The organism is Zeimonas arvi, assembly GCF_008039575.1.
Lineage (GTDB): Bacteria > Pseudomonadota > Gammaproteobacteria > Burkholderiales > Burkholderiaceae_E > Zeimonas > Zeimonas arvi.
This window is the reverse complement of the sequence record NZ_VDUY01000003.1, coordinates 500,085-556,846: the sequence shown is the minus strand read 5'-3', so window position 1 is coordinate 556,846 and position 56,762 is coordinate 500,085. Positions and strand designations below refer to the sequence as shown.

Genomic DNA, 56,762 nt, shown 5'->3' with positions numbered 1-56,762 from the left:
GGATCTGGGCGTCGGCCGCATGCGGCTGCTCTCGCAGCCCCGCAAGATGCCCAGCATGGCCGGATTCGACCTCGAAGTGGTCGGCTTCGAGTCCGGCCCACAGGAGAACTGAAAATCATGGAAATCGGAGTGTTCCAGTCGGACCTGGACGGCGCAGGCCTGCGGATCGGAATCGTGCAGGCCCGCTTCAACGAGCCGGTCTGCAACGCCTTGCGCGATGCCTGCCTCGAAGAGCTGGTGGGGCTGGGCGTGGAGTCCGACGACATCTTCGTCTGCACCGTGCCCGGCGCGCTCGAGATCCCGGTGGTGCTGCAGCAGCTCGCGGCCTCGGGCAGCTTCGACGCGCTGATCGCGCTCGGCGCGGTGATTCGCGGCGAGACCTACCACTTCGAGGTGGTGTCGAACGAGAGCGCGGCCGGCGTGAGCCGGGTGGCGCTCGACTTCAACGTGCCGGTCGCCAACGCCATCCTCACCACCGAGAACGACGAGCAGGCCGAGGCCCGCGCCGCCGAGAAGGGCGCCGATGCGGCCCGAGTGGCGGTGGAGATGGCCAACTTGTCGCTGTCGCTGTCCACGCTGTCGGGCGACGAGGATGACGACGACCTCGACGACGACGACCTCGACGACGACCTCGACGACGACCTCGACGAGGAGTTCGAGGACGACGAGGACGACGAGGACGACGAGGACGAAGCCTCGCGCGGCGGCGAGCGCGGCAAGAAGGCGCATTGATGGCCACCGAACGCCCTTCGGCGCGCGCCGGCTCGGGCGGCACGCCGCCCAAGAACGCGCGCCGGCGCTCGCGCGAGCTGGCGATGCAGGGCCTGTACCAGTGGCTGCTGTCGGGCGAGGACGCGGGTGCCATCGAGGCGCACGTGGCGGCCAGCACGCCCGGCTACGAGAAGGCCGACCGCGATTACTTCAAGGCGCTGCTCCACGGCGCGCTCGAGGCCGCGGTCGAGCTCGACGAGGCCATCGCCCCGCACCTCGACCGCAAGACCATCGAGCTGAGCCCGGTCGAGCACGCGGTGCTGCTGCTCGGCGCCTTCGAGCTGCTGCGCATGCCCGAGGTTCCATACCGGGTGGTGATCAACGAGGCGGTCGAGCTGGCCAAGACCTTCGGCGGCACCGACGGTTACAAGTATGTGAACGGCGTGCTCGACCGGGTGGCAACCCGGCTGCGGCCGGTCGAGACCGGCGGGCGGGCGTGAGCCCGAAGCCGCCAGGGAAGAGCGTCGGGCAGGTCGGCGAGTTGTCGAAGCCGGCGGGCGAGCTGGCGGGGCCGCTCGGTGAATTCCAGCTGATCGGCCGCTTCTTCGATCGGGGCCCGGCCAGGAAGGCGCTGCTCGGAATCGGCGACGACTGTGCGCTGCTCGGCGCGCCGGCCTGCGGCGAGGGCCTGGCGATCGCCACCGACATGCTGGTCGGCGGCCGGCACGTCTTCGACGACGTCGAGCCCGAGGCGCTGGGGCACAAGGGGCTGGCGGTCAACCTGTCCGACCTGGCGGCGATGGGCGCGCGGCCGCTCGCCTTCACGCTGGCGCTGGCGCTGCCGCAGGCCGACGAGGCCTGGCTGCGGGGCTTCAGCCGGGGCATGTTCGCGCTGGCCGACCGCTTCGACTGCGAGCTGATCGGCGGCGACACCACGCGCGGGCCGCTCAATGTCTGCATCACGGTGATCGGCCAGGTGCCTGCCGGCTCGGCCCTGCGCCGTGACGGCGCGCAGCCCGGCGACGATCTCTGGGTGTCCGGCGAGCTCGGCGCGGCGGCCTTCGCGGTCGCCGAGCGGCAGGCAGGACGGCCGTTGCCAGCGGACCACCCGGCCCGGGTGCGGCTCGACCGGCCCGAGCCGAGGGTGGCGCTGGGCCTGGCCCTGCGCCACCTGGCCCGTGCCGCGATCGACGTTTCCGACGGGCTGGCCGGCGACCTCGGCCACCTGCTCGAGCGCTCTCGGGTCGGCGCGCGGCTGGTCTGGCCGGCGGTGCCGGTCGCGCCGGCGCTGCGGGGGCTGCCCGGGGCGCGCAGGATGCAGCTCGCGCTGGCGGGGGGCGACGACTACGAACTGCTCTTCGCGGCCGCGCCCGAGAACCGGGTCGCCATCGAGGCGCTGGGCCCGCGGCTCGGGCTGCAGCTGTCCCGCATCGGCGCCTTCGACGCGGGGGACTCGATGCGCCTGGTCGACGAGCGCGATCGGCCGATCGCCTTCGAAGGCCACGGCTTCGACCATTTCGCCTGAACGCGTGAGCAAATCCACTGCGCGGTCCGATCTCGCAGCTGCGATGCCCGCCGTACTCGTCCGTACGGCGGCGCTTCTCGGCGCGACCTCGAACCGCTCGCTACGACGTATTCGCGCATTCTGGCCCTGCGACATGCGGTCCACGGCAAGAAGGGGCGGCGATCTTGGTTGAACAGGCGCCGAGCCCCGCCCCGCGGCCGGTGCGCCCGACCGCGCGCTTCATGCGGGGACGGCTCTCGCACTGGATCGCGCTGGGCTTCGGCAGCGGCCTGTCGCCGGTCGCGCCGGGCACCGTCGGCACGCTCTGGGCCTGGCTGGTCTTCGTGGTGGCCGATCCGCTGCTCTCGCCCGCGCATTGGGCGATCGTGCTGGCGGCCGGCTTCCTGATCGGCATCTGGGCCTGCGAGCGCACCGCGCGCGACCTCGGCGTGGCCGACCACGGCGCGGTGGTCTGGGACGAGATCGTCGCCTTCTGGCTGGTGCTGCTGTTCGCGCCGGGCGGTTTCGGCGCGCAGCTGGCGGCCTTCGTGCTGTTCCGCTTCTTCGATATCGTGAAGCCGCCGCCGATCAGGCATTACGATGCGAAGCTGAAGAACGGCTTCGGCACCATGCTCGACGACCTGATGGCGGCCTTCTGCACGCTGCTGGTGCTGGCCCTGTTCCGCGCCGGCTTCGGTGGCGCAGCGGGCTGAGGTTGGCGGGCCGAGGTCGGCGGGCGGGGCAGGATGCAGGCAATCAGGCGGAGAGGCGGATGACGGAAGCGAAATTGCGCGACGAGGCGCTCGCCGACCTCGAGCACGAGGTCCTCGAGGCGGCGGTGGCGCTGGGGCACGCCCTGCGCGCCCGCGGCTGGACCGTCGCGTGCGCCGAGTCGTGCACCGGCGGCATGGTCTGCCGGGCGCTGACCGAGATCGGCGGCTCGAGCGACTGGTTCGAACGTGGCTTCGTGACCTACAGCAATGCCGCGAAGTCCGACCTGCTGGGCGTGTCGGCCGACACGCTGAAGGCGCATGGCGCGGTCAGCGAGCAGGCGGCCGGCGAGATGGCCGAGGGCGCGCTGGCCCGCAGCCGCGCACAGCTCGCGCTGTCGATCACCGGCATTGCCGGTCCCGGCGGGGCCGTGCCCGGGAAACCGGTGGGCACGGTCTGTTTCGGCTGGTCGGCGCTCGATGTCGAGACGCGGACCGAGACCGTGCAGTTCTCGGGCGATCGTGGCACGGTGCGGGCCCGGGCGGCGTTGCACGCGCTGCGGCGCGCTCGCGAACGCCTGGCCGAGATCGGCGCGGGCGCGGCCTGAATTCCTCGGCTTAGGCCGGAAGACTGATTGTTTATACAGTATCGCTGTGCAATAATCCGGCCATCGATTCCCGAACCGGACGAGGGCCAGCCAAATGGAAAAAGTCATCGACATGAACGACGCCAAATCCCGCACCGAGCGCGGCAAGGCCCTGAGCGCCGCGCTGGCCCAGATCGAAAAGCAGTTCGGCAAGGGCGCGGTCATGAAGTTCTCAGACGCCGAGGTCGAGCGCGACATCCAGGTGGTGTCCACCGGTTCGCTCGGGCTCGACATCGCACTGGGCGTCGGCGGGTTGCCGCGCGGCCGGGTCGTCGAGATCTACGGGCCGGAGTCCTCCGGCAAGACCACGCTCACGCTGCAGGTCATCGCCGAAATGCAGAAGCTGGGCGGCACCTGCGCCTTCATCGACGCCGAGCACGCACTCGACGTGCAGTACGCCTCCAAGCTCGGGGTCCAGCTCGAGGATCTGCTGATCTCGCAGCCCGACACCGGCGAGCAGGCCCTGGAAATCGCCGATGCGCTGGTGCGCTCGGGTTCGGTCGACCTGATCGTCATCGACTCGGTCGCGGCGCTCACCCCAAAGGCCGAGATCGAAGGCGAAATGGGCGATTCGCTGCCCGGCCTGCAGGCTCGTCTCATGTCGCAGGCGCTGCGCAAGCTCACCGGCACGATCAAGCGCACGAACTGTCTGGTCATCTTCATCAACCAGATCCGCATGAAGATCGGGGTCATGTTCGGCAACCCGGAGACCACCACCGGGGGCAACGCGCTCAAGTTCTACTCGTCGGTCCGGTTGGACATCCGGCGCACCGGCTCCATCAAGAAGGGCGACGAGGTCATCGGCAACGAGACCCGCGTCAAGGTGGTCAAGAACAAGGTCGCACCGCCGTTCAAGCAGGCCGAGTTCGACATCCTTTACGGCGAAGGCATCTCGCGTCATGGCGAGATCATCGACCTCGGCGTGGCCTGCAACATCGTCGAGAAGAGCGGCGCCTGGTACAGCTACAAGGGCGAACGCATCGGCCAGGGCAAGGACAACGCCCGCGAGTTCCTGCGCGAGCGTCCGGACATGGCGCTGGAGATCGAGAACCGGGTGCGCGAGCACTTCGGCGTCGCCGGGCGCGGCACGGCCGAGCAGGCGGCCTGAGGGCCTGGCAGGGCAGGCAGGGCCGGGTGGACGCGCCCGATTCCTCCAGACGCAAGCGCTCGCAACTCTCGCTGAAGGGTCGGGCGCTTCGTTTCCTGTCCCGACGCGAGCACAGTCGGCTCGAATTGCAGCGCAAGCTCGCGCCGCATGCCGAATCTCCGGAAGCGCTCGAGAAGGCCCTGGACGAGCTCGAGGCAGCCCGGCTGCTCTCCAATCAGCGCTTTGCCGAGTCGCTGGTCCACCGCAAGGCCGAGCGCTTCGGTTCGGCGGTCATCCGGCACGAGCTTCGTTCGCATGCCCTCGAGCCGGCCCTCGTCGAACGCCAGGTGGCCTCGCTCGAGCAGACCGAGCAGGCACGCGCCCGCGCGCTTTGGGAGCGTCGATTCGGCGAGCCGCCGGACTCGCCGCAGGCCCGGGCACGCCAGATCCGCTTCCTCATGGCTCGTGGTTTCCGAGGCGATGTCGTCCGCCGCGTGGTCGGCGGCCGGGCGGAGTCCGACGATCTCGACTTGCCTGACGATCTCCCCGATCCCTGAGTCCCGCCGCACCGTGCCCCCAGGCTCCCACCGGACCTTCCGGGGCCTGCCTGGGGCGTGGCCAGACCCGGTTGGTGCGGCGCAGCGTGGCGCAGGCTGCGTGCTAAACTCCAAAGCTTTTCCGCCGGGGTTCAATGCCCGGCGATCCCGCGATCCGGCCCCCGGGGCCGGGTCTGCCGAGCGACAACGCCCGAGAATGCCCCTGGCCGAACCGTCAGCGTCCCGCGAGCCGATGCGCACCCCTGTGGTGCGATCCCAGGCTTTTCGCCGCACGCAGGACCGCCGGAATCCCGAGGCTGGGCTTGCCCTTCATTACCCGCAGTGGCGCCGGCCCGCCCAGGCCGGTTCCGTACCCGCAGAAGAAACCCAAGTCTCGATGGGGGAACACTCGTGAAGATCCATGAATACCAGGGCAAGGAGATCCTGAAGAAGTACGGCGTGGCAGTGCCGCGCGGCATTCCGTGCTTCTCGGTCGACGAGGCGGTCAAGGCCGCCGAGACCCTCGGCGGTCCGGTCTGGGTCGTCAAGGCGCAGATCCACGCGGGTGGCCGCGGCAAGGGCGGCGGCGTCAAGCTGGCCCGCTCGGTCGACGAGGTGCGCAAGCTCTCCGGCGAGATCCTCGGCATGCAGCTGGTCACCCACCAGACCGGCCCCGAAGGCCAGAAGGTGCGCCGCCTGCTGATCGAGGAAGGCGCCGACATCAAGAAGGAACTCTATGTCGGACTGGTCGTCGATCGCGTCACGCAGCGCGTTGCACTGATGGCCTCGAGCGAAGGCGGCATGGACATCGAGGAAGTCGCCGAGAGAACGCCCGAACTGCTGCACAAGGTCTTCATCGATCCGGCCAACGGGCTCACCGATGCCGAGTGCGACGGCATCGCCACCAGGATCGGCATCCCGGCCGGGAGCCTGCCCCAGGCCCGCACCGTGCTGCACGGCCTGTACAAGGCCTTCTGGGACACCGACGCCTCGCTCGCCGAGATCAACCCGCTGATCCTGACCGGCGACGGCAAGGTCGTGGCGCTCGACGCCAAGCTCAACTTCGACGCCAACGCGCTGTTCCGCCACCCCGAGATCGTCGAGTTGCGCGACCTCGACGAGGAAGACCCGGCCGAGATCGAGGCCAGCAAGTTCGACCTGGCCTACATCCAGCTCGACGGCAACATCGGCTGCCTGGTCAACGGCGCCGGCCTGGCCATGGCCACCATGGACACCATCAAGCTGTTCGGCGGCGAGCCGGCCAACTTCCTCGACGTGGGCGGCGGCGCCACCACCGAGAAGGTCACCGAGGCCTTCAAGATCATGCTGCGCAATCCGAACCTGAAGGCGATCCTCGTCAACATCTTCGGCGGCATCATGCGCTGCGACGTCATCGCCGAAGGCGTGATCGCGGCGAGCAAGGCGGTGGGCCTGAAGGTTCCGCTGGTCGTGCGCATGAAGGGCACGAACGAACAGCAGGGCAAGAAGATGCTGGCCGAGTCGGGCCTTCCGATCATCGCGGCCGACACCATGGCCGAAGCCGCCCAGAAGGTCGTGGCCGCCGCGGCCGGAAAATGACAACGAGGATCACCCGATGAGCATCCTGATCAACAAGGACACCAAGGTCATCACGCAGGGAATCACCGGCAAGACCGGCCAGTTCCACACGCGGATGTGCCGCGAGTACGCCAACGGCAAAGCCGGCTTCGTGGCGGGCGTGAACCCGAAGAAGGCCGGCGAGGACTTCGAGGGCATCCCGATCTACGCCAGCGTCAAGGAAGCAAAGGCCGAGACCGGTGCCACCGTGTCGGTGATCTACGTGCCGCCGGCGGGCGCCGCCGCCGCCATCCAGGAGGCGGTCGACGCCGAGCTGGACCTGGTGATCTGCATCACCGAGGGCATTCCGGTGCGCGACATGATCGTGGTGCGCGACCGCATGCGCAAGGCGAACAGCAAGACCCTGCTGCTCGGGCCGAACTGCCCCGGCGTCATCACCCCCGACGAGCTCAAGATCGGCATCATGCCCGGTCACATCCACCGCAAGGGGCGCATCGGCGTGGTGTCGCGCTCGGGCACGCTGACCTACGAGGCGGTGGCGCAGCTCACCGAGCTGGGCCTGGGCCAGTCCTCGGCGGTCGGCATCGGCGGCGACCCGATCAACGGTCTCAAGCACATCGACGTCATGCAGATGTTCAACGACGATCCCGACACCGATGCGGTGATCATGATCGGCGAGATCGGCGGGCCCGACGAGGTCAACGCGGCGCGCTGGATCAAGGACAACATGAAGAAGCCGGTGGTCGGCTTCATCGCGGGCGTCACCGCCCCCCCGGGCAAGCGGATGGGCCACGCCGGCGCGCTGATCTCCGGCGGCGCCGACACGGCCGACGCCAAGCTCGAGGTGATGGAAGCCTGCGGCATCAAGGTCACGCGCAATCCGTCCGAGATGGCACGGCTGCTGAAGAGCGTGCTCTGAACGGCGGGGGCAGCGAGCAATGGAATCCGCGATCGAGTTCCTGACCACGCTCCACTGGGGCGCGGTCTTCCAGATCATCCTGATCGACATCCTGCTGGGCGGCGACAACGCGGTCGTGATCGCACTGGCCTGCCGCAACCTGCCGCAGCACCAGAAGATGAAGGGCATCCTCTGGGGCACGGCCGGCGCGATCATCCTTCGGGTGATCCTGATCGCGTTCGCGGTCACCCTGCTGCAGGTGCCTTTCCTCAAGCTGATCGGTGGCGCGCTGCTGATCTGGATCGGCATCAAGCTGGTGGCGCCGGGCGACGAAGACGCCCACGGCAACCTCGAAGGCGGCAGCACGCTGTTCGCGGCGATCAAGACGATCATCATCGCCGACCTGGTCATGAGCTTCGACAACGTGATCGCAATTGCCGGCGCGGCCAACCAGGCCGACCCCGATCACCAGCTCGGGCTGGTGATCTTCGGCCTGCTGGTCAGCATCCCGCTGATCGTCTGGGGCAGCACCCTGGTGCTCAAGCTCATCGAGCGCTATCCGCTGGTGGTCACCGCCGGCGGAGCGCTGCTGGGCTGGATCGCCGGCGGCATGATGATCACCGACCCGGTGGCGGTGGGCCAGATCGGCGAGCCCTCGTCCACGCTCAAGTACGCGGTCTCCGCCGCGGGCGCGCTGCTGGTCGTGGTCTGGGGCATGGCGTTGAATCGGCGCCGCAAGGCGCCTGGCGCCGCGCACTGACCAACGGTTGCGGGCAGCCGCCGCCCGGCGGCAGCCCGCGGCCGTTCATGACAAAGTTCCTGCGGCCCGGTGTCGCCTGCCGGTAGGCTTTGCGGAATCGTCGATTCCCCTCGCCGCAAGCCAGCCGTGTCTGACTCAGGAATGCCAGGATCTTCGCCGCGCGGACTCGTTCCGGCGCTGCGCCTCTATCTCGCCGCCGGCGCGGTCGAGCTGCGCCTGGTTCCGATCGCCGGCAACATGCTGTCGATCGGCCGGCGTCCCTACAACGACGTGCAGCTCGACGACCTCACGGTGAGCGGGGAGCACGCGCTGATCCGCGTGCGCAACGGCGCGGTGGTCGTGCACGACCTGGGCAGCCGCAACGGCACGCTGGTCAACGGCCTGCCCATCCAGCAACGCACCCTGGTCGACGGCGACGTGGTCGACATCGGCATCTACCGTCTGCGCTTCGAGGCGGCCCGCAGCGACGCCTCCGGCGGGGACGCGGCCGGCGCCGAGCCGGACAGCCAGGGCAATCTCGCCCACGCCGGTGCCCCGGACGGCGACGCGCCCACCGGGCTCGCCGGGTCCGCGGGATCGGCCGGCTCCCTGGCCGGATCGGGGGGCGTCGCGACCGGTTCCTCCGGCGCGCCGTCCGGTCTGTCCGACGCATCGGGCCGCCGCGGCGGCCAGCCCGCCTCCGGTCCGTTGGCCGCGGCCGACGCCGATCCGGCGCTGCCGGCCCACGTCGTCTACCTGAGCGGCCCGCAGAGCGGCCATACCCACGCCATCGACCGGGCGATCAGCCGCGTGGGCGGGCTCGCCGGGCAGGTGGCGGTGATCTCCCGGCGCAAGGGCGGCTACTTCATCACCCACCTCGAAGGCCTGACCTTCCCGCAGGTCAACGGCGAGCCGATCGGCCTGACCGCGCACCGGCTGGCCGACGGCGACCTGATCGAGCTGGCCGGCACGATGCTGCGCTTCAGGCTCGGCGCCTGAGCCCTGCGCCCGCGATGACGGCGCTGCAGCGATCCCGCCTGCTCCGAGCCCTGGCCGGGCTCGCGATCGTCACGGTGGCGATCGCGCACGACCTGGGCTGGCGCGCCATACCGACCCTGGCCGCGGTCGACCGCCAGCTCTACGATGGCCGCCAGGCCCTGATCCGGCCCACGCTCGATCCGCGCATCGTGATCGTCGACATCGACGAGCGCAGCCTCGCCGAGGAGGGCCGCTGGCCGTGGCCGCGCGAGCGGGTGGCGCAACTGGTCGACGCGGTCTTCGAAAAGGGCCGCCCGGCGGTCCTGGGCTTCGACACCCTGTTCGCCGAGCCGCAGCGCGAGGGCGACGGCGATCGCCGGCTGGCCGAGTCCCTGCGCAACCGGCCCACCGTGCTCGGCTACTACCTGACCAGCGACCGCGGCGGCCGGCGCACCGGCGTGCTGCCGGCGCAGGCCTTCGAGCGCGAGGCGGCCTCGGCGCTCGGCCTGGAGCTGATCCACACCGACGGCTACGGCAGCAACCTGCCCGAACTGGCCGAAGCGGCCGCCGCGCAGGGCTTCTTCAATTCCTTCATCGGCGCCGGCATCGACATCGACGGCACGGTGCGCGCGCTGCCGCTGCTGGCGGCGCATGGCAACGCGGTCAACGAGTCCTTCGCGCTGGCGGTGCTCCGCCAGTACCTCGGTTCGGCCGCACTGGCTGCCGGCCCCGAAACCCTGCGGGTGCATGGCAAGCGCGCCGACGTGACGATCCCGGTGTCCTTCGGCTATACCGCCATGGTGCCCTTCGCCGGATCTGGCGGGCCGCAGGGCGGGCGCTTCCGCTACCTGTCGGCCTCGGAAGTGCTGGCCGGAAACGTCGACTGGTCCCTGATGCGCGACCGGATCGTGTTGGTGGGCACCAGCGCTCCCGGCCTGACCGACCTGCGGGCCACCCCGGTCAGCGAGGTCTTCCCTGGGGTGGAGGTGCACGCCTCCTTGCTGGCCGGCGCGCTGGACGGCCGCATCAAGCGCCGCCCGGCGGATGCCGGCAGCGCGGGTGCCGCCGCCTCGCTGCTGGTGGGGGGCGGGCTGGCCGTGCTGCTGCCGGCGCTGGGGCCCATCGGCACCGCGCTGGCCTGCCTGCTGGCCCTGCTCACCATCGTGGGCGGCAACGCGATCGCCTATTCGAATCTCGACCTGATCCTGCCGATGGCCGCGCCGGTGGCCTTGGTGCTGGCGCTGGCGGTGTTCAACCTGCTGTTCGGCTATCTGGCCGAAGGCCGGGCGCGCCGCGCGGTGGTGCGGCTGTTCGGCGAGTACCTGTCGCCGGCGCTGGTCGAGCAGATGGCGCGCGACCCGGTGCACTGGCGGATGAAGGAGAGCCGCAACGCCGAGCTCAGCATCCTGTTCGCCGACATCCGCGGCTTCACGCGGATGGCCGAGTCGATGGATCCGGCGGCACTGCGCGACTACCTGAACACGGTGTTCACCGGCCTGACCAACGTGATCCACCGCTACGGCGGGACGGTCGACAAGTACATCGGCGACGCGGTGATGGCCTTCTGGGGCGCGCCGCTGGACGATCCCAGGCACGCCGACCACGCGGTCGACGCCGCGATCGCGATGCAGGAAGAGGCTCGCCGGCTCTCGGTGGACTTCGTGATGCGCGGGCTGCCGCCGCTGGTCATCGGCATCGGCGTGAACACCGGCCTGGCCCGCGTGGGCGACATGGGCTCGGCGGTCCGGCGCACCTACACGGCGCTGGGCGACGCGGTGAACCTGGCCTCGCGCATGGAAAGCTTGACCAAGCGCTACGAGGTGCCGATCATCGTCGGAGAAGCCACGACGCGCGCCGCGCGCGAGCACCGGTTCGACGAACTGCGGCCCGCCAACGTGGACGGGCGCAGCGAGCCGGTGCGAGTCTTCGTGCCGAGCACCGTCGGGGGCGGCCGCCCCGACGCACTGGACCCTCCGACCGTGCCGACGACGGCGGTCGAGGAACGACAACGGCAAAGGTTTGCCTCGGGAGCGCTCCATGAAGGTTCGGGTCCTCGGGTGTAGCGGCGGGATCGGCGCCCGCGCCCGGACGACCTCCTTCCTGGTCGACTCCGACATCCTGCTCGACGCCGGCACCGGCGTCGAAGACCTCACGGTCGAGGAACTGGCCGCGATCGACCACGTGTTCCTCACCCACTCGCACCTGGACCACATCTGCGCGCTGCCGCTGCTGGTGGATTCGGTGGGCGGACTGCGCAAGACCCCGGTCACGGTGCACGCGCTGCCCGAGACCATCGAGGCACTGCGCACCCACATCTTCAACTGGGTGATCTGGCCGGACTTCACCGAGATCCCGCACTACGACCGGCCCTGGATGAAGTTCGCGCCGCTGTCCATCGACCAGACCGTGCAGGTCGGCACCCGCTCGGTGCGCAGCCTGGCCGCCACGCACACCGTGCCGGCGCTGGCCTTCCACGTGCACTCACGCAACGGCTCCTTCGTGTTCTCCGGCGACACCGGCCCGAACGACGAGTTCTGGCGCCAGGTGAACGGCGTGGAAGATCTGCGCTTCCTGATCATCGAGACGGCCTTCGCCAACCGCGACCAGGACCTGGCCACCACCGCCCGGCATCTCTATCCGATCCAGCTCGGCGAGGAACTCGCGAAGCTGCGCCGCGAGCCGCAGGTGCTGATCACGCACCTGAAGCCCAGCGATCGGCTGACGATCGAGCGCGAGATCGAGGCCTGGGCGGGAAGGTTCTCGCCGCGGGTGCTGGAGCGGGGAGAAGTGCTGGAGGTTTGAGCGGCGGGTCCGTGGAAGACCCCGATCGGCACCCCGAAGCGCGGTGACAGCGCCTTCGCCGATCTCGCCGACCGGCGCATCGATCGTGGCGCGCGCCCGACGGCAGTCCTTCCCGACTTCACCGTCATCACGCCGATCAGTTCCCGGAAGGCGAGCCAGGCACGACGCAGCGCCTTGGGATTCGCGGCGGTGATCCGTGTGGCCCTTGCTGTCATCGATGCCTCCCTTTCCGGAGGCCGCAGTCGTAGTCGGCTGCGCTCTAACGGCACTTGATGTCTCCGGTGTCGAACATGGTGATCCGGCCACGCGGCTGCTGCGACCCGTGGTTCGTCGATGGAGGAGGGGCCGCATATCGATCGGCCCGATGAGCGAGTCCGGGCCGGCCGACCCGAGTCCGGAGCGAGTTGCAGACCGCGCTGACGCATTCCGTCACTTCCTGGTGACCGAACACGTCACCTGTCCACCCGAGGAAGCTGACGCGATGCGTCGCTGCGGCCCGCAGCAAGGCCGCGCGCGCCCTCCTGCGCGTGACATTTCTCACGGCCCCGCGCCCCGCAGGCCGTTCGTCGGCCCGCAGCCGCCGCAACCCGAGGTTGGCACAGCCCCTGCACATACCACCACGAGCCGACAGGATCGGCCCGCAACGAGATACTCAACAGGAGCAGATGGAATGATGAAGATGCAGAAAGTGCGCCGTCAGGTGCAAAAGGGTTTCACGCTGATCGAACTGATGATCGTCGTGGCGATCATCGGCATCCTGGCGGCGGTGGCGCTACCTGCTTATCAAGACTACACAGTGCGCGCCCGGGTTTCTGAGCTTGCCATTGCCGCTTCCGCGCAGAAGGCCACCGTCGGTGAGAACATCTCCAATGCTGGTGGGGTCATCGCGGCCACTGGGAACTGTCGGGGTGTGACGAATCTCGCGACCACGACCAAGAATGTCCTCTCCAGTGCCTGCACTGATGCAACTGGCGTTATCGCTGTCACGGGTACGACTGCCGCGAAGGACGTCGTGCTCACCTACACGCCTACCGTGAATGCTGACGGTACGATCACGTGGGCTTGTACTACTCCTGCGGCCAACAACAAGTACGTGCCTGCAGAGTGCCGCAGCTAATGGAGATGAAGATGGGGATCTAGTACTAGGCTATCCCTACACTGTGGAAAGAGGCCGCCTCGGTGGCCTCTTTTCATTGGCGCGCCCGGCACGGGCGCACTCCTGCGGGTGCAAGCCCCGCCGTAAGCTGGTCACTGCGAATGAAGCGAAGGTTACTCTGGTGCGCTATGGTCGGAAGGCTATTCCTCTTAGCTGCACTGATGACTTCTCGACTGCGTTCGGAAGTCGGTCGATTCCCCCAAATACCCCCGTAATCACCGCCACCGCATCCGCCCCCGCCTCGACCGCCCTCCGCGCATTCGAAGCATCCACCCCCCCGATCCCCACCACGTTCCACCCCCGCGCTTTCGCGCGCGTGAGCAGCTCGAGCGGCGCGCGCACCGCCCCCGGCTTCGTGCTCGACCCGAACAGGCTGCCGAAGGCCAGGTTGTCGGCCACCGCCGCATAGCGCTCCGCCCGCTCGAACTCGTCGTAGCAGGACACGCCGATGATCGCGTCGGGCCCGAGCCGCCTGCGCGCTTCGAAGGGGTTGTCGTCGTCACGGCCCAGGTGAACGCCGGCGGCGCCCGAGGCGATCGCCATGTCGACCGAGTCGTTCACGATCAGCGGCACGCCGCGCGAATGGCACACCCTTACCAGCATCCGCGCCTGCCGCAGCCGGGTCTCGGCATCGGCGGTCTTGTTCCGGTACTGCACCGCGCTGGCGCCGCCGGCGATCGCGGCGGCCACTGCTGCGGCCAGCCATTCGTCGTCGTCGGTGTCGGGGGTCAGCGCATAGAGGCCGCGGATCGGCACTTTCGGCGGCGGCGGGGGCAGGGTGTCGTCGGCGCTTGCAGCGGTATCGCCGGCGGCCGCGCCGCCCCTGGATTCTTCAGCCAAGACACACTCCTGTGCGTTCGTCGCAACATCCTCGCCACTGGTCGGTGCCCATCGGTGGCGCTTCGGGGCCGAGGTTACCATCGCCTCACAGGGAAAAAGGGCCTGCGCAGCGGGCGGCCGGCGGCGGAACTCGCCGGCACGCAAGCCCCGCGCGACGGGTCCTGAAGAACGACCATCAGCCAGGAGAAACCAGATGAGCGACGCGCAGAACGCCGGCTTTCGAACGTGGATGTGCCTGATTTGCGGCTGGATCTACAACGAGGAAGACGGTCTGCCCGACGAGGGAATTCCGCCCGGCACGCGCTGGGAGGACATCCCGATGAACTGGACCTGTCCCGAATGCGGCGCCCGCAAGGAGGACTTCGAGATGGTGGAGGTATGAGATGAGCCAAGCGGCCGGCCTGTCGGGCCTGAAGGTGCTGGTGATCGACGACAGCAACACGATCCGCCGCAGCGCCGAGATCTTCCTGAAGCAGGCAGGCTGCGAGGTGCTGCTCGCCGAGGACGGCTTCGATGCGCTCGCCAAGATCGCGGACCACGAGCCCGACCTGATCTTCTGCGACATCCTGATGCCGCGGCTCGACGGCTACCAGACCTGCGCGCTGATCAAGAAGAGCCCGCGCTACCGCGACATTCCTGTGATCATGCTGTCCAGCAAGGACGGCCTGTTCGATCGCGCGCGTGGCCGCATGGTGGGCTCGGACCAGTATCTGACCAAGCCCTTCACCAAGGACACGTTGATCCGCACGGTGGGCGAGCACCTGAATCGAAGCGTGGCCGCTGCGAACTCGGCAGGCAAGAGCGCGGGCGCTTCCGATGCGTCCGAGCCCGGGACGGCGGCAAGTGTCGCGACCGGCATCACGCTGTCGTTCGCAGCCACCGCCTGACCCCGCACGCGTGACCCCGTTCCGCCCGAGCCGACCCGGCACGATCCACCCGAGCCCGCCCGACTTCATGAAGATCCTCGTCGTCGACGACTCGCCCACCGAGCGCTGGTTCCTCACCGACCTGCTGTTGCGCAGTGGCTATCAGGTGGCCACTGCGTCCAGCGGCGAGGAGGCCTTGTCGAAGGTGCGGGTCGAGCGCCCGGGGCTGATCGTGCTCGACGTGGTCATGCCGGGCCGAAACGGTTTCCAGATCACGCGCGACCTGTCCCGCGATCCCGAAACGAAGGGCATCCCGATCATCCTGTGCTCGAGCAAGGATGCCGAGATCGACCGCATCTGGGGCCTGCGCCAGGGCGCGCGCGACTACCTCACCAAGCCGGTTCGCCCCGAGGAACTGCTCCAGCGCGTGGCCGAACTGGCCACCGCCTGAGCGCTGGACGTCAACGACACCACGCCGCCGATGAACGACCGCAAGAAGAACCTTCGCGAATTCCAGGCGCGCCTGTCCGAGCGCCTGCGCCAGGCCGCGTCGGGCGCGGCGCCCACCGCGCGGCTGGGCGTGCAGGTCGGCTCGCGCCGGCTGCTGGTCGAGCTGTCCGAGGCCGGCGAGGTCGTGCCGCTTCCGCAGACGATCGCGCCGGTGCCGCTGACCCGCGACTGGTTCCGCGGCCTGGTGAACCTGCGCGGCTCGCTGTACGCGGTGTCCGACCTGGCGCGATTCGTGGGCGATTCCTTCACGCCGGCCAGCCGCGAGGCGCGGCTGATCGCCTTCGCGCCGCGGCTGGGCCTGAACGCGTCGGTGGTGGTGGCCCGGATGCTGGGGCTGCAGAACGTCGAGACGATGAAGCCGGCCGAAGGCAACGCGGTAGGCGGCGACGACGAGCACGGCAATCCGGCGGTCAGTCGATCCGCCAGCGGCGAGCGCCCCGCCTGGCTCGGCGCCGACTGGATCGACGCCGAAGGCCGCCTGTGGACCGAACTGAGCCTCGCCAGGCTCGCCGTCGACGATCGCTTCATGGCGGTTGCCCGCTGATGCGTCGGATGCGAAGAAGAGACCAAGCATGCTGAAGATGGCCATCAAGCTCCCGGGGTTCAGGCAGTCACGGTCGAACGTACCCGTCGATGCCGCGCCCGACACCGCGCTGATCGAGACCCTGTTGCCCGACGACGGCGGCGAGCCGATCGGCTTCGATTCCCACGACGCCGATGCCGACGACGCGGTGCGGGCCGGCGGCACCCGGCGGCGCAAGCGCTTCACGATCCCCTTCATCGGCCACCTGCCTTTCCAGTCGCAGCTCAAGGTCTGGCTGCCCGTGCTGCTGATGTCGGCGCTGCTCGGCCTGGCCTTCCTGTGGCTCGACGCCCGCCAGGCCACTGACACCGCGCGCTGGACCCAGTGGCTGGGCGATGCGCTGACCCACTCGCAGCGGCTGGCCAAGGCCGCCCCGAACGCGATCGCCGGCAACACCGATGCCTTCCGCCAGCTCGACGAGAGCCGCCAGACCGTGAACCGCTCGCTGCGCCAGCTCGCCGATGCCGGCGTGGCCGCGCCGCTCGGGGCGGACGCGCCCGACGCCGCGGCCCTGCTCGATGGCTGGCGTCCCAGCGACCAGGCGGCCGCCGCGCTGCTGGGTCAGCAGGCCCTGCTGACCTCGCTGGCCGACTTCCGTCAGCAGGTGGCCCGCACCAATCCTCAGCTGCTGGCAGCCACCCAGGTCGTGGCCACCAATCGCCTGCAGGCCGGCGCCTCGGCTCGCGAGGTGGCGATGGCCGGCGAGCTGGTGGCGCTGTCGCAGCGCATCGCCCGCGACGCCGGGGCGCTGGGTATTGCCGACGTGGTCGATGCCGAGGGCCTGCGGCAGGCCGTCAGCTCGCTGCGCCAGCTGTCGGACGCGCTGCTCAACGGCAGCGACCGGATGCGCATCTCTCCTGTGGGCGAGGGCGAGGCGCGGCGCTCGCTGGAGTGGCTGCGCCAGGCGAGCACCGCCACCGAAGCCTCGCTCGCCACGCTGATGACCAATTTCCAGGGCATGCAGCAGGCCCGCGCGGCCGAGCGACGGATCTTCGCGGACAGCGAGCCGGTGCGCGGTCGTCTGGAGTCGCTGCGCGACGCGCTGCGCGCCGGCGGCGGCCTGGCCGCCTGGAGCAAGGTGATCGCGGCGGTGTCGGGCGCGGTGGCGCTGCTGGCGCTGTTCGGCATGTTCCGCGCCTTCCTGTCCGACAGCGAGCAGCGCGCCGAGGAGGCCGAGCGCCAGCGCGCGGTGGCCGAGCGGCTGGAGCAGGAAGCCAAGCGCGCCAACGACCAGAACCAGGGCGCGATCCTGAGGCTGATGAACGAGCTGCAGGAAGTGGCCGACGGCGACCTGACGATCCAGGCCACCGTGTCGGAGGACATCACCGGCGCGATCGCCGATTCGGTCAACTACACGGTCGAGGAGCTGCGCAGCCTGGTGTCTCGGATCAACGCCACCGCCGAGATGGTCGGCGAGGCCTCGTCAAAGGCGCAGATGACGGCGTCCAGCCTGCAGGCGGCCAGCGAGCAGCAGTCGCGCGAGATCCGCGAGACCGGCGAGTCGGTGCTGCGAATGGCCCAGCAGATCAACGAGGTGTCGGCCCGCGCTGCCGAGTCGGCGCAGGTGGCGCGCCACTCGCTGTCGGCGTCCGAGGAAGGCTCGCGCGCGGTGGACAACGCGATCAGCGGCATGAACGGCATCCGCGACCAGATCCAGGAGACGGCCAAGCGGATCAAGCGGCTCGGCGAGTCCTCGCAGGAGGTGGGCGAGATCATCGAGCTGATCTCGGACATCACCGAGCAGACCAACGTGCTCGCGCTCAACGCGGCCATCCAGGCGGCGTCGGCCGGCGAGGCCGGGCGCGGCTTCACGATCGTGGCCGAGGAGGTGCAGCGGCTGGCCGAGCGCTCGGCCGAGGCCACCAAGCAGATCGCCGCGCTGATCCGAACCATCCAGACCGACACGCAGGACGCGGTCGCCGCCATGGAGCGCAGCACCCAGGGCGTGGTCGAGGGCACACGGCTGTCCGACGAGGCCGGCCGCGCGCTCGGCGAGATCGGCCGCGTGTCCAAGCACCTGGCCGAGCTGATCGAGGACTTCTCGAACACCACGTCCAAGCAGGCCGCGTCGGCCGGCACCGTGGCCCAGTCGATCCAGCGCATTCTGCTGGTGACCGAACAGACCAGCGAAGGCACCCTGCAGACGGCGGGCTCCATTCGCCAGCTCTCCGAACTCGCGCAGGAACTGAAGAGCTCGGTGACTCGCTTCAAGGTCGCTTGAGGAAGGCGCCATGAGGAACGCCCAATGAGGGACGAGGTCCAGCAGTTCGACGCGGCGCCCGACTTGTCGGTGCTGTCCTGGTGCGCGTCCGAGATCCGGCAGTCGCTGCAGAACGCGGTCGATGCGCTGCGCCGCCAGCTCGGCGCCGGACCCGACGACGCCTCGGCCTTGCGCGCCGCGCGCACCGGCGTTCACCAGGCGCATGGGGCACTGGCCATCGTCGGCCTGTCGGGCGTGCCGATGATGACCGCCGAGGCCGAGCGCTTCCTCGATGCGGTCGAGACCGGCGCTTTGCCGCTGGACGCGGCCGCCGTCGATACCTTCGCCGGCGCCTGCGGTGCGGTGGCCGAGTACCTGGACCGCCTGCTCGCGGGCGAGTCGCACCAGCCGCTGCATCTCTTCCCCTATTACCGCGACCTGCTCGCCACGCGCGGCGCACAACGCATCCACCCCGCGGATCTCTTCGTGGTGCCGCAGCCCCGGTGCGCCTTCGAGGCGCCCGAGGTCCGTGTGCGCGACTCGGCCACACTGGCTGCCGCGCGAGGCGAGTTCGAGCGCGGTCTGCTGCGGCTGATGCGCGACCCGAAAGACGCGGCTGCGCTGGCGGCGATGCGCGACGCGGTCGAGACGGTCCTGCATTCCGAGCGCGGCGCCAGGCAGGCCGCGTTCTGGCGCGCGGCCCTGGCCTGCTTCGACGCCTGGCGCGATGGCGCGCTGCCGCTCGACGTGCCCGCCAAGCGCCTGCTGGCCCGGATCAACCTGCAGATCCGCCAGACGGTGATCGAGCTGTTGCCGGTCGCCGATCGCCTGCTTGCCGAGACCCTGTTCCTGCTCGCCGGCGCGCGCGAAGGCTCGCCGCTGGTGCGCGAAGTCCGGGAGGCATTCGGGCTGGACGACGCGATCCCCCCCGACTACGAGACCCGGCGCTACGGCGCCTTCGATCCCGCAGCGCTCGATCTCGCGCGCGGTGCACTGGCTGCCGCCAAGCAGGCCTGGGACAGCCTTTCTTCGGGGCCCGTGGCGGCCTCGGCCCGGCTCGAGGCCACCAGGCACTTCGTCGATGCGGTGGCCAGCCTGCCCGCCGCCGGCCTGGCTCGCCTCGCGGCGGGCCTGCTCGATTGCGCGCACGCCGCGGCCTCGCCCGAGCGAGAGACCGACGAGGCGCTGGCGCTCGAAGCGGCCAGCGCGCTGCTCTTCGCCGAGCAGATCTTCGAGCACGGGCTCGCACGCGCCGGTGAGCTGGAGTCGCGAGCCGTCGAACTGGGCGACCGGCTTCACGTGGCGGCCAAGTCGACCGGCGAGCTGCCGCCGCTGCCGGACTGGATGCGTGCGCTCGGACAGGCAGCCCACGAACGGATCACGATGGCGACCTTCGTCGCCGAGTCGCGCGCCACGCTGCAGCAGGTCGAGCAGGCGCTGGACGCTTACTTCCGCGACCAGTCCCAGCATGTCGGACTGGCCGGCGCGGGGCGTCAGCTGCGCCAGATCGGCGGCGCGCTGAAGCTGCTCGGCCATGCGCAGGCGGGCGACGCCGCCGCCGCGGTGGCGGGGCAGGTCGACGCTTTCGCCGAGGCTGCTCGGGCCGAGGCCGCCCGCATCGAAGCCGCTGAGGTCGACGCCGCGCTCGACGCGCCGGCAGAGACCGGTGACGAGCGCGGCGCCGAACCGGCCGCTCCTGTTGCCCGATTCGAGGACGTCGCCGCAAGCCTCGGCGCGCTCGGCTTCTTCGTCGATGGGCTGACCTCGCCCGACCGGGCGGGCATCGGCGTGGCGTTCGATCCGGATACCGGGCGCATCCAGGCCTCGGTCGATGCGGGCATGGACGCGCAGGCCGGCGTCGACGCCCGGCCGAGCGTCGGTGTGAGGAGGACTCACGCGGGCGCGCCGACGGAAACCGCGCGCCCGCCGGCAGAATCCGAAACCGTTGCAGCCACGGCTGCGCCGACGGAAGCCCCCGCATCGGCTGTCGCGGCAATCGCGCCTGCGACCATCGATTCCTCGGCGGCCGGATCCGTGGCTGCCGAATCCGCCGCCGCTCCCGCCCCGGAGTCCGATGCGGCCTCACCCGATCTCGAACTGCTCGAGATCTTCCTCGGCGAAGCGGTCGAGGTGCTCGACGCGATCGACGAGGCGGTCGGTCTTTCGCGGGAGGCCCCGTCCGACCCCGACGCGCTGACCGCGATCCGCCGCGGCTTCCACACGCTCAAGGGCTCGGGCCGGATGGTCGGCCTGACCGACGTGGGCGATGCCGCCTGGTCGATGGAGCGGGTGCTCAACCTGTGGCTGGCCGAGACCCGGCCCGCCGGCCCCGAACTGCACGACCTGATCGAGCTGGTGGCGGCGCTCTTCCGCGGCTGGGTCGGCGTGCTGGCCGATCGGCCGCAGGCCAGGATCGATCCGTCGCCGGTCGTCGATGCCGCCAACGCGGTGCACGATGGCCGTCCGGGCGATGAGGCGCTGGCCGCATTGGTGGCCGCCGGCGCGACACTCGCCGCGGGCTTCGACGATGGCGCCGGAACTGCCGTCGAATCGAGGACCGAGGCCGGCGACGACAGCGCGGCCGACAGTTTTGGTCGTCCGACGCTGGATCTGGACGATGAGTTCGACCTGTCGCAGGTCGCCGCTGTCCCGGCTGACGAAGCTGCGGCTCCGGAAGGACCGCGGGCTGGCGAAGAAGAACAGACTCGCGACGACACCCAGGCTCTCGAAGAACCGGCTGTCGACGACCCTGAGCTCGAGCCGGCCGCGCCGCCGGTGTCGGAAACGCCGCGCGCGGCCGACGAGCCTCTCGAAATCGACGAGCTTCCCGAAGTCGAGGAGCTTCCTGTGGTCGAGGAGCTTCCTGTGGTCGAGGCGCTTCCTGTAGCGGAAGCGCTTCCCGCGGTCGACGAGCCCATCGTCGTTGAGGCGCCGACTGAACTTGCCGAACTCGAATCCAGCGAGATCGCTTCGCCGCCCGCGATCGAGCCGGTGGAGATCGAAGCGGGGGATCTCGCGGCGATCGATATCGATCCGATCGTCGAAGCGGAGCCGGTTGCCGAAGCGGAGCCGGCCGCGGCGGCCGCACCGGCCGTCGAACCCGAGCCCTCCGACGAAGTCCGGATCGGCCCCGTGGCCCTGAGCCGCCCGCTCTACGAGATCTTCCTCGGTGAGGCCGATTCGCTGATCGCGACGCTGCTCGCCGATGCCGATGCCTGGGCCGCCTCGCCGGCACGCGCCGCGACCGATCACGCGCAGCGCGCGGTGCACTCTCTGAAAGGCAGCGCCTCGGTGGTGTCGCTGCGCCCGGTGCAGGCGATGGCCGATCGGCTCGAAGCCTTCCTGCTGAGCCAGCGCGCCAGCGGCCGCGCGATGGCTCCGGAAGACCTCGCGGACTACGGTCGCTGCATCGAGACGATCCAGGCGATGCTCCATCGCTTCGCCGCGGGGCAAATGCCCGGCGACGAGCCGGCCGCGCTCGCGCTGGCCCACCAGCTTGCCGCTCGCTGGGAGGCGCCTCGCCTGGCGCCGCGTCGTGCCGAGCCTGCCGAACCTGCCGAGGCCGGCGAACTCGATGCGGACCTGCTGCCGCTCTTCGTCGAGGAAGCCACCGATATCCTGCCGCAGATCGGCGAGAACCTGCGCGCCTGGCAGTCGCAGCCCGCCGATCGCGCGCTTCAGCAGCTGCTGATGCGCCAGCTTCACACGGTGAAGGGCAGCGCGCGGATGGCCGGCGCCATGGCGCTGGGCCAGCGGGTGCACGAGATGGAAACCCGCGTCGAGGCCGCCAACGGACTCACGGTGGTGCCGCTCGCGCTGATCGACGAGCTGGTGGCCGAGCACGACGAAGTCGTCGAGATGTTCGAGGCGATCCGCGAGCGCGGCGTTGCGGGTCCTGGCGCGGCCGAGCACGTCCAGGCCGTCGAGCCCGCCGCCGGGGTCGATGCCGATGCCGACTTCGCACTCGAGGTTTCGGCCGAGGCGCACGAGGTTCCGGCGGAAGATGACGTCGATGCGGCGCCCATCGCGGCGACGGCCGCGCAAGCCGACCAGCCGGATCTGGCCGCGCGCACTCCGGCCGACGCCGCCTCCGACCGGGCCCCACGCACGGCCGCGCCCGCTTCCGCATCGCGCGAAGTCGCCATGCCTGCCGTGCCCGCGCCCCAGCCGGGCGCCAATGCGCTGGTCCGCGTTCGCGCGGACCTCCTCGACCGGCTGGTCAACGAATCCGGCGAGGTGTCGATCGCGCGCTCGCGGCTGGACAACGAGCTGTCGCAGCTGCGCCAGTCGCTGCAGGACCTCACCGAGAACGTGGGCCGCCTGCGCACGCAGTTGCGCGAGATCGAGATCCAGGCCGAGTCGCAGATCCAGGCGCGCAACGCGCAGCGCCGCGAAAAGGACAGCGACTTCGACCCGCTGGAGTTCGACCGCTTCACCCGCTTCCAGGAGCTGACCCGGATGCTGGCCGAATCGGTCAACGACGTGGCCACCGTCCAGCAGAACGCGATGCGCAGCCTGGATGGCGCCACGCAGGACATGCTGCGCCAGGGCCAGGTGCTGCGCGAGCTCCAGCAGAACCTGATGCGGATGCGGATGGTCCAGTTCGGATCGATCTCAGACCGCCTGTATCGCGTGGTCCGGCAGGCCGCCAAGGAGCTCGGCAAGCGGGTCAGCATGGACGTGCGCGGCGCTTCGGTCGAGGTCGATCGCGGCGTGCTCGAACGCATGGCTGCGCCGATCGAGCACCTGCTGCGCAACGCGGTGGCCCACGGCGTGGAGCCGCCGGCCGCACGGCTGGCTGCGGGCAAGGCCGAGACCGGCGAGATTCGCCTCGAGGTGAGGCAGGAAGGCAACGAGGTCGTGCTGGTCTTCGCCGACGACGGCGGCGGCCTCGATACCGCGCGCATCGTGGCCAAGGCCAGGGAGAACGGTCTGGTCCGCGAGGACCAGACGGTGTCCGAGGCGCAGGCCAGCGAGCTGATCTTCCTGCCGGGCTTCAGCACCGCGGGCACGGTCGACGAGATCAGCGGTCGCGGTGTGGGCCTGGACGTGGTCCGCGCCGAAGTCGCTTCGCTGGGCGGCCGCATCGACATCGAGTCGGCGCACGGCGCCGGGACTCGCTTCATCGTTCACCTGCCGCTCACGCTCGCAATCGCGCAGGTGGTGCTGGTCACCGTGGGGCCGCTCAAGTACGCGATTCCGGCGTCCAGCGTCGAGCAGGTGCTGCAGTACCGGCCGCAGGCGCTCGCCGATGCCTACGCCGCCGGCAACATCGACTGGCAGGGCGCCCGTGTGCCGATGCACTACCTGGGCACGCTGGTCGACGCGCGCGAGCTCAAGCCGGTGGCCCAGCATCAGTCGCCGGTCGTGGTGATCCGCTCCGCCAACCAGCGGCTCGCGATCCACGTGGACTCGGTGAGCCCCACTCAGGAAGTCGTGGTCAAGAACGTCGGGCCGCAGGTGGCGCGGGTGCGCGGCATCGGCGGCGCCACCGTGCTCGGCAACGGCGACATCGTCCTGATCCTGAACGCGGTACGGCTCGCCCAGGCGGTGCTTGGCGACGCCTGGCTGGACCGCGGCGCGGCGGGTCCCAAGGTCGCCGCGCTGGCCGACGTGCCGCCGACCGTGATGGTGGTCGACGACTCGCTGACCGTGCGCAAGGTCACCCAGCGACTGCTGGTCCGCGAAGGCTACGACGTGATGCTCGCCAAGGACGGCGTCGACGCGCTGCGCCAGCTCCAGGATCGCCGTCCCGACGTGATGCTGGTCGACATCGAGATGCCGCGGATGGACGGCTTCGACCTGACGCGCAACCTGCGCGGCGACGAGCGCTACCGCGACATTCCGATCGTGATGATCACCTCGCGAACCGCGGACAAGCATCGGAATTACGCGATGTCCCTGGGCGTGGACGTGTATCTCGGCAAACCGTATCGCGACGACGAGTTGCTGCGCCACGTCGCCGGCTTCACGCGAGGACGCGCGGCGCGCACCGGCTGAGTCGCGCTTCGCACGTCCGCGTGATGATCGGGCGCGCACCGGGATCGAGGCCCTTTGTCGCTGAAGAACGCAGGGTGATCGACGACCCGGATCAGCCTTCCCAGTTCCGGATCGACAGCCCCTCGATGCGCTCGAATTCGCGAAGATTTCGGCTGATCAGCGTGAGCCCCCTGGCGAGAGCCTGTCCTGCGATCAAGATGTCGTATGCCCCGATCGGCGTGCCCCGCTTCTCCAGCGCCGCGCGTGCGGCACCTGCCTGGCGGGCGTCCTCGCGATCGAATTCGAGGGTCTGCAGCTGGATGCCGTCGATGATGGCGAGGTTGCGTGCGACGCGCACGCTCTTGTACGCGCCGTAGAAGAGTTCGTAGACCACGATCGACGACACGCCGATCTCGGCAGGCGCAACGCGCCGCACACGGCGCGTCAGCGCCGGCGCGCTGCCGTTCAACAGGCCGATGACGGCGTTCGTGTCGAGCAGGTAACGGGCCATCGCTGCCGCTCTCCGCTCAGTCGAACAGGCCGTCGAGGTCCGGGCGGTGCTGCTGCCGGGGCTCCTCGTGCGCAGCGCGTGCCGCGTCCTCATCGAGCTTGCCGACCAGGGCGTCCAGCCAGTCCCAGTTCTCCGGTGCGGGTTCCAGGATGACCGCATTCCCGTGGCGCCTGATCCGGACTTCCGCGGTGTCGAAGCGGAACTCCTTTGGCAGCCTGACGGCTTGGGAGCGACCAGTCCAGAAGATCTTGGCGGTGTCCATATCGGCCTCTTTCGATATATCTTTTTGAGATATACCAAATTCGGAGGCAAGCCGCAATGGGTCTGACGACCTATCCCGGAAGCCGTCGCCACGCCGCAGGTCCTAGGTCGACCGGGCTGCGGCAAAGCGCTTCAAAGTGGTCTCGCGGGCGACCGCATGGTCGACGATCGGCATCGGGTAGTCGACGCCGAGCCGCAGGCCGGCTCGCTCCAGTTCGGCCGGCGACGCCATCCACGGCGCGTGGATCGCCTCCTCGGACAGTCCGGCCAGCTGCGGCAGGTAGCGGCGGATGAACTTGCCCTGCGGGTCGAACTTCTGTGACTGCGTGACCGGATTGAAGATCCGGAACCAGGGCTGCGCGTCGCATCCGGTGGAGGCCGCCCACTGCCAGCCGCCGTTGTTGGCGGCCAGGTCGTAGTCGTTGAGCTGCTCGGCGAACCAGCGTTCGCCGCGCCGCCAGTCGATGCCCAGGTCCTTCACCAGGAAGGAGGCCACGATCATCCGCAGCCGGTTGTGCATGTAGCCGCTGCGGCGGATCTGCATGATGGCCGCGTCGACGATCGGATAGCCGGTGCGGCCTTCGCGCCAGGCCTCGAACAGCGCGTCGCCCTCGGCGCCGTCGACCCAGCGGATCGCGTCGTACTCGGGGCGGAAGGCGTGGTCGACCACCTGGGGGTGGTGGTGCAGGATATGGAAGTAGAAGTCGCGCCAGATCAGCTCGTTCAGCCAGGTCGACGCGCCCTCGGCGGCGGCCGGGTCGCCGCGCATCGTCTGCAAGGCCAGCCGCGCTGCCGCGCGGATCGACAGGGTGCCGAATCGCAGGTGCACCGACAGGTAGGAGGGGCCGCGCACCGCGGGGTAGTCGCGGGTGTCGCGATAGCGGCCGATGCGGTCGGCGAAGTCGGCCAGCGCTCGGCGGGCGCCCGATTCGCCCGGCTCGATGCCCAGCTCGGACAGGTTGGTCACCGAGAAGCCCAGCGACTCGAGGGGCAGCAGTCCGAGGGCGGGCGGCGAGGCGGTCCGGCCGCCCTCGCCGGTTCCAGCGCTCCCAGGGGGCGCGAGCCGGCCTCCCAGCCGCACCGGCCGCTCGGCCAGGTCCGCGTCGACCAGCCGCTTCATCCAGGCGTTGCGGTAGGGCGTGAACACCGAAAAGGGCTTGCCCTGGCCGGTCAGCACCTCGCCGCGCTCGAAGACGGCCTGGTCCTTGAAGGTTCGAAGCTCGCGCCCGTCCCGGGCGAGCGCCGCGCGCACTGCCTCGTCGCGAGCGACCGCGGCCGGCTCGTAGTCGTGGTTCGCATACACGGCCGCCACGCCGAGCCGCGCTGCGAGCGCGGGGATCGCCTCGGCCGGGCGACCGTGGAGCACGTGCAGCCCGCCGCCGAGCTCGCGCAGCCGGGCGTCGAGCTCGGCGAGCGAGCGCCAGATGAACTCCACCCGGCGGTCGCGGCGCATTGCGCCGGCGACGCGACCGGGGTCGCCGGATGCCTGGGCCGCGGCCGGCGTCTCCGCCAACGGGCCGGCCTCTTCCTGTCCGGGCAAGGGATCCAGGATGTCCCGATCGAACACGAAGGCGAGGTGGACTTTCGGAAAATCGTCCAGCGCGGCCGATAGCGCGGCGTGGTCGGCAAGGCGCAGATCTCGTCGCAGCCAGACCAGGGCGGCGGGGGCGTCGCGGGGCGGAATGTCCATCGGGCAGGCAGGGTCGGAGAACGGCGGGACAGGGGCGAACGCCGCCCCTGGAAACATCGAGCAGGATACGGGCGAACGGCGCGCGGCTGCCGGATTGTGCCGCTGCCGCCCGCCCCCGTACAATCGATGCATGACTCCCGAGCACGCATCGAGCCTCGCCAACCACTTCCTGATCGCCATGCCCGACATGGCCGATCCGAACTTCGGCGGGGCGGTCGTCTTCCTGGCCGAGCACGGCCCGAAGGGCGCCCTCGGCCTGGTGATCAATCGGCCCACCGATCTCGACCTGGCCACGTTGTTCGAGCGCATCGACCTGAAGCTCGAGCAGGGCGAGCGCGCCCGCGAGCCGGTGTATTACGGCGGACCGGTACAGCGCGACCGTGGCTTCGTGCTGCACCGGCCGGTCGGCCACTGGAACTCCACGGTCACCGTGTCCGAGGAGATCGGCCTCACTTCTTCGAAGGACGTGCTCGAGGCCGTGGCCCAGGGCGAGGGGCCCGAGGGCATGCTGGTCACGCTCGGCTACTCGGGCTGGGGCCCGGGCCAGCTCGAGGACGAGATCGGCCGCAATGCCTGGCTCACCGTGCCGGCCACGCCGGGGCTGATCTTCGACACCCCGGTGGACGAGCGCTTCCTGGGCGCCTTCCAGCTGCTCGGCATCGACCCGACCTTCCTGGCATCTTCCGCCGGGCATGCCTGAGGCCGGGCCGGCCAGCGGCGCCACGTCGGGCGCGCGCGCCGGCCTGCGGTCCGCGCTGCCGCGCGACGCGGTGCTGCTCGGCTTCGACTTCGGTACCCGCCGGATCGGCGTGGCGGTGGGCAACACGCTCACCGAGTCCGCGCGCCCGCTCTGCATCGTGGCGGCCGAGCCGGTCGACGCGCGCTTCGCGAAGCTCGGCGAGCTGATCCGCGATTGGCAGCCGGCGGCGCTGGTGGTCGGGCGCCCGCTGCACGCCGACGGCAATCCCAACGACACCACGCCAAAGTGCGAGCGCTTCGCGCGGCAACTGGGCGGACGCTTCGGGCTGCCGGTGGCGATGGTGGACGAGCGCTATTCGAGCGTGGCGGGCGACGCCGGCGAGCCGGGCAACGACGCCGAAGCCGCCGCCACAATCCTGCGACAATACTTGTCCGGCGGCTGATCCCGGGCGCCGGACCGACTTCGACCGAAACGCCATGAACACCCTCGACGCCGAGGCGATCTACGCCTCGTTGCTGAACGCGCTGCGGCAGGGCATCGCCGGGCGCGACATCGCGCTCATCGGCGTGCACAGCGGCGGCGCCTGGATCGCCGAGCGCCTGCACCGCGACCTGGGCCTGCAGCGGCCCTGCGGCTTCCTGTCCAGCGCCTTCCACCGCGACGACTACGGCCGGCGCGGCCTGCCGGCCGAGATGAAGGCCACCGAGCTGCCCTTCGAGGTGAACGGCGCCGACGTCGTGCTGGTCGACGACATCCTGTTCACCGGGCGCACCGTGCGGGCCTCTCTGAACGAGATCTTCGATTACGGCCGCCCGGCCCGGGTCCAGCTCGCGGTGCTGCTCGATCGGGGCGGGCGCGAGTTGCCGGTGGCCGCCGACTACTGCGGCGCGGTGCACCCCCTGCCGCCCGAGCGCAACTTCGCGCTGTCGCGTCGCGAGGACGGGCGCTTCGACCTGCGAATCGAAGAAGGCGAGGGCTGATCGATGGCGGCGCGTCATCCGCAACTGAACGAGAACGGCGAGCTCAGGCACCTGCTGACGCTGGAAGGCCTGTCTCGCGAAATGCTCCACCACATCCTGGACACCGCGGCGACCTTCGTCGGGGTGTCCGATCGCGACGTGAAGAAGGTGCCGCTGCTGCGCGGCGTGTCGGTCTTCAACCTGTTCTTCGAGAGCTCGACCCGCACGCGCACCACCTTCGAGATCGCGGCCAAGCGGCTGTCGGCCGACGTGGTGAACCTGAACATCACCACCTCGTCCACCAGCAAGGGCGAGTCGCTGCTCGACACCATCGACAACCTGGTGGCGATGCACGCCGACATGTTCGTCGTGCGGCACGCGCAGAGCGGCGCCCCCTTCCTGATCGCCGAGCACGTGAACCGCACCCGCGGTTCCGAGGTGCACGTGATCAATGCCGGCGACGGCCGGCACGCGCACCCCACGCAGGGGCTGCTCGACATGTACACGATCCGCCACTTCAAGCAGGACTTCACCAGGCTGCGGGTGGCGATCGTGGGCGACGTGCTGCACTCGCGGGTGGCGCGCTCCGACATCCACGCGCTGACCACGCTGGGCGTGCCCGAATTGCGCGTGATCGGCCCGCACACGCTGCTGCCGGGCGGCCTGGAGCAGATGGGCGTGCGCGTGTTCACCGACATGCGCGCAGGCCTGCGCGACGTCGACGTGGTGATCATGCTGCGGCTGCAGAACGAGCGGATGCGCGGCGCGCTGCTGCCCTCGGCCCAGGAGTACTTCAAGCACTACGGCCTCACCGAGGAGAAGCTCGCGCTGGCGAAGCCCGATGCGATCGTCATGCACCCGGGCCCGATGAACCGCGGCGTGGAGATCGACTCGGCGGTGGCCGACGGCCCGCAGGCGGTGATCCTCGACCAGGTCACCTTCGGCATCGCGGTGCGGATGGCCGTGATGAGCATCCTGGCCAAGTCGTGAGCGGCGCCGGTCACGCCTTTCGCACGAACGAACCTTCAGCGCCTGAACGGATGAACGCGCCGATGAAACTCTCCATCGTCAACGGCCGGCTGGTCGACCCGGCCAGCGGCCTCGACCTGGCGCCGGGCCCGGCCTCGGTGGTTCACGTGGCCGATGGCCGCATCGCCGCGATCGGCGAAGCGCCGGCCGGCTTCGCGGCCGATCGCACGATCGACGCCTCCGGCTGCATCGTCGCCCCCGGCCTGCTGGATCTCGCCGCGCGGCTGCGCGAGCCGGGCTACGAATACAAGGCCACGCTGGAGTCCGAGATGCAGGCGGCGATCGCCGGCGGCATCACCGGCCTGGCCTGCCCGCCCGACACCGATCCCACGCTCGACGAGCCTGGCCTGGTCGAGATGCTCAAGTACCGCGCCCGCGGGATCGACGGCGCGCGGCTCTACCCGGTGGGTTCGCTGACCACCGGCCTGAAGGGCGAGGTCATCACCGAGATGGCCGAGCTGGCCGAGGCCGGCTGCGTCGGTTTCTCGCAGGCGCTGGCCCCGATCATGGACACACAGGTGCTGATGCGCGCGATGCAGTACGCGCGCACCTACGGCTTCACCGTCTGGCTGCATCCGCAGGATCCGCATCTGGCGCGCGGCGGCGTGGCGCACGCCGGCCCCTACGCGAGCAGGCTGGGCCTGTCCGGCGTGCCGGTGATCGCCGAGACGGTGGCGCTGAACACCATCTTCGACCTGATGCGGGTCACCGGCTGCCGGGTGCACCTGTGCCGGCTGTCGACTGCCGCAGGGCTGGAACTGGTGCGCCGTGCGCGGGACGAGGGCCTGCCGGTGAGCTGCGATGTCGCCGCGCACCACATGCACCTGATCGACCTCGACATCGGCTTCTTCGATGCCAATTGTCGCGTCGATCCCCCGTTCCGCTCGCAGCGCGACCGTGACGCGATCCGCGCCGCGCTGGCCGACGGCACCGTCGATGCGATCTGCTCCGACCACACCCCGGTCGACGACGACGCGAAGCAGCTGCCCTTCGGCGAGGCCGAGCCCGGGGTCACCGGCCTGGAGCTGCTGCTGCCGCTCACCCTGAAATGGGCGCAGGAGGCCGGCGTGCCGCTGGCCACCGCGCTGGCCAAGATCAGCAGCGGACCGGCCGCCGTGCTCGGCGTGCCCGAGGCCACCGGCCGGCTCGAGGCCGGGGGACCGGCCGATCTGTGCGTGCTCGACCCGCGAGAGACCTGGGTCGTGTCGCGCGCCACGCTGCTCAGCCAGGGCGCGCACACGCCCTACGTGGGGCGCGAGCTGGAAGGCCGGGTGCGCCTCACGCTGGTCGGCGGGCGGATCGCCTGGGAACGACCGGCCGGCGCTCGCTCGGCCTGACGCGCGCTCGGCCCTCGATGAATCGCACTGCGCGGGCGCTGCGGATCGCCTGCCGGGCGCCGCTCGCGATCGCGCTGCTGATCGCGGGGCTTGCGATCGTCATTGTCGTTTTCCCGCGGATCGGTTACCCGAAGCGCGACCGGATCGTTGCCGGCTGGTCGCGGCTGCTGCTGCGGGTCTGCGGCGTGCGGCTCACCGAACGGCCTGCGCCGGGCGCGCCGCGGCTGGGCGAACTGCGCGGCGGCACCCTGCTGCTCGCCAACCACATCAACTGGATGGACGTGTTCCTGGTTCTGTCGGTCTGCCCTTCGCACTTCGTGGCCAAGATGGAAGTGTCGCGTTGGCCGGTGGTGGGCGCGCTGGTGGCCGGCGTGGGCACGCTCTTCGTGGAGCGGGGCCGGCGCCGCGCGGTGCACCAGTTGAACGACCGGATCGAGAACATGCTGCGCGCGGAGCGGCGGGTGGCGGTGTTCCCCGAGGGCACCACCAGCGACGGCCAGCGCCTGCTGCAATTCCACGGCAATCTGGTCGAGCCGGCGCTGCAGGTCGGGGCGCCGGTGGTGCCGGTGGGGGTGCGCTACACCGGACTGAACGGGGAGCCCACCGACGCGATGCGCTTCGTGGGCGAGATGACGCTGGGCGAGTCGGTACGGCGCCTGCTCGGCGCGCCGGGCGTGCTGGCGGAGCTGCATCCGTTGCCGCCGGTGATCGGCCGCACGCGGCAGGAAGTCGTGGCCCGGGCGCGCCAGGCGATAGCCGAGCGGCTGGGGCTGCCGCTGGACGACGAGCTGTCGGAGACGCTCAGGAAGGCGCGGGAGGGCGCCTGACTCACCACGGCGCCAACCCCTGCGGGCACTGCACCTGGATCGTCGCCCGGTCGGCCAGGCGCACCGCGGTGAGTTGCCGGCCCCACAGGCAGCCGGTGTCGATCGCCAGCAGGTCGGGCCGGTCGATCAGCCCGAGCGCGGACCAGTGGCCGAACACGATCGGCGCGCCGGCCGTTGCGCGGCCGGGGACTTCGAACCACGGGTAGTGGCCTTCGGGCGCGCCGCCGACGCCCTCCTTGGTGGCGAACTCCATCTCGCCGTCGGCGGTGCAGAAGCGCAGCCGGGTCAGCGCGTTGACGATCACCCGCAGCCGGTCGTGGCCGGTCAGCGAGTCGCTCCAGCGGGCCGGCTGGTTGCCGTACATCTCGCGCAGGAAATCCATCCAGCGCGGACCGGCCATCATCGCGCGCACCTCTTCGGCAAGTGCCAGCGTGCGTTGCACCGACCACTGCGGCAGCACGCCGGCGTGGACCATCAGCCATCCTTGCTCGAAGTGGGCGAGCGGTCGGGAGCGCACCCAGTCGATCAGTACGTCGCGGTCGGGGGCGGCCAGGATGTCGTCCAGCGTGTCGGTGCGGTGGGCCTTGCGGATGCCCGCGGCCACCGCCAGCAGGTGCAGGTCGTGATTGCCGAGCACGGTGACCAGGCGCTCGCCCTGGGCCATCGCCCAGCGCAGGCTGTCGAGCGAGCGCGGGCCGCGGTTGACGATGTCGCCGGTGAGCCACAGGCGGGCGTCGTGGGGGAGCCGGGCTTCGAGCTCGAGCAGGCTGTCGAGGCAGCCCTGCAGGTCGCCGATGGCCCAGGTTTCGGGGGCGGCAGGAATGGTGGCGGGGCGGGTCATGGCGGCGGCATGTCGAAAGCCGAATCTAGCACTGCGCCACACTTGTCCGTCGGCTCGTGTCCACGCCCCACTTTCGGCCTATGCCAATGCCCGGGTCGACAGGTCGGTCCGCCTGACTTATGATCGAAAGGAATTTCCTTACTCGATCGCGCGAGGCGCCGCGACTAGACATGATCACGAGCAAGCTGACCAGCAAGGCCCAGACGACGATTCCTCAGCCAGTGCGCGCGGCACTTCATCTGCAGGAGGGGGACGAGCTGGCCTACGAGATCGTCGACCAGAAGGTGATCCTGACCAAGGTTCGTCGCGGCGGACAGGCCGACGATCCGTTTGCCACTTTCGAGGAATGGCATTCCGAGGCCGACGAGAAAGCCTATGCCGGCCTTTGAGCAGGGCGACGTCGTCAAGGTGCCGTTCCCGTACACGGGCCGTCCGACACGGCAGTCGCGACCGGCATTGGTGATCGCGGCGAGCGACCTCGAGGATGCCCATGGATTGCTGTGGGTGCTGATGATCACGAGCGCCGAGAACCGTGGCTGGCCGGGCGACGTCGAAATAAGGGATGTCGTCACGGCCGGGCTGCCCGCGCCATCGGTCGTGCGAACCGCCAAGATCGCCACGATAGAGGCGGGCGATGCGACCCGTCTGGGCAGGGTTGCGAGCCCTGTCCTGCGCAAGATCGCTGACCGGGTAGCCGCCCAACTCCGCCTCCCGTGAAATCCTCGGCGGCGCCGCCCGCCGAGCCCCCGTAGAATCGCCGCCATGAAGAAGACCCTGCACCTCGTGGCCGGCGCGCGGCCGAATTTCATGAAGATCGCGCCGATCGTGCGCGCGCTCGACGCGCGGCGCGACGCCTTTCGCTACCAGATCGTCCACACCGGCCAGCACTACGACCGGGAGATGAGCGACGTGTTCTTCGAGGAGCTGGGCATTCCCAAGCCCGACTTCCACCTCGAGGCCGGCGGCGGCAGCCACGCCGAGCAGACCGCGAAAATCATGGTCGCCTACGAGAAGATCTGCCAGGCGCAGCGGCCCGACTGCACGCTGGTGGTGGGCGACGTGAACTCCACGCTGGCCTGCTCGATCGTGGCCAAGAAGCTGCAGATCCCGGTGGCGCACGTGGAAGCCGGCCTGCGCAGCGGCGACATGCGGATGCCCGAGGAGGTCAACCGGCTGGTCACCGACTCGATCAGCGACTGGTTCTTCGTGACCGAGCCTTCGGGGCGCGACAACCTGCTGCGCGAGGGCAAGCCGGCCGACCGGGTCTTCTTCGTGGGCCACGTGATGGTCGACAACCTGCTGTACCAGCGCGAGCAACTCGAGCGGGCGGACCGCGGCGGCTTCGAGAGCGAGACGCTCAAGGCCAGGCTGGGCCGCTACGGCGTGGTCACGCTGCACCGGCCGTCGAACGTGGACCACCCCGACACGCTGGCGCCGATCGCCGGCGCGCTGCGCGAGATCTCGGCGAAGCTGCCGCTGGTCTTCCCGGTGCATCCGCGCACCCGCGGCAACCTGGAGAAGTTCGGCCTGGACCTCGGCCCGGGCGTGATCCTGACGAAACCGCTCTCTTACATGGACTTCCTGAACTTGTGGAAGGACGCCAGCCTGATCCTGACCGACAGCGGCGGGCTGCAGGAAGAAACCACCGCGTTGGGCATTCCCTGCCTCACGCTGCGCGAGAACACCGAGCGCCCGGTCACGGTGGACGAAGGCACGAACACGATGGTGGGCTGCGACCCGACGAAGATCGTCGCCGCGGCCGAGGGCGTGCTGGCCGGAAAGGGCAAGGCGGGGCAGCGGCCGCAGTTCTGGGACGGGAAGGCGGCGGAGCGGATCGTGAACGAGTTGTGGGAGCGCTTGCGTTAGCCGGCCTTTCGTCTCGGCTTTCCGGGTCGAACATCCGGGTCGGACATCCGGCCGATGCGGACATGAGTGATCGATGTTAATATGACTATATGGTCATAATTTACTGAGGGCGCCATGAGAACCGTTCCCGTGGTGGAGGTGAAGTCTCACCTGTCGGCCCTGCTGGCCGAAGTCGCGCGCGGCGAGGAGATCGCGATCACCCGGCATGGGCGGGTCGTCGCGCGCCTGGTGCCGGATCGACCCAGGATGGCCGCCGACGCCTTTCGACCGTTCTGGGATGGCGAAGAGATCGACCTCGAGGCGCCGCCCGACGCGCCCGCAGAGCCGGTTGCCTCGCTGGACTGACAGCGTTCTGCACGACTTCCCTGGGCGATGCGCTATCTCCTCGACACGAACACCGTCATCGCGGCGATGAAGGGAAGGCCCGAAGTCCGTGAGCGCCTCGAGCACATCCCGCTTTCGAGCCTGATTCTCTCGCCGATCGTGCTCGGCGAGCTCGAATTCGGGGCCGAGAAGAGCTCGGATCCGGAGCGCAACTACAGCCGCCTGGCGGAGCTTGCCGGCCGTTTGCCGATGGCGGCGCTCGATGCCGCGAGCACCAGGCACTATGCGCGTGTTCGCGCGGCGCTGGAGAGTCAAGGCATGCCGATCGGCGCCAACGACACCTGGATCGCCGCGCATGCCCTGGCCCTCGATGCCGCCGTGGTGACCGACAACGTGGGCGAATTCTCCAGGGTGCCGGGGCTCGCCGTGGAGAACTGGCTTCGCTCCGAGCCCTGACCAAGAGCAAGCTTGAAGACCAAAGGCGTCGAATGTTCGATTTATTGCCGGTGATCCTCTCCGGCGGCTCCGGCACCCGCCTGTGGCCGCTGTCGCGCCATTGACATTCGCCGTCTGCCTCACGCGGCAATGATTGCTCCCGCGAGATCGCAGGGCGTCGCTGATGGCGTGTCCGCGGGCGTTAGGAGGCGGGTGTTGGTGACCGGCGCGACCGGCTTCATCGGTACGGCGCTTGTCCCGGCCCTGCTGGCGCGCGGCTGGCAGGTCCGGGCGGCGGTGCGCTCGCCGGGGCGGACGGCCGCCGGCGACGAGGTGGTCGTCGGTTCCCTAGGCGAGGCATTCGACTGGGCGCCGGCCTTGCACGGCGTGGATCGTGTCGTGCATCTCGCCGCTCGCGTTCACGTGATGCAGGACAGCGCGAGCGACCCGCTTGCCGAGTTCCGTCGCGCGAACGTGGCCGGCACGCTGGCGCTGGCCCGGGCGGCCAGCGATGCCGGCGTGCGCCGCTTCGTGTTCGTGAGCTCGATCAAGGTCAATGGCGAGGGCACGCGCGAGGGCGTCCCTTTCGGCGCCGACGATCCGCCCGCGCCAGTGGACCCCTATGGCGTGTCCAAGCGCGAGGCCGAGGACGCACTGTTCGACATCGGGCGCAGCACCGGCATGGAGGTCGTCGTGGTACGGCCGCCGCTGGTCTACGGCCCGGGCGTCAAGGCGAACTTCGAGGCGATGATGCGCTGGCTGATGCGCGGCGTTCCCTTGCCGCTGGGCGCGATCCGCAATCGACGCACGCTGGTCGGGCTCGACAACCTGGTCGATCTGATCGCCACCTGCCTCGAGCACCCCGCCGCGGCCGGCGAGATCTTCCTTGCCGGCGACGGCGAGGACCTCTCCACGACCGACCTGCTGCGCAGGCTGGCTGCTGCGCTGGGCGCGCGCGCCCGACTGATACCCGTGCCTGCGACGCTGCTGGAGGCGGCCGCGGCGCTGCTCGGCAAGCGCGCGGTCGCCCAGCGGCTGTGCGGAAACCTCCAGGTCGACATCGGCAAGGCGCGTCGTCTGCTCGGCTGGGCGCCGCCGGTTCCGGTCGACGAGGGCCTGCGGCGCACCGCCGCGCATTTCCTCGGGCAGCGGCGATCGTGAGCGGCTGGCCCTTGCTGCTTCTCGCCGGCGTGGTGTCGGCGCTGATGACCGGCCTGGTCCGGCGTTACGCGCTGGCGCGCAGCATCCTCGACGTCCCGAATGCGCGCAGCTCGCACACCGCGCCCACGCCGCGCGGCGGCGGCGTCGCGATCGTGCTGGCCACGCTGGCGGCCCTTCCGGTGCTCGCTGCCGCGGGGTCGCTTCCCTGGGACGCGCTGTGGGCGCTTGCGGGCGCCGGCGGCTTCGTCGCGCTGGTCGGGTTCCTGGACGACCACGGACACATTGCCGCGCGCTGGCGCCTGCTGGCGCACTTCGCCGCGGCGGCCTGGGCGCTGGCCTGGCTGGGCGGCGCGCCGCCGCTGCATCTGTTCGGTTCGGAGATCGATCTCGGCTGGCTCGGCGCGGCGCTCGCGGCGGTCTACCTCGTCTGGCTGCTCAACCTTTACAACTTCATGGACGGCATCGACGGGATCGCGAGCGTGGAGGCGATCGCGGTCGGCGTCGGCGGTGCGCTCCTGTACGCGCTGACCGGGCAACCCGGGCTGGCGATGGCGCCGCTCGCGCTGGCGGCCGCGGCCGGCGGGTTCCTGCTGTGGAACTTCCCGCCGGCGCGCATCTTCATGGGCGACGCCGGCAGCGGCTTCCTCGGCATCGTGCTGGGTGTACTGTCGCTTCAGGCCGCCTGGCAGGCGCCACAGTTGCTCTGGAGCTGGGCGATCCTGCTCGGCGTGTTCGTGGTCGATGCCACGCTGACGCTGCTGCGCCGCCTGCTGCGCGGCGAGAAGGTCTACGAGGCGCACCGCAGTCACGCCTACCAGCACGCTTCGCGCCGATTTGGCCGGCACCTGCCGGTCACGCTGGCCGTGGCGGCCATCGACCTCTTCTGGCTGCTGCCGATCGCACTCTGGGTCGGCGCCGGGGGGCTCGACGGCCTGCTCGGCGTGGTGCTCGCCTACCTGCCGCTCATCACGCTTGCCCTGAAGTTTCGCGCCGGCATGCCCGATTCCAGGGCGGGCTGATCGGCCCGGGTGACGGCCCGGGGCATGGCGTGGTGCCGTTTCCCGGTGACCCCGCAGCGTTCGCCGTAAAATGACTCTCGCCCGAGCCGCACGCTTCGGCCTTTGGCGATTACGGCACCTTCCGCAACGATGAAGACTTCTCATCGCACAAATCTCGTATTTCTGTTCGACCTCGTCGCCCCGGTTTTCGCCTGGGCGGTCGCTTTCCTGTTGCGTTTCAACTTCGAGTGGCCGTACTGGTATCACAGTGTCATCGTGGCCGGTCTGGTCGTCCTGGTTCCCATCCACGCGTTCGCCTGTCTTTGGGCGGGTCTGTATCGTGGTCTGTGGATCTTCGCCAGCCTTCCCGACCTGAAGCGGGTCCTGCGGGCGGTGGCCATGTCGTCGCTCGCGCTCGTTGCGTTCGTCGCCCTGTACCGCGGTGACCTTGCGACGCCGCGTTCCACGATGGTGCTCTACCCGATGTTGCTCGTGGCCTGGATGGCGGGTGGTCGGGTCGTGTACCGGATGTTCAAGGAGCATCGCCTCTACGGCGGCTTGATCGCCCAGGGAAAGCCGGTCGTCATCGTCGGGGCGGGAAGGGGCGGCGCGATGCTGGTTCGCGAGCTCGAGCGCAGCCCCGATTGGCGGGTGGTCGGTCTGGTCGACGACGATCGGAACAAGTGGGGGCGCGAGGTCCTCGGTTGTCCCGTCTTCGGCGGCATCGACAGGTTGCCGCAGGTGATCGAGTCCGAGAAGGCGCGGCACGTCATCCTCGCGATGCCTTCGGCCGCCACCGCGATCAAGCGCCGGGCGGCGGACCTCGCCGTCCAGGCGGGGGCGCATGTATTCACCGCGCCAGGTCTCGAGGACGTGATGTCGGGGCGCGTTGCGATCTCCGCGATACGGCCCCTCGAGATCGACGACCTGCTTGGTCGCGAGGAGGTGGAGATCGACACGGGGCACGTGGGAGCGATGCTGTCCGGGAAGACGGTGCTTGTCACCGGCGCGGGCGGCTCGATCGGCGGCGAGCTCTGTCGCCAGTTGGCCCGCTTCGGAGTCGGCCGCCTGCTGCTGTTCGAGTCCAGCGAATACGCGCTCTACGCCCTGGCCGAATGGTTCTCGGCGAATCTGCCCGGTGTCGAAATCGTCCCGTTGGCGGGGGACGTCAAGGACAGCGAGCGTCTCGAGGAAGTGTTCGCGGTCTATCGGCCGCAGTTGGTCTTCCATGCGGCGGCCTACAAGCATGTGCCGCTGATGGAGGTGCGCAATGCCTGGCAGGCTGCGCGAAACAACGTGCTGGGCACGCTGCGGGTTGCCGAATGCGCTCAGCGCTGGGGCGCTGAGCGTTTCGTGCTGATCTCGACCGACAAGGCCGTCAATCCCACCAACGTCATGGGCGCGACGAAGCGGCTTGCGGAGATGACCTGCCAGGCGCTCCATGCCAGAGGCGGGTCAACGCAGTTCGAGATGGTGCGATTCGGGAACGTGCTCGGGAGCACCGGCAGCGTGATCCCGAAGTTCCAGGCGCAGATCGCGCGGGGTGGGCCTGTCACGGTGACGGATCCGGAGATCACACGCTACTTCATGTCGATACCAGAAGCGGCACAACTCGTGCTACAGGCCGCTTCCATGGGCGAAGGTGGCGAGATCTTCATCCTCGACATGGGGGAGCCGGTGAAGATCGCCGATCTGGCTCGGAACATGATCCGCTTGTCCGGCTACACGGAAGAAGACATCCGCATCGAGTTCCGTGGGCTCAGACCCGGCGAGAAACTCCACGAGGAGTTGCTCGCGGATGCCGAGGCAACCATCGAGACTCCGCACCCAAAGCTCCGGGTGGTGCGCTCGCGACCGGTCGCGGACAACTTTCTCGAGCAACTTCGGGCGTGGCTCGAGCAGAAGGGGCCGGTTTCGGACGAGGCGGTGCGGCTCGCGCTCGTGAACTGGGTACCGGAGTACACGCCGTACGAAGGAAGGCCCGGTTTGCGGGTGGTGGCGGGAACTGCGGTGCAGCCGCCCGGTGCGCGAGGGGCGGCACGCGGCGCTTGAGCGGCTCTGCCGCCGCCGGTCGAAGGCCAGTGCAGCAACCCGATATAATTATCGGTTGCTCATGCTGCGTCGCAGCAAAGATCCAGGATTGCTCATGCCCGAACTCCAACCCGTCATCCTTTCCGGTGGCTCCGGAACGCGTCTCTGGCCTTTGTCGCGGGAGAAGTACCCGAAGCAGTTGCTCGCGATCGGGGAGGAGCTGACCATGCTGCAAGCAACGGCTGTGCGGCTCGCAGGCTTCCAGTCCTCGATCGACGGCGATGCAGCGAAGGTTCGCTCGCCCATCGTGGTGTGCAACGAGGAATACCGCTTCGTGACCGCCGAGCAATTGCGCGCCGCCGGTTGCCACGACGCACGTGTCGTGCTGGAACCCTTCGGGCGCAATACGGCGCCTGCGCTGACGCTCGCGGCGCATGCCTCGCTCGCGGACGGGACCGATCCGATCCTGCTCGTGATGCCTGCCGATCATGCGATCAAGAACGTCAACGCCTTTCACGCGGCCGTGTCGACCGGGATGTCCGTTGCGCTCGACGATGCGATCGTGACATTCGGGATCGTTCCGGACCGGCCCGAGACGGGGTACGGCTACATACAGGCCGGCGGAGCATTCACCAAAGCCGGCCAGGCGTCCGGTGGTGCCGCGGCGCAGGCCCTGCGCCGTTTCGTCGAGAAGCCGGACCTCGAGACGGCCGCGCGATATGTCGAAAGCGGCGAATACCTGTGGAACAGCGGCATTTTCATGATGCGGGCGAGCGTCTGGCTCGACGCGATCCACCGGTTCAATCCGGACATGGCCGATGCCTGCGCACGTGCGATAGGCGAGCGGCATGTCGATCCGGACTTCATCCGAATCGATGCGGAAGCCTTCCGCGCGTCGCCGTCGGATTCGATCGACTATGCGGTGATGGAGAAGCTTTCCGAGGATGCGTCGGGTGCCTTGCGCGGCGTCGTCGTTCCCATGTCGGTCGGCTGGTCCGACGTCGGTGCCTGGGACGCCGTCTGGGAGGTCAGCGACAAGGACGACTCCGGCAACAGCGTGCACGGCGAGGCTTTGCTCGAAGACACCCAGGATACGCTGGTCATGTCGACCAGCCGCCTGGTCGCGTGCCTGGGGCTGAGGGATGCGGTGGTCGTCGAGACACCGGACGCGGTGCTCGTTGCCGACAAGAGCCGGACCCAGCAGATCAAGTCGCTGGTGACGAGGCTGAAGCTCGACGGGCATCCGCATGCCGAGAATCACCGCAAGGTGCATCGCCCTTGGGGCTACTACGACTCGATCGACTCGGGCGAGCGCTTCCAGGTCAAGCGGATCGTCGTGAAGCCGGGTGCCAGCCTGTCGTTGCAGCTTCACCACCATCGGGCCGAGCACTGGGTCGTTGTCAGCGGCACCGCGAAGGTTACGGTCGGCGACCAGGTGGTGATGCTTGCCGAGAACCAGTCCACCTACATCCCGCTCGGCGTCAAGCATCGACTCGAGAATCCCGGCAAGCTCGACCTGGAGATCATCGAGGTGCAATCGGGCAGCTATCTGGGCGAGGACGACATCGTTCGGTTCGACGACGTATATGGCCGCAGCGGCGGCTGAGCGTCCGAACCGCACGCGGACACGGCGATGTCGGCATTGTTGCTGAGCCTATGGCGCTATCGGGGCTTCGTTCTCTCCTCGATTCGAAACGAGTTCGTGACCCGATTCGCGCGGAGCCGCTTGGGCGGATTGTGGATGATCATCCACCCGCTCGCGCAGGTCGCCATCTACGCGCTGATCCTCTCGAACGTTCTCGCGGCGAAGTTGCCCGGCATCGACAACAAGTACGCCTACGCGATCTACCTGATGGCCGGAATGCTCGCGTGGAACCTGTTCGCCGAGATCGTGGGGCGCTGCGTCACGCTCTTCATCGAACAGGGAAACCTGATGAAGAAGATCGTGTTTCCGAGGATTGCACTGCCCGCGATCGTGGTGGGTTCGTCGGTGCTCAACAACGGGATGTTGTTCGTCGCGATGCTGGGCGTCTTCGCGCTGCTGGGACATCCCCCCGGCATCGCGATTCTGTGGTTGCCCCTGCTTGCGATGGTCGTCGTGGCTCTGGCGCTTGGCCTCGGGCTGGTCCTCGGGGTGCTCAACGTATTTATCCGCGATATCGGGCAGGTCGTGCCGATCGTCCTGCAGGTGCTCTTTTGGTTCACCCCGATCGTCTATCCAGTGAACATCATCCCGGAGGCGTACCGGCATCTGTTGGCGTTGAATCCGATGTTTCCGGTCGTGAACGCTTACCAGCAGGCGGTCGTCTACGGCGCCAGGCCGGATCTGGGCGGCTTGGGCGTCATCGCCCTGTTTGCGCTCGGCCTGCTGGGTCTCGGCCTGTTCCTGTTCCGGAAGGCGAGCGGCGAAATGGTGGACGCGCTGTGAGCTTGATGAGCGTGCAAGGTCTTGGCAAGGCCTACCGAAGCTACCGCTCCGAGTGGCAGCGCGTTGCCCGTTGGTTCGGCCTACCGTCGAAGCCCGTTGAGGAGCATTGGGTCCTGCGGGGCGTGAGCTTCGACATCGGGGCCGGTGAGGCTGTCGCCCTGATTGGCCAGAACGGCGCTGGAAAGAGCACCTTGCTCAAGATCATCACGGGCACCTTGCACCCGACGGAAGGCTCGGTCCGGCTCGGCGGCCGGATTGCAGCGATCCTCGAGTTGGGGATGGGCTTCAATCCTGAACTGACCGGGCGCCAGAACGTTCTCCACGCCGCAGGCTTGATGGGCTTCGACGCCCGTCAGATTGCCGCCGCGATGTCAGACATCGAGGCATTCGCCGAGATCGGCGAGTATTTCGAGGAGCCAGTGCGAACCTACTCGAGCGGAATGCAGATGCGCGTTGCGTTCGCGGTCGCAACCGCCTTTCGCCCGGACATCCTGATCGTCGATGAGGCGCTATCCGTCGGCGATGCCTACTTCCAGCACAAGAGCTTCGCGAAGATCCGGGAATTCCAGAAACAGGGCACCACGCTGCTCATTGTCTCGCACGACCGCAACGCAGTGCAGGCCATCTGCGACCGCGCGCTCTTTCTGGAGCGGGGGCGTGTGCTGATGGACGGTGAGCCGGAAGCGGTGATGGATTACTACAATGCCTTGATCGCGGAGCGCGAAGGGGCTTTGTCGACGGTCTCGGTAAGCAAAACTGCCGACGGTCGCACTCAGACCGTGTCAGGGACCGGTGAAGCGAGTGTCGAGTCAGTTGGCCTTTTCGATGCGAATGGGCGCCCTCTCGAGTTCGTCGATGTCGGCCAGCCTGTAGTGCTCCGCGCGCGCGTTGCGGTTCACGCTGACCTTCCATCGCTGGTGTTCGGCTACATGATCAAGGACCGGCTCGGTCAGGCGATCTTCGGCACGAACACTTATCACTTGGGCTTGCCGATCGAGAATCTAAGGCGCGGCGAGCGGTTCGATCTCGCGTTTGCGTTCAAGGCGACGCTGGGCGTCGGTTCGTACTCGGTTGCTACCGGGCTGCACGCCACCGAATCGCACCTGAGCGGCAACTACGAATGGCGTGATCTTTCTCTGGTGTTCAATGTGGCCAACATAAGCAGGGAGACCTTCGTCGGTGTGGCCTGGATTCCGCCCGAACTCGAATTCGAGCGCGATGAAACATGACTGACAGCGGCTTCTATCGCGCCTTTGAAGACCGCCACCGTGGATCACGCGAGCTTATCGCCGGGCGGTTGCGTGCGTACCTGCCGTTCATCCGCGGGCTGATGGAGGCGATTCCTGGGCGAGGGGGGGTCGACCTTGGCTGCGGCCGTGGTGAGTGGCTGGAACTGCTCGCTGCCGAAGGGTTTCCATGTCGCGGCGTCGATCTGGATGAGGGGATGCTCGCCGACTGTCGTGCGCGCGGCCTGCCCGCGGAGCGCGGCGACGCGATCGAGTGGCTGCGTTCTCAGGCCGATGCGAGTCTCGCGATGGTGAGCGCCTTTCATCTTGTCGAACACCTGCCCTTCAACCTGCTGCAGACACTTGTAATCGAGGCGAAGCGGGTCCTCGCCCCGAGCGGTCTGCTGATCCTCGAAACGCCGAACCCGGAGAATCTTGCGGTCGCCACCGAGTGGTTCTATCTCGACCCGACGCATGTCAGGCCGCTCCCACCTTCACTGCTTTCCTTCCTCGCCGAGTTTCAGGGCTTTGTCCGAGTCCGTGTGCTGAGGCTGCAGCACGACCCGGTGCTTATGTCGGCTGACTGGATTGGCGCGCGCGACTTGCTCGAGGGCGCGAGTCCAGACTATGCAGTGATCGCGCAGATAGCCGGCCAAGACCCCGCACTCAAGGCGCTAGATGAGGCATTCGCCGTAGAAGACGGGGTTTCCCGGTCGGCGCTCGCCGATCGCGCCGACTACCTGGTTGGTAAACGGTTTGCCGAAGTCAATAATCGACTCGCTCTCGGCGATGCGCGTGTAGCCGAGCTCGTTCAGCGTATCGCGGCGCTCGAAGCTCCGAACCGGGCGGCTGCGGCTCTGGCCGAGTCACGGGGCCGGGAACTCGAGGCTGTCTACGCTAGCCGCTCGTGGAGGCTGACCGCACCGCTTCGCGCGGTGGGCAGGCGCTTTGGCTGGATTGCGCGGCAAGTCCGCGCGAGCGGTGTCAGAGGTCTGCTGGGTGCCGTGACACGTGCGCTCCTTGCACGCCCGCTGGCTCGTCTTCGCGCCAGCAAGAGGCTTGACCCCCTGGCCGGGAGAATCTTGCGCCGTTTTCCAGGCTTGCGTCCACGTGTCAGAAGAATCCTGTCGCGGTACGGCGTTGGAGCAAGCGGCGCAGCTTTTTCCGGTGCTTTACGCCCAGACCCGGCTTACCCGGGACATGGCTTCGACTCGTCTGAGATGAGCCGCACTGCACGCCGGGTATTTCGTGACCTGAAGATCGCCAACTCGCGGCGAGAGAGATCGCTGGAACATTGATGCGCATCGTCATCGACCTCCAAGGTGCTCAGACCGAGAGTAGATTCCGGGGGATCGGCCGATACAGTCTGTCGCTCGCTCGCGCGGTCGCCCGTAACCGGGGGGATCGTGACGTTCTCGTCGTCTTGAATGGCCTGTTTCCGGAAACCATCGCGCCGATACGCGACGCTTTCGACGGCCTGCTGCCGCGTGACCGCCTCCGCGTCTGGTTCGCTCCGGGCCCGGTACGTGACTCGGATTCCCGAAACAGCTGGAGGCGGGAGGTCGCTGAGCGGGTCAGGGAGTCGTTCATCGCGAGCCTGAAGCCGGATGCCGTCCTGGTTACTAGTCTTTTCGAGGGGTACCTCGACGACGCCGTGACGAGCATTGGAGTTTTCGATCGGAGCGCCCCGACTGTCAGCGTGCTCTACGATCTGATCCCATTGCTCAATCCCTCCGAGTATCTTGACGGCGATCCCTTGTATCGGGATTTCTACCTGAGGAAGATCGAGAGCCTGAAGAGGTCGGCAGGCTGGCTCGGCATATCCAGGTTCGCCACCGAAGAAGGTCGCCAAGCGCTTTCCTTGCCCGGGGACGCAACGTTCGACATCTCGACCGCGTGTGGGCCGGAATTCGCGAGGGTGGATGTGAGTCCCGCGCAGGAGGCGGAACTTCGCGCGCGCTTCGGGATTCCGCGCCGATTCGTGATGTATTCCGGGGGCGCGGACAAGAGGAAGAATCTCCAGCGCCTGATCCGGGGCTATAGCCAGTTGTCGCCCGATCTGCGCGCCACGCATCAGTTGGTCTTGGCCGGAAAGATTGCGGCCGGCGAACTTGCCCAGTTGAAGTCAGTCGCCGCTAAGGCGGGGCTTGCGGAGGGAGAGGTGGTGGCCACCGGGTACGTCACGGACGATGAACTCAGGGCGCTCTACAACCTTTGTGAACTCTTCGTCTTTCCGTCGTGGCACGAGGGTTTCGGACTACCGGCGCTGGAAGCGATGTCCTGCGGTGCGCCAGTGATCGGCGCAAATGCCGCGAGTATTCCCGAGGTGATCGGTCGCCTCGACGCTCTGTTCGATCCGTATTCGGAAGCGGCGATCTGCGAGAAGATCCAGCAGGTCCTCACATCGAAGACTCAACGGGAAGAGCTAGCCGAATGGGGGCTGGTCCAGTGCAGGCAATTTTCGTGGGATTTGACCGCTTCGCGAGCGCTCGGGGCGATCGAGCGGATCGTGGCACAGCATGTTGCGGAGCGGGCTGACCGAGCTGAGGGCAGGCCACGCCTCGCCTATGTGTCGCCCCTGCCGCCGGAAAGGACAGGCATCGCGGATTACAGTTCGGGGCTGCTGCCTGCCCTCGCGCGCCACTACGAAATCGACGTCGTCGTTGCACAGCCGGTCGTCGACGACGAGTGGGTGCGCGGCAACTGCCCCATCCGGACCCCGCAGTGGCTGATGGACAACGCCGATCGTTACGACCGGGTGTTGTATCACTTTGGGAACTCGCCCTTTCATCGTCACATGTTCGACCTGATCGACCGCGTCCCGGGCGCGGTCGTTCTCCACGATTTCTTTCTCAGTTCGTTCAGTCGCTACATGGAGCGGGTAGAGGGCGTCGAAGGGTACTGGACTCGCGAGCTTTACCGGTCGCATGGTTATCGGGCGGTGCTGGATCGATTCCGAAGTGACGACGAGGAAGCGATCGTGGCCAGGTATCCGTGCAACTTCGGCGCGCTCGAGAGTGCGGAAGGCGTCATCGTCCATTCCGAGTACGCAAGGAACCTCGCGGTGGACTGTTACGGGGTCGAGATTGAATTGGACTGGGCCGTCGTGCCCCTGCCGCGCGGCGCGGCCGTGCCCGCGACTCGCACGGGCCTCCGTTCGAGGTTCGGCATTCCAGATTCTGGATTCGTCGTGGCTTCCTTCGGAATCGTAGCCCCCACCAAGCGCACCCTGGAACTCCTGCGGGCCTGGCTGAAGAGCGACTTGTCCGAGCGCGAAGACGGCTATCTCGTCTTCGTTGGGGAGAATGACGGTGGCGCTTACGGTGTGCGGCTGCTCGACGAGGCAAGGAAAAGTCGTGCGGCGGATCGTATCCGCGTGACTGGCTGGGTCAGTGGGGAAGATTTTCACGACTGGCTTCGTTCGGTCGATGTGGCGGTCCAGTTGCGTGCAAGTTCGCGCGGCGAGACATCCGCCGCTGCGCTCGATTGCATGAGTCATGGCATTCCGACGATCGTGAATGCCAACGGATCGATGGCCGAGCTGGACGCGACCGCTGTCGTGATGCTCGACGATGATTTCTCCGAGTCCGATCTGGTGAAGGCGCTCGAGGCCCTGCTGAAGCATCCCGCGACGCGATCCGAGATAGGCGAAAGGGCGCAGGAGGTGATTCGGACGAGACATGCGCCCGATGCATGTGCCGAGCTCTATCGCGCGGCCATCGAGAAGTTCTACCGTCATGGTGCGGCGAAGCGCGCGCGCTTGATTCGCGAGATCACCCGGGTTCCCGGAGCTCCTTCGGGCGATGCCGCATTCAAGGCATTGGCCTCCGCGATTGCCGTCGACCTGCCGGACAGAAAGCCAGCGCGGACCCTCTACCTCGACGTGACGGCGACGGCGAGCACCAAGCTGCGCACCGGGATCGAGCGCGTAGCTCGGTCCTTTGTCGAGGAACTGGTCAAGGACCCTCCGGCAGGTTATCGGGTCGAGCCGGTCCTGCTCGCGAAAGGGGCTGGTGGATGGCGCTATCGCTTCGCGCGGGGCTTCACCCTCGATTTGATCGGTTGCCCTGCGGACTGGGCGGATGACGAGATCATCGAGCCGCGTTCCGGCGATCTTCTGGTCGGCCTGGACATGTCCGGTTCGGCCTTGGTCGAGGCGGCGCGCGAGGGCGTTTACCGACACCTCAGGAACCTCGGAGTCGAACTGAACTTCCTCGTCTTCGACCTGCTGCCGATGAAGTGCCCACAGCATTTTCCGCAGGGCGCTTCCGAGGGGTTCGAAGATTGGCTCGATGCCTTGTGCCGCATCTCGGATCGGCTGGTCTGCATCAGTCGCGCCGTTGCGGACGAGTTGAACGAATGGGTCGCCGGTCGGAACTTGGCACGCGAGGCGCCACCAGAGGTTCGCTGGATTCATCTGGGCGCCGACTTCCACGCGCCGGCACGGGATGGAGGGCTGGCGAATTCAGAGGACGAGGCCTTGGCTGCCACGTCGCGGATGCCGACCTTGCTCATGGTCGGGACGATCGAGCCGCGAAAGGGGCACCTTCAGGTGCTCGCTGCGTTCGAGCACCTGTGGAGTGCAGGCGTCGACCTCGGCTTGCTGATCGTTGGAGCCGAAGGCTGGAGACATCTACCCGACGAGCAGCGCCGAACGATCCCGGCCATCGCATCTAAGCTCCGATGCCATCCTGAATCAGGCAAACGGCTATTCTGGCTGGAAGGCGCGAGCGATGCTTGTCTTGAGCGGGCCTACGCGTCCGCCCAGGCACTCATTGCCGCTTCGGAAGGTGAGGGGTTCGGGCTTCCATTGATCGAGGCTGCGCAGAGAGGGCTGCCGATCATCGCGAGGGACTTGCCGGTTTTCCGCGAGGTGGCAGGCGAGCATGCTTACTACTTCACTGGAGAAATGGGCGAGGGGTTGGCGGAAGCGATTCGTCGCTGGCTGCAACTGCGGGCACGCAACATGCACCCAGTTCCAGCTGGCATGCTGTGGCTGAGCTGGCGAGAGAGCGCGCGCAGCCTGATCGCCGAGCTCGTCGAGGAGCCGTTCGGTGGGAGCCGAACATGCGAGGGGCGCGGCAGTGTCTCCGGCGCATAGGCCCGGCGCCGAGAGAGTGGGGCGTTTGATGGAACGAGTCCGCTCAGGGACGATCGGAAACTCTCAGCAAGGACGCCAGCATCCGTCTTCGTTGGGATCTTTCGGATTGCTTGCGGTCATTCTGCTCACGATCGCCTATTTGGGCTGGCTCTTCCCGGACGGCTTTCTCTTTGGGACGTCCGGCTACTGGGCCGCCGAGAACGAGGACATTACTCAATACATCGCAGGCTTTAATGCCTTCATCCGAGAACCTTGGCATTGGCCGATCCTCCGGATCTCTTCGCTGAACTGGCCCGATGGCACGCTCGCCACCTTCGTGGACATCATCCCGGCATATGCCGTCGTCCTGAAACTTGCTGCGGGGCTCGGATGGATGATCGAGAATCCCTTCGGCGCTTGGGTCGGCCTGTGCTTCGTATTGCAGGCGGTCGGCGCTTGGTGGGTGTTGCGTGAAGCCAAAATCAGGTCATGGGTGGCGCTCGCCGTCCTTTCACTGCTTCTTCTGATGTTCCCGGCACTCGGAGCTAGATTGGGGCACATAAGCCTGATGTCGCACTGGCTCCTTGTATTCGCGCTCGCGATATATGTAAGAGGCTCCCGCTTGGGCAAGACTGCGACTGCTCTCTGGATGGTTCTCGCATTCGCAGCGTTTTATATCAACATCTACATTTTCACGATGGTGGCGGCGATTCTGCTCGCCGATGCGCTGCGGTTTCGAGTGCAGACCGGATGGGCCGGAGTCATGCGAGCGGTACTCGTCCCGCTGTTGGTGGTTGCCGCCAGCCTTCTGGTCACGATGCTTCCACTGCCGACGGGCTCTGGCGGGCGCGAGTGGGGCTTTGGCCACTACTCGATGAATGTACTCTCCCCGTTTTCCGGCGGGCGTTTTTTCGTCTGGCCGAATCCGATTGCCCACGATGGACAAGGAGAGGGTTTCAACTACCTAGGCCTGGGCCTCATCCTGTTGGTCCCCTACGCGCTCCATATCTGTCGAAAGTCTGATCCGGACTTCTTCGCGCGGCATCGGCCGCTCCTGGTGGTATGTCTTGCGGCCACCGTCTATGCCCTGTCAAATCGTGTGTATGTTGGACAGACTCTCATTCTGGAGTGGCAGATTCCGGGTGTCCTGGACAGTCTGGTAAGTCAGTTTCGTGCGTCCGGGCGATACTTCTGGCTTGTCGCTTACGGCTTGGCAGTTTTCGCCGTGGTGACGGTTGCCCGGCACCTGTCGGGCAGGAGTGCGGCAGTGGTACTTCTCATCGTCGCGTTGCTTCAATGGTGGGACCTCTCACCGCGCCATACCTCTGTCAAGGCGCTCGCCTCACGGAGTTCGAAGGCGATCGTCAACCGCGATGCTTGGGACGCGTTCCTCGGTGACCGCGTCGAGACGATTAATTTCTATCCAGTGTTCCGCTGCGGCAACAAGCCAGCATACGATACGCTGTTGCCGATCATGCGGTATGCGGCCGAACGAGGTCTCAATCTGTCGACCGGCTACGTCGCGCGCGCCTCGAAGGACTGCATCGATCCGCGGCAGGGGGTTCCTGGCGCAGGAGACGCCACGATTGCGCACGTGTTCGTCCGCGACGAGTATCCGCAGATGCTGGATGTCGCGCTGCTTTTCGGCGTGCGTGCTGACGTCGACTGCGTGGAAATCGATTTCGCGTTTGTCTGCAGGATCAGGGACTGACATGGACCATGGAAGAACGACAATCTCAGTCGTCGTGCCGTTCTACAACGAGGCCGCCGGCGTCGAGGCCTTCTTCGCGAGGCTGTTCTCAGTTGCTGACGCGATGCCGGACTACGAGTTTGATGTCGTCGCGGTAAACGACGGAAGCACTGACGTCACGCTTGCACGTTTGCTTGAAGCGCGCGAGCGGCACGGCCGCATCCACATTGTCGACCTTTCGCGAAACTTCGGTAAGGAAGCAGCGTTGTCCGCCGGGCTTGATCGTGCCCGAGGCGAAGCGGTGATACCGATCGACTCCGATCTGCAGCACCCGCCCGAGTTGATTCCGGACATGATTCGACGATGGCGTGCTGGGGCCGAGGTGGTGCTTGCCCGGCGCAACGACCGCGTGACTGACGGCCCACTTCAAAAGTTCGCCGCAGGGATGTTCTACCGGATGCACAATGTCATCGCAGAGACGAAGATCCCGCCCGACGTAGGGGACTTCAGGCTGATGTCGCAGGAAGTCGTAGAAGTGCTGCGGGGGATGCCCGAGAACCGTCGATTCATGAAGGGATTGTTCGCCTGGGTCGGCTTCAGGAGTGAGGTCATTCCCTACGACGTCGCTCCGCGTCTTGAGGGTAAGTCACGCTTTAATGTCTGGAAGCTGTGGAACTTCGCCCTTGAGGGAATTACCAGCTTCAGCACGGTGCCGCTTCGGGTCTGGACGTACATTGGCGCGGTGACTTCGCTGCTGGCGCTCGTCTACGCCGCATACATCGTCATTAAGACCATTTTCTTCGGGACTGACCTGCCGGGCTACGCGTCTCTGATGGTTGGGGTGTTGCTGCTTGGAGGCATCCAACTCATCGGCATCGGCGTCCTCGGTGAGTACATCGGACGCATCTATGGGGAGGTCAAGAGGCGGCCGGTCTACGTGGTCCGCAAGGAGTTCACGGTTGAGCGGTGAACGGCCATGGTGGACCGCGCTCATCGGCAGGCAGTTCGTCTTGTTCGGGCTGATCGGCGTGGTGAATACCGGCGTGCATTCAGCAGTCGTCGTCGGACTGGTCGAAGGCGGACTCACGGGGGCAGTCCCAGCGAACGTCGCGGCCTTCTTTCTGGCCAACGTGTTCTCGTTCTTCGCAAATAGCAGGTGCACCTTTCGGGTCGCGCCCTCGCTGACGCTGTACCGGCGCTTCCTGACGGTGTCGCTGACCACGCTCGGACTGACGGTCGTGCTGTCGGGCTTGGCGGAGTGGATGGAATGGCATTACCTGGTCGGGCTGCTTCTGGTGATCGTATTGGGCCCCGCTCTCGCGTTCGTGATGCACAAGACCTACGCCTTCGGTGCGGCGGGCCGGGCGAGAGGCTGATCGTGCGGCCGGTGTGCGACGGTTTGAAAATACGTTGCGGCATCGGCCGGATGGAATAATTCGTTAATCAATCCGGGATCTGAAGGGGCCGAAATGAAAAACGCAATCGTCACCGGCATTACCGGCCAAGACGGTGCCTACCTTGCGCAACTGCTTTTGGAGAAGGGCTATGTCGTCCACGGCACCTACCGCCGGACGAGTTCTGTGAACTTCTGGCGCATCGATGAGCTTGGCATCACGAGCCATCCGAACCTCAAACTGGTCGAGTACGACCTGACGGACCTCTCGGCAAGCATCCGTCTGTTGCAGAGTACGGGCGCCACCGAGGTCTACAACCTCGCCGCGCAGAGCTTCGTCGGCGTTTCGTTCGAACAGCCGATCACGACTGCCGAGATTACCGGCATCGGTGCCGTCAACCTGCTCGAGGCGATCCGGATCGTCAATCCGAAGGTACGCTTCTACCAGGCGTCGACCTCGGAGATGTTCGGGAAGGTTCAGGCGGTCCCGCAGACTGAAACCACGCCCTTTTATCCGCGCAGTCCATACGGCGTGGCCAAGCTCTATGCGCACTGGATGACAGTCAACTACCGGGAAAGCTACGACATCTTCGGTTGCAGCGGCATCCTGTTCAACCACGAGTCGCCGCTGCGCGGCCGTGAGTTCGTCACGCGAAAGATCAGCGACAGCGTGGCGAAGATCAAGCTCGGCAAGCTGGATGTGCTCGAGCTCGGCAATCTCGATGCCAAACGCGACTGGGGCTATGCCAAGGAGTATGTCGAGGGAATGTGGCGAATGCTGCAGGCCGACGAGCCCGACACTTTCGTCCTTGCGACGAACCGTACCGTGCCCGTCCGCGATTTCGTTTCGATGGCATTCAAGGCGGCCGGGATCGACATCGCATGGTCGGGTAGTGGCGAGGCAGAAGAGGGCCGTTGCGCGAAAACCGGCAAGCTCCTGATTGGCGTCAACCCCCGGTTCTATCGCCCGGCCGAGGTCGATCTCTTGATTGGCGACCCCGCAAAGGCGAAACGCGAACTGGGCTGGGAGCCGCAGACGACGCTGGAAGAATTGTGCCGGATGATGGTCGAAGCCGACCTTCGGCGCAATGAGTGCGGCTTCTCCTTCTGAACGGCGCACGGGCATGCGCGCGCTGATCACCGGGATCAAGGGGTTCACCGGCCGCTATGTCGCAGCGGAGCTTCAGGCCGCAGGCTGGGAAGTGTTCGGCATCGGTGCGCATGAGGAGGCCGGTGACACTCTCTACCGGCGGGCGGACCTCGGCGATGTGGCGCGCCTTCGAGAGGTTGTCGCCGAAGCGCAGCCTGATGCTGTCGTTCACCTTGCAGCTGTCGCCTTCGTGGGGCACGGCGATGCGGAATCCTTCTATCGCGTGAATCTCATCGGCACCCGCAATCTGCTCGAGGCCCTGGCTTCGGCTGAGTGTCCGCCCAGCTGCGTATTGTTGGCGAGCAGCGCGAATGTCTACGGAAACGCCACCGAAGGAATGCTTTCGGAGTCCACGCCGGCGAACCCTGCGAACGATTACGCAGTGAGCAAGCTGGCGATGGAGTACATGGCCAACTTGTGGAAGGATCGCTTGCCGATCGTCACCGTACGGCCGTTCAACTACACCGGGGTCGGTCAAGCGGAGAACTTCCTGCTGCCGAAGATCGTCGCGCACTTCAGAAGACGGGCCGAGGTGATCGAACTCGGAAACCTCGATGTGTGGCGCGATTTTTCGGACGTTCGAGCGGTCGCACGCGCCTACCGCCGGCTGATCGAACTGAGGCCAATCGGTCAGACCTTCAACGTCTGTTCGGGGCGCACGCATTCCTTGAGGGATGTGATTGCGATCGCAGAGGGAATAACCGGCCACCGAATCCGCGTCGAGGTCAATCCGGCCTTCGTTCGAAGCAACGAGGTTACGCGGCTCTGCGGTGACCCGTCTCGCCTGATGGCTACCTTGCCAGGCTGGGAGACGCCGCCCTTGGAAGAGACGCTGGGCTGGATGCTCGAGGGCGAGGCTTGAAGGTCATCCTGTCGGTCGATGCGGTGCGCTTTCCGCTTACCGGAATCGGCCGCTACACATGGGAGTTGGCTCGCAATCTTCCGCTGATCGACAGCCCTCCCAACCTCCGACTGTTCTCCGGTGGCCGGTTCATCGATCGATTGCCCAGCGATTCGGGAGCGGGAGCCAGCGCGGCCGCCGGTCGTGGCGCCGGGATTGCGCTGCGACTGCGACGCATGCTGCAGAACAGCACTCTGGCTGTGAGGGCGCACCGATCGCTCCTCTCGATGCGGCAGGCGCGAGCGCTGCGCGGCTCCGAAGACGCCGTCTATCACGGTCCGCAGTTCTATCTGCCGAAGTTCGACGGTCCGAGCGTGGCAACGATCCACGATCTCTCGGTCTACAACTGGGCCGATTGCCATCCTCCTGGCCGCGCCGGCATGATCCGAGGTGAGATCGAGCTGGCTCTCGAGCGGGCCAGCATGCTGATCACGGATTCGGAGTTCACCAGGCGAGAGGTTGCGGATTTCTTCGGGCTGCCGCTGGATCGACTCCGTGCGGTGCCCTTGGCCAGTTCAGAGGCGTTTCGTCCTTATCCGCGTGAGGAACTGGCCCCGACACTTTCGAGACACGGCTTGCAGGCAGGCTCGTACTGCCTGTTTGCAGGCACTATCGAGCCTCGCAAGAACATCGATGCGCTTCTAGACGCCTACGGGACTCTGCCAAAGACGCTGCGGGGGCGCTGGCCCCTCGTGCTCTGCGGCTATGAGGGTTGGCGAAGCGGCCAGCTTCATTCCCGGATCGAACAGGGCAGCCGCCAAGGTTGGCTCAAGTATCTCGGATACGTTGCGGGTGACGATCTGCCGAAAGTCGTCGCCGGGGCCCGCCTGTTCGCGTTTCCTTCGCTGTACGAAGGTTTTGGCCTGCCGGTGCTGGAGGCGATGGCCTCCGGCGTGCCGGTCGTTTGTTCGGACAGTTCCTCCTTGCCTGAAGTGGCCGGCGACGCGGCGGCGATGTGCGCTCCTGAGGACGTCGATGCACTGAAGGACATGCTGACGACTGGGCTCGAGGACGAAGCGTGGCGAGAGGGCGCGCGCGAGAGAGGACTGTCGCGCGCGGCCCAGTTCAGTTGGCGCCGCTGCGCGGAGGAAACCGCCGCCGTCTATCGCGCGATTGCGCGTTGAGTGGATGGCCGATGAAGGTACTGCATGTTTACAGGACTTACTTCCCCGATCCTCCTGGCGGCCTGCAGGAAGCGATCCGGCAGATTTGCCTTGCGACGAAACCCTTCGGCGTGGAAAGCACGATCTTTACGCTGTCGCCGAACCCCCGGCCCGTCGAGATCCGCCGGCCCGAAGCCAGGGTCGTGCGAAGCCGTTCGTGGGTAGCTCCCGCTTCCTGCGACCTCGGTGGCCTGGACGCTTTCGCGACGTTCAGGCGCCTTGCCGAGGAGGCCGACGTCGTTCATTACCTGTTTCCCTGGCCGTTTGCCGATATGCTGCATCGGGTGGTCAGGCATCGCAAACCCTCGGTAATGACCTATATCTCGGACATCGTACGTCAACGGGTCCTGGGGGCGGCATATACACCCCTGATGTGGAGGACGTTGCACGAGATGAGCGCGATCGTTGCGAATGCGCCCTCGTACGCGTCATCGAGTCCCGTTCTTTCCGATGCTTCGGTGGCAGGCAAGCTTCGTGTGATCCCGCTCGGTATCGACGAAAGCTCTTATCCACGTGATGGCGACGACAGCGTTCTTGATCGCCTTCGGTTGGACCGGAATGAGCCATTCTTCCTGTTCATCGGCGTACTCCGCTATTACAAGGGGCTCCGCACGCTCCTGGAGGCCGCGCAGCAGTTGCCGGCCAAAATCGTAATTGCTGGCTCCGGGCCCGAAGGCGACGTGCTCCGTGAACAGGCTCGGCAATCGGCTGGCGCCAGAATCGTGTTTGCGGGACAGGTGAGCGATGAAGAGAAGGTTTCGCTGCTGCAGCACTGCCGGGCCCTCGTCCTCCCGTCTCACCTGCGTTCAGAAGCTTACGGCATGGTCTTGGTCGAGGCGTCGATGTACAGCCGGCCAATGATCTCGTGTGAGATCGGGACGGGCACGTCGTTCGTGAACCAGGACTCCGAGACAGGTTTCGTCGTGCCCCCTGAGTCCCCGGTCAGACTGGCCGACGTGATGCGCCGCCTTCTCGAGGATGAACGGCTCGCGGCACGGATGGGGCTGGCCGCACGAGCACGCTACGAAAAAATGTTCTCCAGAGACGCACTTGGGAGCGCGTATTTCTCGCTCTTTCAGAAAGTACTGGGTGGCGCCCGAGGTGCCTCCGGTCTCCAATGAGCGGTGGGGCACGACACTGCGGGATGTCGTTGTCGATCCACTGATAAGATCGACAGCGCGAGACGACTTGCAGCGGGGGAAGCGATGATCCTCGTCACCGGCGGCGCCGGCTTCATCGGGGCCAATTTCGTCCTCGACTTGATTCGCGAGACCGGCGAGCCGGTCGTCAACCTCGACGCGCTGACCTACGCTGGCAACCTGCAGAATCTGGTGTCGCTACATGACGACGAACGACACGTGTTCGTCCAAGGCGACATCTGCGACCGCGCCCTGATGGACTCCTTGCTCGCCGCGCGAAGGCCGCGCGCGATCGTCCACTTCGCGGCGGAGACGCACGTCGACCGCTCGATCCATGGCCCCGCCGCGTTCATGCGCACCAACATCGACGGTACTTTCACGTTGCTCGAGGCTGCTCGCGCCTACTGGTCGATGTTGCCTGATTCCGCTCAAGACGCATTCCGCTTCCTGCATGTCTCCACCGACGAAGTATTCGGATCGCTGGCACCCGGAGCTCCGCCCTTCACGGAGACGGCGTCTTATGCGCCGAACAATCCCTATGCCGCCTCGAAGGCGGCCTCGGACCATCTGGTGCGCGCCTGGCACCATACCTATGGCTTGCCGGTGCTGACGACTAACTGCTCGAACAATTACGGACCGTACCAGTTCCCCGAGAAGCTGATACCGATGACGATCGCCAACGCGCTTGCTGGAAAGCCGGTGCCGCTGTATGGCGACGGCCTCAACATGCGCGATTGGCTCTATGTCGGCGACCACTGTGCGGCCATTCGCGAGGTACTGGTCCGCGGGCGGCCGGGCGAGACTTACAACATCGGCGGACGCAGCGAGCGCACGAACCTTCAGGTCGTCCGGGCGGTCTGTGCGCTGCTCGACGAGTTGCATCCGGACCGGGCGGGGCGGTACGAGCGGCTGCTCACCTTCGTCGAGGACCGGCCGGGCCACGATCGCCGATACGCGATCGATGCGGGCAAGCTCCAGCGCGAGCTGGGGTGGCGCGCGCGGGAGAGCTTCGAGAGTGGCCTTGCCCGGACTGTGCGCTGGTATCTCGACAACGAAGAATGGGTTCGGGGAGTGCTGTCCGGCGCCTATCGATCTGGCGTCGCGACCGGCTACTCGTCGTGAGGCGCAGCATGAGCGGGGCGGCTGGCCGGAAGGGAATCATCCTGGCGGGCGGAACGGGAACCCGGCTTCATCCGGCCACGCTGGCTGTGTCCAAGCAGTTGCTGCCGGTCTATGACAAGCCGATGGTGTATTACCCGCTGACGGTGCTGATGCTGTCGGGCATTCGCGAGATCCTGCTGATCTCGACGCCGCGGGAC

General features: G+C 67.6%; 54 protein-coding genes and 1 pseudogene (2 of these 55 cut by a window edge). 50 read left to right on the top strand and 5 right to left on the bottom strand.

Going from position 1 to position 56,762, the window contains the following annotated elements; all coding sequences use genetic code 11:
• The 15 genes from ribBA to FHP08_RS09970 all read left to right on the top strand — a co-directional run.
• Window positions 1-112, top strand: the final stretch of a protein-coding gene (gene ribBA / locus FHP08_RS10040; RefSeq protein WP_147704300.1) for a bifunctional 3,4-dihydroxy-2-butanone-4-phosphate synthase/GTP cyclohydrolase II. Its footprint begins 1,019 nt before the window's first position; only the last 112 of its 1,131 coding nucleotides appear in the window; its start codon lies off the left edge, out of view; the stop codon is at window positions 110-112.
• 5 nt (window positions 113-117) lie between these two features.
• Window positions 118-732, top strand: coding sequence for a 6,7-dimethyl-8-ribityllumazine synthase (gene ribH, locus FHP08_RS10035; RefSeq protein ID WP_147704299.1), 615 nt, complete (start codon window positions 118-120; stop codon window positions 730-732).
• Entirely contained in the window at window positions 732-1,211 is a 480-nt protein-coding gene (nusB, locus tag FHP08_RS10030) for a transcription antitermination factor NusB (protein ID WP_147704298.1), read from the top strand. The genes ribH and nusB overlap by 1 nt, the downstream gene beginning before the upstream one ends.
• A gap of 62 nt (window positions 1,212-1,273) precedes the next feature.
• Entirely contained in the window at window positions 1,274-2,236 is a 963-nt protein-coding gene (gene thiL / locus FHP08_RS10025; protein WP_147704375.1) for a thiamine-phosphate kinase, read from the top strand.
• A 221-nt stretch (window positions 2,237-2,457) separates the two neighbouring features.
• Complete coding sequence (locus FHP08_RS10020; RefSeq protein WP_147704297.1) at window positions 2,458-2,928, top strand: phosphatidylglycerophosphatase A family protein; 471 nt, start codon at window positions 2,458-2,460, stop codon at window positions 2,926-2,928.
• Window positions 2,929-2,987: 59 nt separating this feature from the next.
• Entirely contained in the window at window positions 2,988-3,533 is a 546-nt protein-coding gene (locus FHP08_RS10015) for a CinA family protein (protein ID WP_147704296.1), read from the top strand.
• Window positions 3,534-3,627: 94 nt separating this feature from the next.
• Window positions 3,628-4,680 carry a recombinase RecA gene (recA, locus tag FHP08_RS10010; RefSeq protein WP_407704010.1) on the top strand — a complete coding sequence of 351 codons (1,053 nt, stop codon included), beginning with the start codon at window positions 3,628-3,630 and terminating at the stop codon, window positions 4,678-4,680.
• Window positions 4,681-4,706: 26 nt separating this feature from the next.
• Window positions 4,707-5,216 (top strand): recombination regulator RecX, encoded by a 510-nt coding sequence (recX, locus tag FHP08_RS10005; protein WP_147704295.1) that lies wholly within the window; start codon window positions 4,707-4,709, stop codon window positions 5,214-5,216.
• 390 nt (window positions 5,217-5,606) lie between these two features.
• Entirely contained in the window at window positions 5,607-6,773 is a 1,167-nt protein-coding gene (gene sucC / locus FHP08_RS10000; RefSeq protein ID WP_147704294.1) for an ADP-forming succinate--CoA ligase subunit beta, read from the top strand.
• Between the two features lie 16 nt (window positions 6,774-6,789).
• Entirely contained in the window at window positions 6,790-7,671 is an 882-nt protein-coding gene (gene sucD, locus FHP08_RS09995; RefSeq protein WP_147704293.1) for a succinate--CoA ligase subunit alpha, read from the top strand.
• A 19-nt stretch (window positions 7,672-7,690) separates the two neighbouring features.
• The gene (locus FHP08_RS09990; protein WP_147704292.1) at window positions 7,691-8,410 is read left to right on the top strand and encodes a TerC family protein; all 720 of its coding nucleotides are present in this window, start codon (window positions 7,691-7,693) and stop codon (window positions 8,408-8,410) included.
• A gap of 141 nt (window positions 8,411-8,551) precedes the next feature.
• Complete coding sequence (locus tag FHP08_RS09985; protein WP_147704291.1) at window positions 8,552-9,388, top strand: FHA domain-containing protein; 837 nt, start codon at window positions 8,552-8,554, stop codon at window positions 9,386-9,388.
• A 14-nt stretch (window positions 9,389-9,402) separates the two neighbouring features.
• Window positions 9,403-11,430, top strand: a complete 2,028-nt coding sequence (locus FHP08_RS09980) for a CHASE2 domain-containing protein (RefSeq protein ID WP_147704290.1) — start codon at window positions 9,403-9,405, stop codon at window positions 11,428-11,430.
• Complete coding sequence (locus FHP08_RS09975) at window positions 11,405-12,169, top strand: 3',5'-cyclic-nucleotide phosphodiesterase (RefSeq protein WP_147704289.1); 765 nt, start codon at window positions 11,405-11,407, stop codon at window positions 12,167-12,169. Before FHP08_RS09980 ends, FHP08_RS09975 begins: the two co-directional genes overlap by 26 nt.
• A 670-nt stretch (window positions 12,170-12,839) precedes the next feature.
• Window positions 12,840-13,286 (top strand): pilin, encoded by a 447-nt coding sequence (locus FHP08_RS09970; RefSeq protein ID WP_222707857.1) that lies wholly within the window; start codon window positions 12,840-12,842, stop codon window positions 13,284-13,286.
• Between the two features lie 165 nt (window positions 13,287-13,451).
• On the opposite strand, the gene thiE is transcribed toward FHP08_RS09970, so the two are convergent.
• Window positions 13,452-14,165, bottom strand: a complete 714-nt coding sequence (gene thiE, locus FHP08_RS09965) for a thiamine phosphate synthase (RefSeq protein ID WP_222707856.1) — start codon at window positions 14,163-14,165, stop codon at window positions 13,452-13,454.
• Window positions 14,166-14,358: 193 nt separating this feature from the next.
• Here thiE and FHP08_RS09960 point away from each other — a divergent pair, with 193 nt between their 5' ends.
• From FHP08_RS09960 to FHP08_RS09935, 6 genes and pseudogenes are all read left to right on the top strand, one after another.
• Window positions 14,359-14,547 carry a rubredoxin gene (locus FHP08_RS09960; protein ID WP_147704288.1) on the top strand — a complete coding sequence of 63 codons (189 nt, stop codon included), beginning with the start codon at window positions 14,359-14,361 and terminating at the stop codon, window positions 14,545-14,547.
• A gap of 1 nt (window position 14,548) precedes the next feature.
• Window positions 14,549-14,944 (top strand): annotated as a pseudogene (locus tag FHP08_RS09955) (response regulator); the annotation flags it as partial.
• Between the two features lie 175 nt (window positions 14,945-15,119).
• Window positions 15,120-15,482, top strand: coding sequence for a response regulator (locus FHP08_RS09950; protein ID WP_147704286.1), 363 nt, complete (start codon window positions 15,120-15,122; stop codon window positions 15,480-15,482).
• A gap of 30 nt (window positions 15,483-15,512) precedes the next feature.
• The gene (locus tag FHP08_RS09945) at window positions 15,513-16,085 is read left to right on the top strand and encodes a chemotaxis protein CheW (RefSeq protein WP_147704285.1); all 573 of its coding nucleotides are present in this window, start codon (window positions 15,513-15,515) and stop codon (window positions 16,083-16,085) included.
• Window positions 16,086-16,113: 28 nt separating this feature from the next.
• Entirely contained in the window at window positions 16,114-18,345 is a 2,232-nt protein-coding gene (locus tag FHP08_RS09940; protein WP_147704284.1) for a methyl-accepting chemotaxis protein, read from the top strand.
• 24 nt (window positions 18,346-18,369) lie between these two features.
• Window positions 18,370-24,324 (top strand): Hpt domain-containing protein, encoded by a 5,955-nt coding sequence (locus tag FHP08_RS09935; RefSeq protein WP_147704283.1) that lies wholly within the window; start codon window positions 18,370-18,372, stop codon window positions 24,322-24,324.
• 91 nt (window positions 24,325-24,415) lie between these two features.
• Here the strand turns inward: FHP08_RS09935 and FHP08_RS09930 are convergent, their stop codons facing one another.
• From FHP08_RS09930 to FHP08_RS09920, 3 genes are all read right to left on the bottom strand, one after another.
• On the bottom strand, window positions 24,416-24,814 hold the full coding sequence (locus tag FHP08_RS09930) for a type II toxin-antitoxin system VapC family toxin (protein WP_147704282.1): 399 nt from the start codon (window positions 24,812-24,814) through the stop codon (window positions 24,416-24,418).
• Between the two features lie 16 nt (window positions 24,815-24,830).
• Window positions 24,831-25,076, bottom strand: a complete 246-nt coding sequence (locus tag FHP08_RS09925) for an antitoxin (RefSeq protein WP_147704281.1) — start codon at window positions 25,074-25,076, stop codon at window positions 24,831-24,833.
• Between the two features lie 102 nt (window positions 25,077-25,178).
• Window positions 25,179-26,765, bottom strand: coding sequence for a cryptochrome/photolyase family protein (locus tag FHP08_RS09920; RefSeq protein ID WP_147704280.1), 1,587 nt, complete (start codon window positions 26,763-26,765; stop codon window positions 25,179-25,181).
• 130 nt (window positions 26,766-26,895) lie between these two features.
• Here FHP08_RS09920 and FHP08_RS09915 point away from each other — a divergent pair, with 130 nt between their 5' ends.
• The 6 genes from FHP08_RS09915 to FHP08_RS09890 all read left to right on the top strand — a co-directional run bounded on the left by FHP08_RS09915 (window position 26,896) and on the right by FHP08_RS09890 (window position 31,617).
• Window positions 26,896-27,465 carry a YqgE/AlgH family protein gene (locus tag FHP08_RS09915; RefSeq protein WP_147704279.1) on the top strand — a complete coding sequence of 190 codons (570 nt, stop codon included), beginning with the start codon at window positions 26,896-26,898 and terminating at the stop codon, window positions 27,463-27,465.
• Window positions 27,466-27,508: 43 nt separating this feature from the next.
• Window positions 27,509-27,907: a Holliday junction resolvase RuvX gene (ruvX, locus tag FHP08_RS09910; protein ID WP_187272250.1), complete on the top strand. Its 399-nt coding sequence runs from the start codon at window positions 27,509-27,511 to the stop codon at window positions 27,905-27,907.
• 34 nt (window positions 27,908-27,941) lie between these two features.
• On the top strand, window positions 27,942-28,445 hold the full coding sequence (gene pyrR, locus FHP08_RS09905) for a bifunctional pyr operon transcriptional regulator/uracil phosphoribosyltransferase PyrR (protein ID WP_147704277.1): 504 nt from the start codon (window positions 27,942-27,944) through the stop codon (window positions 28,443-28,445).
• A 3-nt stretch (window positions 28,446-28,448) separates the two neighbouring features.
• On the top strand, window positions 28,449-29,414 hold the full coding sequence (locus FHP08_RS09900) for an aspartate carbamoyltransferase catalytic subunit (RefSeq protein ID WP_147704276.1): 966 nt from the start codon (window positions 28,449-28,451) through the stop codon (window positions 29,412-29,414).
• A gap of 62 nt (window positions 29,415-29,476) precedes the next feature.
• Window positions 29,477-30,790: a dihydroorotase gene (locus tag FHP08_RS09895; protein ID WP_147704275.1), complete on the top strand. Its 1,314-nt coding sequence runs from the start codon at window positions 29,477-29,479 to the stop codon at window positions 30,788-30,790.
• A 17-nt stretch (window positions 30,791-30,807) separates the two neighbouring features.
• The gene (locus FHP08_RS09890) at window positions 30,808-31,617 is read left to right on the top strand and encodes a lysophospholipid acyltransferase family protein (RefSeq protein ID WP_147704274.1); all 810 of its coding nucleotides are present in this window, start codon (window positions 30,808-30,810) and stop codon (window positions 31,615-31,617) included.
• A 1-nt stretch (window position 31,618) separates the two neighbouring features.
• Here the strand turns inward: FHP08_RS09890 and FHP08_RS09885 are convergent, their stop codons facing one another.
• Window positions 31,619-32,458 (bottom strand): symmetrical bis(5'-nucleosyl)-tetraphosphatase, encoded by an 840-nt coding sequence (locus FHP08_RS09885; RefSeq protein WP_147704273.1) that lies wholly within the window; start codon window positions 32,456-32,458, stop codon window positions 31,619-31,621.
• Window positions 32,459-32,628: 170 nt separating this feature from the next.
• Between FHP08_RS09885 and FHP08_RS09880 the strand changes: the two genes are divergently transcribed.
• The 23 genes from FHP08_RS09880 to rfbA all read left to right on the top strand — a co-directional run.
• A complete protein-coding gene (locus tag FHP08_RS09880; RefSeq protein WP_147704272.1) occupies window positions 32,629-32,847 on the top strand; it encodes an AbrB/MazE/SpoVT family DNA-binding domain-containing protein in 219 nt (72 codons plus the stop codon).
• Window positions 32,834-33,175 carry a type II toxin-antitoxin system PemK/MazF family toxin gene (locus FHP08_RS09875; protein WP_147704271.1) on the top strand — a complete coding sequence of 114 codons (342 nt, stop codon included), beginning with the start codon at window positions 32,834-32,836 and terminating at the stop codon, window positions 33,173-33,175. The genes FHP08_RS09880 and FHP08_RS09875 overlap by 14 nt, the downstream gene beginning before the upstream one ends.
• 45 nt (window positions 33,176-33,220) lie before the next feature.
• The gene (wecB, locus tag FHP08_RS09870) at window positions 33,221-34,324 is read left to right on the top strand and encodes a non-hydrolyzing UDP-N-acetylglucosamine 2-epimerase (RefSeq protein WP_147704270.1); all 1,104 of its coding nucleotides are present in this window, start codon (window positions 33,221-33,223) and stop codon (window positions 34,322-34,324) included.
• Between the two features lie 114 nt (window positions 34,325-34,438).
• On the top strand, window positions 34,439-34,669 hold the full coding sequence (locus FHP08_RS09865) for a type II toxin-antitoxin system Phd/YefM family antitoxin (RefSeq protein WP_147704269.1): 231 nt from the start codon (window positions 34,439-34,441) through the stop codon (window positions 34,667-34,669).
• A gap of 27 nt (window positions 34,670-34,696) precedes the next feature.
• Window positions 34,697-35,104: a PIN domain-containing protein gene (locus FHP08_RS09860; protein WP_147704268.1), complete on the top strand. Its 408-nt coding sequence runs from the start codon at window positions 34,697-34,699 to the stop codon at window positions 35,102-35,104.
• 32 nt (window positions 35,105-35,136) lie between these two features.
• Entirely contained in the window at window positions 35,137-35,208 is a 72-nt protein-coding gene (locus tag FHP08_RS18620; protein ID WP_225879102.1) for a sugar phosphate nucleotidyltransferase, read from the top strand.
• A 91-nt stretch (window positions 35,209-35,299) separates the two neighbouring features.
• Window positions 35,300-36,244 carry a UDP-glucose 4-epimerase family protein gene (locus FHP08_RS09850; protein WP_267285490.1) on the top strand — a complete coding sequence of 315 codons (945 nt, stop codon included), beginning with the start codon at window positions 35,300-35,302 and terminating at the stop codon, window positions 36,242-36,244.
• Window positions 36,241-37,263 carry an MraY family glycosyltransferase gene (locus FHP08_RS09845; RefSeq protein ID WP_225879087.1) on the top strand — a complete coding sequence of 341 codons (1,023 nt, stop codon included), beginning with the start codon at window positions 36,241-36,243 and terminating at the stop codon, window positions 37,261-37,263. Before FHP08_RS09850 ends, FHP08_RS09845 begins: the two co-directional genes overlap by 4 nt.
• Before the next feature lie 129 nt (window positions 37,264-37,392).
• Window positions 37,393-39,294, top strand: a complete 1,902-nt coding sequence (locus tag FHP08_RS09840) for a polysaccharide biosynthesis protein (protein WP_147704266.1) — start codon at window positions 37,393-37,395, stop codon at window positions 39,292-39,294.
• A gap of 94 nt (window positions 39,295-39,388) precedes the next feature.
• Entirely contained in the window at window positions 39,389-40,879 is a 1,491-nt protein-coding gene (locus tag FHP08_RS09835) for a mannose-1-phosphate guanylyltransferase/mannose-6-phosphate isomerase (protein ID WP_147704265.1), read from the top strand.
• A 27-nt stretch (window positions 40,880-40,906) separates the two neighbouring features.
• Window positions 40,907-41,701 (top strand): ABC transporter permease, encoded by a 795-nt coding sequence (locus FHP08_RS09830; RefSeq protein ID WP_147704264.1) that lies wholly within the window; start codon window positions 40,907-40,909, stop codon window positions 41,699-41,701.
• 5 nt (window positions 41,702-41,706) lie between these two features.
• Window positions 41,707-42,930, top strand: coding sequence for an ABC transporter ATP-binding protein (locus FHP08_RS09825; protein WP_323808897.1), 1,224 nt, complete (start codon window positions 41,707-41,709; stop codon window positions 42,928-42,930).
• Window positions 42,927-44,225: a class I SAM-dependent methyltransferase gene (locus FHP08_RS09820; RefSeq protein WP_147704262.1), complete on the top strand. Its 1,299-nt coding sequence runs from the start codon at window positions 42,927-42,929 to the stop codon at window positions 44,223-44,225. The genes FHP08_RS09825 and FHP08_RS09820 overlap by 4 nt, the downstream gene beginning before the upstream one ends.
• On the top strand, window positions 44,225-48,028 hold the full coding sequence (locus tag FHP08_RS09815) for a glycosyltransferase (RefSeq protein ID WP_147704261.1): 3,804 nt from the start codon (window positions 44,225-44,227) through the stop codon (window positions 48,026-48,028). The genes FHP08_RS09820 and FHP08_RS09815 overlap by 1 nt, the downstream gene beginning before the upstream one ends.
• A 106-nt stretch (window positions 48,029-48,134) precedes the next feature.
• Window positions 48,135-49,718, top strand: coding sequence for a DUF6311 domain-containing protein (locus FHP08_RS09810; RefSeq protein WP_147704260.1), 1,584 nt, complete (start codon window positions 48,135-48,137; stop codon window positions 49,716-49,718).
• Between the two features lies 1 nt (window position 49,719).
• Window positions 49,720-50,667 (top strand): glycosyltransferase family 2 protein, encoded by a 948-nt coding sequence (locus tag FHP08_RS09805; protein ID WP_147704259.1) that lies wholly within the window; start codon window positions 49,720-49,722, stop codon window positions 50,665-50,667.
• Window positions 50,657-51,073, top strand: coding sequence for a GtrA family protein (locus FHP08_RS09800; protein WP_187272243.1), 417 nt, complete (start codon window positions 50,657-50,659; stop codon window positions 51,071-51,073). Before FHP08_RS09805 ends, FHP08_RS09800 begins: the two co-directional genes overlap by 11 nt.
• A gap of 93 nt (window positions 51,074-51,166) precedes the next feature.
• A complete protein-coding gene (gene gmd / locus FHP08_RS09795; RefSeq protein ID WP_147704257.1) occupies window positions 51,167-52,201 on the top strand; it encodes a GDP-mannose 4,6-dehydratase in 1,035 nt (344 codons plus the stop codon).
• A 13-nt stretch (window positions 52,202-52,214) separates the two neighbouring features.
• Window positions 52,215-53,102: a GDP-mannose 4,6-dehydratase gene (locus FHP08_RS09790; RefSeq protein ID WP_147704256.1), complete on the top strand. Its 888-nt coding sequence runs from the start codon at window positions 52,215-52,217 to the stop codon at window positions 53,100-53,102.
• On the top strand, window positions 53,099-54,265 hold the full coding sequence (locus tag FHP08_RS09785) for a glycosyltransferase family 4 protein (RefSeq protein WP_147704255.1): 1,167 nt from the start codon (window positions 53,099-53,101) through the stop codon (window positions 54,263-54,265). Before FHP08_RS09790 ends, FHP08_RS09785 begins: the two co-directional genes overlap by 4 nt.
• A gap of 11 nt (window positions 54,266-54,276) precedes the next feature.
• A complete protein-coding gene (locus FHP08_RS09780) occupies window positions 54,277-55,425 on the top strand; it encodes a glycosyltransferase (protein ID WP_147704254.1) in 1,149 nt (382 codons plus the stop codon).
• A gap of 84 nt (window positions 55,426-55,509) precedes the next feature.
• Window positions 55,510-56,565, top strand: coding sequence for a dTDP-glucose 4,6-dehydratase (gene rfbB, locus FHP08_RS09775; protein ID WP_147704253.1), 1,056 nt, complete (start codon window positions 55,510-55,512; stop codon window positions 56,563-56,565).
• A gap of 8 nt (window positions 56,566-56,573) precedes the next feature.
• On the top strand, window positions 56,574-56,762 hold the 5' portion of the coding sequence (gene rfbA / locus FHP08_RS09770; RefSeq protein WP_147704252.1) for a glucose-1-phosphate thymidylyltransferase RfbA. It continues 705 nt past the right edge of the window; 189 of the gene's 894 nt are visible here — the first part of the coding sequence; the start codon lies at window positions 56,574-56,576; the stop codon falls past the right edge of the window.

Excerpts from the sequence above, each read along its gene's own strand:
- ribH (WP_147704299.1), top strand. The coding sequence starts at position 118 with ATGGAAATCGGAGTGTTCCAGTCGGACCTGGACGGCGCAGGCCTGCGG.
- nusB (WP_147704298.1), top strand. The coding sequence starts at position 732 with ATGGCCACCGAACGCCCTTCGGCGCGCGCCGGCTCGGGCGGCACGCCG.
- FHP08_RS10020 (WP_147704297.1), top strand. The coding sequence starts at position 2,458 with ATGCGGGGACGGCTCTCGCACTGGATCGCGCTGGGCTTCGGCAGCGGC.
- FHP08_RS10015 (WP_147704296.1), top strand. The coding sequence starts at position 2,988 with ATGACGGAAGCGAAATTGCGCGACGAGGCGCTCGCCGACCTCGAGCAC.
- recA (WP_407704010.1), top strand. The coding sequence starts at position 3,628 with ATGGAAAAAGTCATCGACATGAACGACGCCAAATCCCGCACCGAGCGC.
- sucD (WP_147704293.1), top strand. The coding sequence starts at position 6,790 with ATGAGCATCCTGATCAACAAGGACACCAAGGTCATCACGCAGGGAATC.
- FHP08_RS09990 (WP_147704292.1), top strand. The coding sequence starts at position 7,691 with ATGGAATCCGCGATCGAGTTCCTGACCACGCTCCACTGGGGCGCGGTC.
- FHP08_RS09985 (WP_147704291.1), top strand. The coding sequence starts at position 8,552 with ATGCCAGGATCTTCGCCGCGCGGACTCGTTCCGGCGCTGCGCCTCTAT.
- FHP08_RS09980 (WP_147704290.1), top strand. The coding sequence starts at position 9,403 with ATGACGGCGCTGCAGCGATCCCGCCTGCTCCGAGCCCTGGCCGGGCTC.
- FHP08_RS09975 (WP_147704289.1), top strand. The coding sequence starts at position 11,405 with ATGAAGGTTCGGGTCCTCGGGTGTAGCGGCGGGATCGGCGCCCGCGCC.
- FHP08_RS09970 (WP_222707857.1), top strand. The coding sequence starts at position 12,840 with ATGATGAAGATGCAGAAAGTGCGCCGTCAGGTGCAAAAGGGTTTCACG.
- FHP08_RS09960 (WP_147704288.1), top strand. The coding sequence starts at position 14,359 with ATGAGCGACGCGCAGAACGCCGGCTTTCGAACGTGGATGTGCCTGATT.
- FHP08_RS09950 (WP_147704286.1), top strand. The coding sequence starts at position 15,120 with ATGAAGATCCTCGTCGTCGACGACTCGCCCACCGAGCGCTGGTTCCTC.
- FHP08_RS09945 (WP_147704285.1), top strand. The coding sequence starts at position 15,513 with ATGAACGACCGCAAGAAGAACCTTCGCGAATTCCAGGCGCGCCTGTCC.
- FHP08_RS09940 (WP_147704284.1), top strand. The coding sequence starts at position 16,114 with ATGCTGAAGATGGCCATCAAGCTCCCGGGGTTCAGGCAGTCACGGTCG.
- FHP08_RS09935 (WP_147704283.1), top strand. The coding sequence starts at position 18,370 with ATGAGGGACGAGGTCCAGCAGTTCGACGCGGCGCCCGACTTGTCGGTG.
- FHP08_RS09930 (WP_147704282.1), bottom strand. The coding sequence starts at position 24,814 with ATGGCCCGTTACCTGCTCGACACGAACGCCGTCATCGGCCTGTTGAAC.
- FHP08_RS09925 (WP_147704281.1), bottom strand. The coding sequence starts at position 25,076 with ATGGACACCGCCAAGATCTTCTGGACTGGTCGCTCCCAAGCCGTCAGG.
- FHP08_RS09920 (WP_147704280.1), bottom strand. The coding sequence starts at position 26,765 with ATGGACATTCCGCCCCGCGACGCCCCCGCCGCCCTGGTCTGGCTGCGA.
- FHP08_RS09915 (WP_147704279.1), top strand. The coding sequence starts at position 26,896 with ATGACTCCCGAGCACGCATCGAGCCTCGCCAACCACTTCCTGATCGCC.
- pyrR (WP_147704277.1), top strand. The coding sequence starts at position 27,942 with ATGAACACCCTCGACGCCGAGGCGATCTACGCCTCGTTGCTGAACGCG.
- FHP08_RS09900 (WP_147704276.1), top strand. The coding sequence starts at position 28,449 with ATGGCGGCGCGTCATCCGCAACTGAACGAGAACGGCGAGCTCAGGCAC.
- FHP08_RS09895 (WP_147704275.1), top strand. The coding sequence starts at position 29,477 with ATGAAACTCTCCATCGTCAACGGCCGGCTGGTCGACCCGGCCAGCGGC.
- FHP08_RS09890 (WP_147704274.1), top strand. The coding sequence starts at position 30,808 with ATGAATCGCACTGCGCGGGCGCTGCGGATCGCCTGCCGGGCGCCGCTC.
- FHP08_RS09885 (WP_147704273.1), bottom strand. The coding sequence starts at position 32,458 with ATGACCCGCCCCGCCACCATTCCTGCCGCCCCCGAAACCTGGGCCATC.
- FHP08_RS09880 (WP_147704272.1), top strand. The coding sequence starts at position 32,629 with ATGATCACGAGCAAGCTGACCAGCAAGGCCCAGACGACGATTCCTCAG.
- FHP08_RS09875 (WP_147704271.1), top strand. The coding sequence starts at position 32,834 with ATGCCGGCCTTTGAGCAGGGCGACGTCGTCAAGGTGCCGTTCCCGTAC.
- wecB (WP_147704270.1), top strand. The coding sequence starts at position 33,221 with ATGAAGAAGACCCTGCACCTCGTGGCCGGCGCGCGGCCGAATTTCATG.
- FHP08_RS09865 (WP_147704269.1), top strand. The coding sequence starts at position 34,439 with ATGAGAACCGTTCCCGTGGTGGAGGTGAAGTCTCACCTGTCGGCCCTG.
- FHP08_RS09860 (WP_147704268.1), top strand. The coding sequence starts at position 34,697 with ATGCGCTATCTCCTCGACACGAACACCGTCATCGCGGCGATGAAGGGA.
- FHP08_RS09840 (WP_147704266.1), top strand. The coding sequence starts at position 37,393 with ATGAAGACTTCTCATCGCACAAATCTCGTATTTCTGTTCGACCTCGTC.
- FHP08_RS09835 (WP_147704265.1), top strand. The coding sequence starts at position 39,389 with ATGCCCGAACTCCAACCCGTCATCCTTTCCGGTGGCTCCGGAACGCGT.
- FHP08_RS09830 (WP_147704264.1), top strand. The coding sequence starts at position 40,907 with ATGTCGGCATTGTTGCTGAGCCTATGGCGCTATCGGGGCTTCGTTCTC.
- FHP08_RS09825 (WP_323808897.1), top strand. The coding sequence starts at position 41,707 with ATGAGCGTGCAAGGTCTTGGCAAGGCCTACCGAAGCTACCGCTCCGAG.
- FHP08_RS09820 (WP_147704262.1), top strand. The coding sequence starts at position 42,927 with ATGACTGACAGCGGCTTCTATCGCGCCTTTGAAGACCGCCACCGTGGA.
- FHP08_RS09815 (WP_147704261.1), top strand. The coding sequence starts at position 44,225 with ATGCGCATCGTCATCGACCTCCAAGGTGCTCAGACCGAGAGTAGATTC.
- FHP08_RS09805 (WP_147704259.1), top strand. The coding sequence starts at position 49,720 with ATGGACCATGGAAGAACGACAATCTCAGTCGTCGTGCCGTTCTACAAC.
- gmd (WP_147704257.1), top strand. The coding sequence starts at position 51,167 with ATGAAAAACGCAATCGTCACCGGCATTACCGGCCAAGACGGTGCCTAC.
- FHP08_RS09790 (WP_147704256.1), top strand. The coding sequence starts at position 52,215 with ATGCGCGCGCTGATCACCGGGATCAAGGGGTTCACCGGCCGCTATGTC.
- FHP08_RS09780 (WP_147704254.1), top strand. The coding sequence starts at position 54,277 with ATGAAGGTACTGCATGTTTACAGGACTTACTTCCCCGATCCTCCTGGC.
- rfbB (WP_147704253.1), top strand. The coding sequence starts at position 55,510 with ATGATCCTCGTCACCGGCGGCGCCGGCTTCATCGGGGCCAATTTCGTC.